The following is a 57,671-nucleotide window of genomic DNA, read 5'->3' on the forward strand; positions in this document are numbered from 1 at the left end:
CGTATCGTGGTGGGTGCAGAAAAACCTGTTCGACAAGGGGCACGAAGCGGAGGCGCTCGCTCGACCGATCCTCGAAGAACGAATCGAAGAAGATCTGTTCCCCGTGGTCGGCACCGAAGGTGATCTGCTCGCATCGCTCGACGGCTGCACGATTCTTGGCGACGTGCTTTTCGAACACAAAATGTGGAACGAGCAGCTCGCTGCTGACGTTCGCGCCGGCACCCTCGATCCGCACTACTACTGGCAGCTCGAACAGCAGTTGCTGGTGAGCGGCGCCGAGAAGGTGATTTTCGTCTGCTCCGACGGCACGGAAGAAAACTTCGTTTCGATGGAATACGTCCCGGTCCCGGGTCGTGCCGCAACACTCGTCGCAGGCTGGAAACAGTTTCAAGCTGACCTTCTGGACTTCACGCCAGCGGAAGCAATACCGGAGGCCGTTGGCAAAACGCCCGAATCCTTGCCAGCGCTGCGCATCGAAGTGACCGGCATGGTCACCGCCAGCAACCTGGAGCAGTTCAAAGCACACTCGCTGGCGGTGTTCGGCTCGATCAACACCGTACTGGAAACTGATCAACACTTCGCTGACGCAGAAAAAGCGGTCAAGTGGTGCGGTGATGTCGAGGAGCGGCTAGAGGCTGCGAAGCAGCACGCCCTGAGCCAGACCGAGAGCATCGACGCGCTCTTCCGCACCATTGACGAGATTAGTGCCGAAGCCCGCGCGAAGCGCTTGACGCTCGACAAGCTGGTGAAGGCTCGTAAGTTGAGCATCCGCGAAGATATCGTCATGACCGCAGCCAAGGCGCTTCAGACGCATATCGACCAGATCAACACTTCACTGGGCGGAAAAGCGCGCATGCCGGCGGTGCCTGCCGACTTCGCCGGGGCGATCAAAGGCAAGAAGACGATCAGCAGTCTGCGCGACTCCGCCGATTCCGAACTGGCCCGAGCGAAGATCGCCGCAAGCCAGATCGGCGACAGCATCCGGACCAACTTAGCCAGCTTGGACGAGCTCGCAGCCGACTACCTGTTTCTGTTCAATGACGTTCAGCAGCTGGTGATGAAGGCGAACGACGACCTGGTCGCGCTGATCAAGGTGCGAATTTCTGAGCACCAGAAGGCTGAGGAGCAAAAAGCGGAAGCGCAGCGTGAGCAGATCCGTCAGGAGGAGCTGAGCCGAATCGCGGCCGAGGCGAAAGCCAACGCACCGGTTGAGCCTGCAACGGTCGCAAGCCCGGCACCGGTGAAGGCCGTCGCACCGGTTCAGTCTGCCTCGAAGCCAACAACCGCGGCGCCGGTGAACCTGCAGGCCGAAGTGTTTGATCTGGAAGAGCTGATCAAAGCAGTTGCCTACGGACAAGCGCCTATCTCTGTGCTGACCGTGGACTGGGAGAACCTCGACGCGCTGGTCGCAGATCAGGGCAGCAAATTCAGTATGGCCGGCGTAAGGCTGGTAAAGGTGGCGGCATGATCAGTCTCAACCTCAACGCAGTTCGGGCAAAACAAACTGAGTCGGAACAAATCACGGCGGCGATGGCTGACTTCTGGACGCGGCCCGGCGGCAGCTTTAAAGAGTTGCCGCCGACTCGTATGAAGCCAAGGCCTGCGCGGCGCGACTGGGTAGACCCTGAAACGGTCCTCAAGCGGCGGCCTAAGCCGATATCGGCCGCTGACCGCAAGGCTCTGCGCAAAATGGCGGACTCGCTATGAAGTCGAAACGCAAACCCAACAACGGCTTCGCCCGGGCTGAGCGCAGCTGCCGGGCACTGCTGCGCACCAACCACGTCGCAGTGGTGAACATCGACCCCAGCGGCAGCCAGATCATGGCGAACTGGAAGAGCTGCAAGCAGATCCGCAGCCTGGCGATCGCCAACGCGATATTCGATTTCTCCTACCGCTGGACGATCTACATCGCCGCCATGTGTCGAGACGAGCGTGGCGCCGAGTACATCAAGTCGGTGGAGATCTCGCCGGAGGGCATCTACAAGGTCGAGCGCCTCACCGACGCGATCGAGCATTACTACCTGGAGCTGCGGAACAGCGCGAACCCGAACCATCTGGTCGCGTCAGGCTGGATCGCCATTCCCGACGAGATCTCAATGGACGAAGCGCAAGCCGCGAAGCTGTTCTACGCCGCCGGCGCCTGGCATCAGGTGAAGGTCGCAGCGTGAGACGTTTTCGCACCCAACAACGCAAACGACAGACCTGGCTGGACTTGCCGGCCAGCGGAATTGAAGAGGTAGGCCATGGCCAAGAGCAATGCGGACATTCAAAGAAACAAGCGCGCCAAGGAGAAAGCCCTGCTGGATCGGATCGGCGCCGAGAAGCGCACGCTGATCGTGTCGAAGGCATTGGATGATGCCCTTCATGCGCTCGGCGAACGCCACGGTTTCGAGGAGTGGCAGGAGACGGCGTCGACGTTGCTGATCAACCTCGCCCGCGCAACGGCCTATGAGTCTGGCCGATTCGCAAACATGTCGCGACCTGAAATAGTGGTTACGGAAAAGCAGTCGCGACAGCTTGAAGAGTTCGCCAAACTTGGTGCTATGCCTTGTTAGATGCAACGGTCACCCATGAAAAGTAGCGTTAAACTTTTTCCTTAAAATCCCGGTTGAAATATGCCGTCTCTTCTTCATCGACACCCTCTCACTCTGAGCATCAAGCAACCTTACATCTCTTATTTGTATATCCTCGTAGTCGGCAAATGCAAGGTAACTATAATGGTTATTTGCAAACTTTGGATCTTCAGCAGCCAACTTGCTAAGCCCTTTAAAAAGAGAGTATTTTTCGGCAAGATATTTCAAGCCTACCCCCTCTTCTGTCAAACAACTTAGGTACAGCATCGTCAACTCAGCCGGCGTCAATTGAGCACGCAGCATATTTATATATTGGCGCTTTGCAAAATACATAGGCCTATATGCCTTATCCTCTTCTCTCCGCAGCTGCATTTTCTCCTTAGACGTTAAGCCTTCCACTTTGTTTTCAACCACAAAGTCGCTACTAGCAGCCAACCCTTCATAAGTATCAACATACTTAATTACTTGATACATTCCCCTACAGTAGACATTGAGGGTGTCACCAACTCTTTTCCTGAAATCTTTGCTGAATTTTTCTAGCGAATACTCGCCCAAAGCTTCCACACTTGATTCATCAGACAAAATTCTAAAACACGGAGCGGAATTGTTTACGAGAATATCAAACGCTTCTTTGCCGACTTTTGTGCCAATACAGACATCAGCCCTTGAGTTCATATAAACATCCAGAAGACGAAAGAAAACCGACTCAAAATTCTGGGTTCTAATGTAGTTAGCTTGCTTCTCCAAATGCTCATTCGCGCGTTTATTCTCTTCCTGCGCAACCTTAAGCTCTTTACTTTGCAGCCTCATGGTCACCAAGACTGCCGCAAGCGTCAAAGAACTTAATAGGGGATTCAAAATACCGCCAAAAAAATCTCCAAACTGCCCCCATACCTCCTGCGAGGGTGACGTTTGAACTCCAAACGTTGTTAGATATTTAATCAACATCACAAAACCAGACAAGGCAACCAGACCGATCATTACTTGAAGCCAAATCGGTACGATCGGTGCAGTCTCATCCATGTTTCCTAGAACGTCCTTATTCATCCAACTTCCTCCACGTTACGCTTCGCTTGAATGGTGGGTAGATAGACATGCTATCTCTAACTTCATATCTCGCAACGGGGAGTTCTCTATTGTCAACCTCTACCAGCTCATATATATCTGCATCTTGTCCTTTGCGCTGTTCCATCCTACTGCTTCTAATTACAAGCTTGTGAGAGCGAGGAATATTGAGTAAAGCCTCGTATGTATCACTCATCAGTTTTCTGCCTTTCAATCTAAGACTAACTAAGCATACCAAACATCCACTGCATTGAGGTGTAACCATGCCCATCACTTACGGAAGCGTGTGCAGCGGCATCGAGGCGGCAACACTTGCATGGAAGCCGCTCGGCATGCGCGCCACCTGGTTCGCCGAGATCGAAGCGTTCCCCAGCGCGGTGCTGGCTCACCACTACCCGAACACGCCGAACCTCGGCGACATGACCAAGCTCGGCGCCCTGGTGCTGGCCGGCAAGATCGCCGCACCGGACGTCCTCGTCGGCGGGACGCCGTGCCAAGCCTTCAGCGTGGCCGGGATGCGCGAAGGCCTCACCGACCCGCGCGGCGCCCTCACCATCAAATACGTGGAGCTCGCAGATGCAGTTGACTATGTTCGAGCAGGCCAGCGAAAGCCGCCCTGCGTCATCGTCTGGGAAAACGTCCCCGGTGTCCTCAGCGACAAAGGCAACGCCTTCGGATGCTTTCTTGGCGCGCTTGCTGGGGAAGACTGCGAACTGCAGCCTTCAGGGAAGAAATGGCCGGACGCTGGTTGTGTGTATGGACCCAAAAGAACAATCGCGTGGCGGATCCTGGACGCCCAATATTTCGGCCTGGCCCAACGACGCCGCCGTGTGTTCGTTGTCGCAAGTGCTCGAGACGGATTCGATCCCACCGAGGTACTTTTTGAGCGAGAAGGCCTGCGCCGGGATACTGCGCCGCGCCGAGGCGAGGGGCAAGACGTTACCGGATCAGCTCCTTTCGGCCCTGCGCTCCAGTGCGGATGTGGATACACCTTCGACGAGTCACTAGGGCATTACGGTTGCCCGAACTGTGAAGGTGATGAAGGGCCGGCGGTTGGAGTGTTCTGCGGCGTGCCGGCTTTCGGCGGCCATAGCCTGGGCGGATCTGTCGAGCGATCGGCAACGCTAACCGCGAAAGACACCCGGCTCGACATGGAAAGCGAGACGTTCTTCGTAGCGCCCACGCTCGCCGGCGGCGCGCGCAAGTCTGGAGGCTACTCGCTCACTGCGCCAGCTCTGCGCGCACAGGCACAGAGCAGCCACCGAGCCGACTCAGAGGCTTTTATCGTGGCCGGCACACTCAATGCCAACGGTAAAGCGGCCGGCAGCGCAACCCAGCAGGATGCGGAATCCGGCTTGCTGGTTGTCCATGGCACGCAAGACCCTGGTGTGAGCGATTCAACCGCCTTCGCCCTCGGCCGGAACCATGGACAAGAAAACGCCGTTCTCGCGTTCTCCTGCAAGGATCACGGCGCCGACGCCGGCAATGTCGCGCCAACGCTGCGCGCAATGAACCACTCTGGAAGCCATGCCAATGCCGGCGGACAGGTCGCAGTCTGCATCACTGGCGATATCACCCACACGTTGAAGGCGGATGGCTTCGACGGCAGCGAGGACGGCACCGGGCGCGGCCAGCCAATCGTAGCTGCGCTTTCGCCGACCCTCCGGTCCGGCAATATGCGCAACAACAGCAATCCAGTAACTGAGGCTGAAATGCTCGTTGGCGGCTCGAAGGTTCGGCGCCTCATCCCGCGCGAGTGCGAACGCCTGCAGGGGATGATCGACGACTACACGCTGATCCCTTGGCGCGGCAAGCCTGCCAGCGAATGCCCGGACGGACCGCGCTACAAGGCGATCGGCAACAGCAAGGCCGTGCCGTGCGTGCGCTGGATCGGCCGGCGAATCCTTCGTCAACTCAATCCGGATGAATAAGCAGCTCTTGGTCGTCAGAGGTAAGGGTCGGCTCCAGATCCTGAGGCCGGTTAGGATCAAGTGGTTCTTGCCGCTTCCTTTCTCGCTTTGCTTCGAGCAAAGCTCGGGCTCGACCTATGTCGAACTCTTTACCTTCGGCCAGCGTTTCAAGCGTTGAAGAAATGCAGAAGTACCCACCACACGGTGGGCAATCGAAGCGCAATCCTCCTGCAAAGGTTGGATGCGCAATTGCTCCAGCGTTACCGCAAATTGGACAGCCCATAGCGTTACTCCTTGTTGTGGTCGCTGAACTGTAGCTGGTTTTCCACACTCCACCGCCCGGGCATGCCCCGGCATAGGACGCCATCCATGCTGAACATCTTCTGGCGAATCCTCGCCAAGGTACTCGCTCGCCCGGCCATCGCCGACTGGCTCATCGCCCGCGCCAAGCTCAACCCGTACCAGCACATCATGTCCGCCGACGGTACCGAGATGTACATGGGCCGCTGGTGGCTGTTCAACCCGTACAGCCGGGAGACGCACAAGGCAACGCTGTGGTGGTGCCCGTGGTCGTTACGCATTCACCACATCATGCGGCCGGATGAAGACCGGGATCTGCACGATCACCCTTGGAACGCCAGGACGATCATCCTGCGTGGTTGGTACATGGAAGAGCGTCTTGAGCCTGCGAGCCACGTCGACATGCTGAAGCCGGGCCCTCTTCTATGGCTGGAAGAGCCGGACGACCTCTTCAAGCTGTCGATGAAAACTCGCAGCCCGGGCGACACCGGCCGCCTCAACCACGGCGAATACCACCGCATCGACCAGGTATCCCCCGGCGGCGTCATCACCCTCTTCATCACCAGCAAGTGGCGCGGTGACTGGGGATTCCTCGTAAACGGCGTGAAGGTGCCTTGGCGCACCTACACCGGTACCGACAACTGATTGGAGATTGCAGGATGAACGGCATCCGAATAATGAAAAACGATTTGCTGCCGCCGATGACAATGATGGTGAGCCCCGATCTGTATCAGCAGCTGACGGAAACGCCGGAGCAGGCCGAGGCGCGGCGTGAATACACCCTGACCCAATTGGCGGCTCTGACGGCGATGGTGAAAAAGGCCGCCAGCCGCAAGCCCAGCGCATGCCAGCAACCACAAGCACACCCCGATCGCTGTGGGTGCGGAGAACGGCTATGACCTTGCCGCATTGCAACCGAATTCCACAACGCAAAGCCTTGGGCCTCGTGACGCATGACAACACCGGCGGACCGTTCGTGGTCGAGTGCCAGGGATGCGGCGAGGTCTACCCCAGCTTCCACTGCCTTGGCGGTGAGCAGATCGCCGACACCGGCGACTACGAAGACGCGCGCTGCCCACATTGCGATCAGGTCGACCCGCACGAATGCGATAACGCCGCCTTGGCCTGGAACACTCAGCAGCTGAAGATCAACGAACTGCAGCAGCGCCTGAACGCAGCGGATCAGCGGATTGATGATCAGGCAGGATTGCTGCGACGCTGTGTGATGGCAGTGCGCGAGCAGCGGTGTGATCCGGGCGAAGAGGATTTCGACCTTCCTCAGGAGCTTATGGCTGATATCGATGCCCAGCTTCCCACCAGCACAGAGCCGGAACAGGATGATGACTGGCATATGAACCCGTGCAAGCAAGGTCACCGCGATGTCGGCGCGGCCGGCGGCGTGGCAGCGTGCAACCAGTGCGATGAGAAGATCGAAGCTGCCACCACGCAAGAAGCATTCGAGCAATGGAATGCAGCGCACCCTCACGCGCCGGTCGCGGTGGTGCTGCCTGAGCGAAAGCCATCCGATGCCGAGCGCGATCGCCTGCGGGCAATCATCGAGAAATACCCGAACGGCGATCCGCTCGAATATGACGCCGCGGTACGCGCCATCCGCCAAACATCGAAGTAACTCCCTCCCCCTTCAAAGTCAGCCGCTATAGCGGCAAGGAAGAGCTCGACCATGGAAAAGATAAAACTGATTCAGCCGGCACCCGTCGTTCGCGATGAAGACGGCATGTTCCAACACCCCGAATTGCCTGATTTTGATGAGGGCGACGGCGAGAAATGCAAAGCCTGGATCGCCGAGCAAGGCCTGCAAATGAAGATGGTCGAGCTCGAGTACCACAGCGACCAAGCGATATCCGATCGCTACTTCGACGCTGGCGATTCGGATTGCAGCTACTGGGATCCGGATAAACCCGACGGCGAAGGCTGGTTCTGCCTGTCGATCCACGATACCGACAACGGCCCGGTCTGCTGGTGGGCACGCCGCGAGGTGACGCCATGACCCAGGTAAAGGAACGGCCAATCCTGTTCTCGGCGCCGATGGTGCGCGCCATTCTGGATGGACGGAAGACGGTCACGCGGCGGGCGTGCAAGCCACAACCAAGCGCCAATGCTCACACCACATCGGCTGAAAGCAGCCCGATGGGCGCGTGGTGGGAAACCGGGAAACACCTCAACCGCTGTCCGTTCGGCCAGATCGGCGACCGGCTATACGTGCGCGAGACTTGCTTTATCAACGATTTCCGCGAAACAGCGGTTCCGGAGGGAGAGCGAGCAGATTGCGAAATTCACTACCGGGCCGACGGTGTCCCGGACTTCGAGGGTGAAGAGGAACTGATTCGTTGGCGCCCGTCCATCCACATGCCGCGCTGGGCCAGCCGCATTCTGCTGGAGATCACCGACGTGCGCGTCGAGCGATTGCAGGACATCAGCGAAGAGCAGGCGATTGATGAGGGGCTGTCGTGGGAAGGCGAGATAGACGGCAAGACGTTCTACACACACGCCCCGAAGACTTACCCGCCAGGTTCTCATCAACAGTTCGGCGTTTCTGGTACTGACGCAATTTCCGCTTTTCGCAATCTCTGGAACTCCACCGGCGGCGACTGGAACGCCAACCCATGGGTCTGGGTCGTCGAGTTCAAGCGGGTGACGCCATGATCGCCTTCGCCTGGTTCGCCTACGTGTACTGCTACAAGGGGCCGTGGCAATGATGTCAGGTTTTTTTTCTTGCAGCCAAGCCGGTGACCATCAGCACAAGCCCCGGAATCCAAAGACCCGGAGCAGTAATCGCGAAGCCGCAGATTGTCAGTGGCAGCCCGGTTAGGAACAACGGGTTTCGAAATGCCTTTTTCATAGATGCCTCTCCAAATACTCATTTCATTTAACCACAAAGCCTGCCGGTTACGGCGGGCGAGGACAGCGCGTGAACATTTACCGACACACATTCGCAGCCGTCTGCCCCGCCGACGGCGAGACGATCATCTACCGGTTTGAATTGCGATCAACCTCGATGATCCACGTCGAACACATCAAAACCGCGACCGCGCTGATCAAGCATGGCTGGCACGAACAAATCGCTGACAGCCTTTCCGAAACGCTCGGCGGCGACCAAACCATCATCGCCACGCATCAGGGCGTAGAAATCGAAACGGTGAGGCTCAGCGGATGATTCATTACCACGGCACGCCGGTCGGCGGTAAGCGTGAGGACGCCGCTAAATTCTTGGCCGGCCGGCATGCGCTGGTGCCGTACCCACGCAAGGACGATCTCGGAATTGTCGCCGACGTATGCAAATCGTTTGTTTTCGATAACGGCGCATTCACCGTGTGGAAGAAAGGCGGACAGGTAGACGTCGAAGGCTACACGCGCTGGGTCGAAGACTGGCACCGACACCCCGGATTCACTTGGGCGCTCATTCCGGACGTCATTGATGGTGACGAAGAGGCGAACGACGACCTTGTAAGGCAGTGGCCAGAGGAGTTGCGCGGCGTGCCTGTCTGGCACCTGCACGAATCGCTCGAGAGGTTGCAGCGGCTGGCGAGATGCTGGCGAACTATCGCCCTCGGCAGTTCTGGGCAATGGGCTGCGCCGGGCACAGGAGCATGGTGGAAGCGGATGGCCGCCGCGATGGATGCTATCTGTGACGACCAGGGTCGACCGTTGTGCCGACTACACGGGCTGCGGATGCTCGACCCCGCAATTTTCCAGCATTTGCCTTTCGCGTCGGCCGACTCTACGAACGCCGCAGTGAACGGCGGAAGCATCAGCCGCTTCGGGATGTACACCCCACCCACCGCCGGCCAGCGCGCCAACGTCATCGCTGATCGAATCGAAGCACACAACAGTTCTCCGATCTGGCAGCGCGAAGCTCAAGTCGAACTCGCTTTATAACCCGCCCCCCAATTCAGCAGCCTGCCGGTGTACGGCGGGCGAGGTATTCGCATGCCCGATCAGAAAGACAGCCTGCACGAAGAAATGGTCGCGACCCTCCGCGAGTCTCGGCAAGTACTCGCCGTGGCACTCAAGAAAGGCGCGCCCGACTGGTTCGACACCGATGAAAAAGTGGCGCTGCACGTCACTGTGCAACGGATCGACGCAGTCCTGGCCAAGGCCAGCGCATAACCCATCACCACCTTCTGCCGCCACGCGCGGCATGGAGCATCACTATGGAAACTGAAATTCTCTCCGACGAGGAGTTGGCCGAACTCACTGGCTACAAGGCCAGGGCCTACCAGCGCCGCTGGCTGATTGATCGCCAGTGGGTCTTCGTCGAAAGCCGCGGCAAACGTCCGCTGGTAGGTCGGATGTATGCCCGCATGAAGCTGGGCATGATCAGCCCTACGATTGCCGATCCTAACCCGCCGCCGGCCGCGCCGGCATGGACGCCAGACTATTCGCGAGTGAACTGATATGCGCCCCCGCAAGACCGAGCACCAGCACCTTCCCCCTCGAATGTACAAGCGATCCCGAAAGCGCAAAAACGGTAGCACCTGGGTCGCGTATTACTACCGCGACTTGCTCGGCAATGACATGCCTCTGGGCAAGGATCTCGACAAGGCTCGGCTGAAGTGGGCCGAGCTCGAAGCCAAGGAAAAGCCGCTCGACCTGCGCACCATGAAGGGAATCTTCGACCGGTACATTCGCGACGTGGTGCCAAAGAAAGCACCGCGCACGCAGAAGGACAACCTCGCGGAAATCAAGCAGCTACGGCCGATGTTCGACAGCGCTCCGATCGACTCGATCACGCCAGCAACGATCGCTGGCTACCGAGACGCACGATCCGCGAAGGTCCGCGCGAACCGTGAGATAGCTACCCTCTCCCACATTTTCAACATTGCCCGGGAATGGGGGCTGACGACGAAGGAAAACCCCTGCCAAGGTGTGCGCAAAAACAAAGAGACGCCGAGGGACTACTACGCGAATGACGTGGTTTGGGAGGCGGTTTACAAGAAGGCAGCTCAGGAGCTGAAAGAGGCGATGGACTTGGCCTATCTGACCGGGCAAAGGCCGGCTGATGTGCTGGTCATGCGGAAGGATGATGTTGAAGGCGGATATCTGACTGTTCAGCAGAACAAAACACACAAGAAGCTGCGCATTCAGATGACGACCGCCGGAGAGGCAAATAGCTTGGGCATTTTGATTGCGGCGATCACAAAGCGAAACGCAGGGCACGTTTCGAGTTACCTGATCATCAACCAGAGCGGTAAACGGATGACTGCGACGATGCTGAGGAAGCGGTGGGACGCGGCGCGAGAGAAGGCAAAACTGGAAGCTCTTGAGCAGGGAGACGAGTTGCTGGCTAAGCGGATCGGTGAATTCCAGTTCCGGGATATTCGGCCGAAAGCGGCGTCGGAAATCAGCGATGTGGGTGACGCCAGCCTGTTGCTCGGGCACACAAAGGGCGACATTACTGAGCGAGTTTATCGCCGTGTCGGGGCGATCGCCAAACCCTCAAAATAGGCAAAAAATGCGTTCCATAACTCGAAACACGCCCCTTGTAGAATGCGGTCTGTAGAGGTGCTGCAAAACAAAAGTATTGGAACGAAAAAACGTCTGAGGCCGCGTATTCAGCGGCTTCCCATAGCGGTCTTGAAAACCGTCGACTGTAACAGATCCATTAGTTCGAATCCCATTGCCTCCGCCATATTCTGTACCGACAAAGCCCTGATTATTCAGGGCTTTGTTGTTTCTGGCATTCCTAAATTTTGGTCCTCTGGCGAGGGATCGTTTCCGCATCTTCTCGACCATTTCCGCAGCCCTTCCGAGACGGGAGCGAATGAAGGGACCGTTGAAGCCTTCGTCATCCAAAGATGAATGCAGGCCTTACGACACAGCGCTGAAGACGCCTGAGCTCTCTGCCAGCAGCCGTTCGGCTCGAAGAAAATCGACAAACGCCCTGAGCGGCGAAGGCATGTGACGGCGCCCGTGGTAGTAAAGAAACGGACCGTCGAAGGCCTGCCACCAATCTTCGAGAATCGGCACCAGCCGACCATCGGACAGCGGCTCGCGCAGAAAGTCCTCGAAGGTATAGACGATGCCCAGTCCATTGATGGCCGAACGGATTTTCAAATCGTGCGACGACGTCAGCAGTTGCCCCTGAGGCGGGATACGCACAATACGGCCGTCTCGATGGAACTCGAACACGCCCACTTTTCCACTCTCGAATCGATGGCCAAGCAAGTCATGGTCCGGCAGTTCTTCGGGGTGAGTGGGCGTCCCACGTTCAGCCAGATAGCCCGGGGCGGCCGCCGCAACGAAGCGCTGGCGACGCGGGCCGATGGGCACGGCGATCATGTCCTTGGCGAGGCTCTCTTCATAGCGCACGCCGGCGTCATACCCGCCAGCGTTGACGTCGACGAAGGTGTTATCCATGACGACTTCGACACTGACCCCTGGATAAAGACGCAGAAACCGCGCCAGCAGGTCGGGCAACAAAAAGCGGGCCACCGGCACCGGCACATTGAGCTTCAGCGTGCCGACCGGCCGCTGAGCGTCGTCGTCCAGATCGTTGAAGGCGGCGTCGATTTCTTGCAAGGCCGGGCGCAGGCGCTCGAGCAATCGCTCGCCGGCCGCCGTCGGCGTGACGCTGCGAGTGGTTCGATTGAGCAGGCGCAAGCCCAGGTCGCCTTCCAGCCGACGTATGCAGTCGCTTAGCGACGAGGCCGACAAACCCCGCTTCTGTGCGGCAGCACGAAAGCCCCTTGCCTCAACCACCGCAGCAAATATAGACACATCGGTAAGGTTTGGTTTACGCATCAATGCCTCCTCCACAGGCGCCTGACTGTACGCCACACCGTACGGGCTATCCACCAATACCCGACTTATCCTCGCGCACTCGTACACCGATACTGCTCACTCGCCCCGCCAACCGGGAACCTGCAACGCGAATGAGAATACCCCGATGAGCCATTCACCCGCTACGCCGAACAATACCGCGAGCCAACGTATCCTAAAGGCCGCCCGAACGCTGTTCGCCATTGCCGCGCTGGCCGGCACGCTGGCTGCGCAAGCCGCTCCCCGAACCGAGCCGAAGCCGGATTGGTCGACCCACGACATGCCCAGCCAGAAAGGCCGCATCGTGCTGGTGACCGGAGGGACCAGCGGCATGGGCTATGAAGACGCACTGGCCCTGGCCCGAGCCGGTGCCGAGGTAATCATCGCCGCACGGAACGCGGAGCGCGGCCGCGAAGCTATCGCAAACATCAGGCAAGCCGTGCCCGAGGCGCGCGTGCAGTTCGAAACGCTGGATCTTGCCAATCTGCAATCCGTACGCGACCTCGCTAACCGTCTGCAGGGACGCCTGCCAAGGCTCGATGTGCTCATCAACAACGCCGCGATCATGTCGCCGCCGGTTCGAGGCGTTTCGGCCGACGGCTACGAGATGCAGCTGGCGACCAATTACCTGGGGCATTTCGCCCTGACCGGCCTGCTGATGCCCTTGCTACGCAAAAGCGACGATGGTCGGGTGGTCAGCCTGTCGAGCATCGCCGCAGGGCGGGCAATCCTGAACTTCGATGACCTGCAGGCTGAGCGCAATTACGACCCGTTCGCCACCTACAGCCAATCGAAACTGGCGGTACTCAAGTGGAGTATTGATCTGCAGCAGCGCAGCGATGCCGCCGGCTGGGGGATACGCAGCATCGCCGCTCACCCCGGCGTCGCCGTGACTGAGCTGATCGCCCGTGGGCCTGGCCTGGACAGTAAATTCGGCAAACAATGGGCTGTAGAGCGGGATATGTATCATTCCGCAGCGCAGGGCGCGCTGCCCACGCTGTATGCAGCGACGGCGCTGGAGGCTGTTGGCGGTGCCTACTATGGGCCCACCGGAGACAACGAGAAGCGCGGACCGCTGGGCTTCGCCAGGATGCCTGCGGCCGCAGCCGATCGCTCGGACTCCGACGCGCTGTGGCAACTCTCTGAGCGACTGACCGGCGTCACCTACCGCTGACCGCCCTGGCACGGACAAGCTCCGTGCCATTGCCTCGACACTCCTACAGGAGCGCAACATGAATATGTCACTTCTCGCCCACCGCACGAGCGCCATCATCAATGCCGAGGCTCACGAGCTGCGCCCTGCGCTGAATGGTTTTCTGCTGTTCGTTTGCCTGTTCGCCGGCTATTTCATGCTCCGTCCGATCCGCGAATCGATGGGCATCACTGCCGGCGTCGAGAACTTGCAATGGCTGTTTACCGCGACCTTCTTCGTCATGCTGGCGGCCGTTCCGCTGTTCGCCTGGCTCAGCGCACGCGTGCCGCGCCTGCATTTCGTGGACTGGGTGTACGGATTTTTCTGCGCCAACCTCCTGTTGTTCGCCGCCTTGTTCCTGGGCGAGGAAAGCCCGTGGCTGGCGCGAGTGTTTTACGTCTGGATATCGGTCTACAACCTGTTTGTCATTTCGGTCGCCTGGAGCCTGATGGCCGACGTGTTCGACAGTGCCCAGGCCAAACGCCTGTTCGCTTTCATCGCGGCGGGCGCCAGCGTCGGCGGCCTGAGTGGTCCCGCGCTGAGCGCCTTGCTGATCGGTCCGCTGGGCGAGTCCGGCCTGATGCTGTTGGCCGCTGTTCTGCTGGGCGCTGCGATGTGGTTCAAGCGCCAGTTGATGCGCTGGCGTGAACGGGGTGGCGCAGGACGCCCCGATGCCGCGCCGAGCGAAAACCCTCGCAGGCCGTTGCCGGGCAATCCCTTCAGCGGTTTGACGGCGATTTTGAAATCACCTTATCTGTTCGGCATTTGCGGCTTCGTAGTGCTGCTGGCCACGGTCACCACTTTCCTCTACCTCGAGCAGGCTCGTGTCGTTGCCGAACACTTCCCGAACCGCGAGGCGCAGGTGCGCGTGTTCGGCATCATCGATTTTGTCGTGCAGGCGGGCGCCCTGCTCTGCCAGCTGTTCATCACTGGACGCGTCGCCCAAAAGCTAGGCGTCGGCGTGCTGTTGGCCATGGTGCCGCTGGTCATGTGTGCGGGGTTTATCGGGCTGATCTTCGCCCCAAGCTTTGGCCTGATCGCCGCGCTGATGATCGTGCGCCGCATCGGTGAGTACGCCTTCGTGCGCCCAGGCCGGGAGATGCTGTTTGCGCCACTCGATGCCGAAAGCAAGTACAAGGCAAAGAACGTTATCGACACGGTGGTCTACCGCGCTGGCGACGCCATCAGTGCCTGGGCGAAAAGCGCGCTGGACGCGCTCGGTCAAGGTGCAGGCATGGCAGCACTGGTAGGCGCATTGTGTGCACTGCTATGGGGACTGCTGGGATGGCGACTCGGCGAGCGGGCGGATCGACGATCCAATGTGTTGGCAGCGCGTCAAACCCCCGCCTGATGTTCTCCGGCGAATGATGGCGATGAAGGAGCAACCACGTTCCGCACCCACCAATTCGCCAACTCGCATTCAACATGGCCGGCACCCGATCAGGCTCAAACAAGAAACTGTCACAGCTCCCTAAAAAACTGGACGGCCATCAGCGTTTGACGGCGTAATACGCGCGCTGTAAATCCGCGACTTCCCTTGTTGCCGTTGGCGCCTCTGGGCACTTGTGCCGTTCGCGTACAGGCCCCTTCCAACGGGCAATCGGGCATCGCCAGCCTGCGCAATCGTTGCGCTCATTTTGGAGAGCAGGGAATGGAACATGTCGATCATGTATTGATCGTGGACGATGATGGCGAGATCAGGGAACTGGTCGGCAATTACCTCAACAAGAATGGTCTGCGCACCACCGTGGTTGCGGATGGCCGTCAGATGCGGGCGTTTCTGGAAACCAACAAGGTGGATTTGATCGTACTCGACATCATGATGCCGGGCGATGATGGGCTGCTGCTGTGCCGTGAACTTCGCGTCGGAAAGCACAAGGCAACGCCGGTGCTGATGCTGACCGCGCGCAGCGACGAGACCGATCGCATCATTGGTCTGGAAATGGGCGCCGACGATTACTTGGCCAAACCTTTCGCTGCGCGCGAACTGCTCGCCCGCATCAATGCCGTTCTGCGTCGTACGCGCATGCTGCCGCCCAACTTTGTGGTCAGTGAAAGTGGCCGAAAGCTTAAATTCGGGCGCTGGCGCCTCGACACCACCGCTCGCCATCTGCTCGATGAAGACGATACGCTCGTCTCGCTGAGCGGCGCCGAGTACAGGCTGCTGCGAGTGTTTCTCGATCATCCGCAGCGGGTCCTGAGTCGTGACCAATTGCTCAACCTGACCCAGGGCCGTGACGCGGACATGTTCGACCGGTCGATCGATTTGTTGGTCAGCCGCGTGCGTCAGCGGTTGCTCGATGACGCGCGCGAACCGCTGTACTTGAAGACGGTGCGCAATGAAGGCTACGTCTTTACCTATGCGGTCGAAGTGCTCGAGGAGCAAGCATGAAACTCGCCTTGCAATGGCCTCGCACGCTGGCATCGCGGCTGTGGCTGGTGTTCCTCGTCGGCCTGATACTCGCCCAGTCCCTGATGTTCGCCGCCCAGTATTACGAACGCTACGAAAGCACCAAGACGGCCATGCTGGGCAATTTCGAGCACGACACCGCGACCTCCATCGCCATCCTCGACCGTCTGCCTGCCGCTGAGCGCCCGGCGTGGACCCAGCGCCTGCAGCGTCGCAACTACGACTATCTGCTGCGCGAGCACGATGCCGGAAGTCCGCTGACCTCGAATGATCTGGCCGGGACTGCGGCGCAATCACTGCAAGTCGCCCTGGGCCGTGACTATGTGCTGACCTTTGTGGAAATCACGGACTCACGCCCGCATTTTCAGGCGCAGTTGCGACTGTCTGACGGTAGCCCGGTCACCATCGACGTGCGCCCTTCTGTCAGGCCGTTGTCACCCTGGCTGCCTTTCGCCCTGTTCGCTCAGTTGGTGTTGATGATCGGCTGTACCTGGCTTGCGGTGCGGATCGCGATACGCCCGCTAAGCCGCCTGGCCGAGGCAGTTGAAAACCTTGATCCGAACGCACATCCGATGCACCTGGATGAAAGCGGCCCGCGCGAGGTGGCCTATGCCGCCCGTGCCTTTAACAGCATGCAGGCGCGGATTGCCGCTTATCTCAAAGAGCGCATGCAACTGCTGGCGGCGATTTCACATGACCTGCAAACGCCCATCACGCGCATGAAACTGCGCGCCGAGTTCATGGAGGATTCAGCCGAGAAAGACAAACTGGGCAACGACCTCAACGAAATCGAGCATCTGGTGCGCGAGGGTGTCGCCTATGCTCGCAGCGTTCATGGCGCAACCGAGGCCAGTTGCCGCATCAGTCTGGACGCCTTTCTCGACAGTCTGGTCTGCGACTACCAGGACACCGGTCGAGAGGTCAGCCTGAGCGGCAAGAACGGCGCGGTCATCGAAACCAGGCCGCATGCCCTGCGCCGTATTCTGGTGAATCTGGTGGACAATGCGCTGAAGTACGCTGGCACGGCCGAAGTGCAAGTCAGTGCAACCGCAGGCACCGGCGTGTCGATCAGTGTGCTCGACCGCGGCCAAGGCATTCCCGAAGAGGTGCTGGCAGACGTGGTCAAGCCGTTCTATCGGGTGGAAAACTCACGCAGCCGCAGCACAGGCGGCACCGGTCTGGGCCTGGCCATCGCTCAGCAATTGGCCATCGCGATTGGTGGTTCACTGACGTTGCGCAACCGCGACGGTGGCGGTCTCTGCGTCACCCTCGACATCGGCGTCCAGCCCTAGCCCGCGAGGGCTGCACATCAACGTGCGGCCGCTATCGGCTGGATACAGTGGCACGCATTTATAAGCCACTGTATCCAGCGCCCTTACAGACTCAAAACAACGCATAACCGCCGGTTGTCGAACACAGCCGGTATACATGCCCCTGCAAGAATTCCCTCCATCGACTCGCCACCGGATCCCCGAATGGCGAGCCCTGACCATGCATTTTTCAGCGGCAGTCATTCCGATTGCCAGAAAACACTGTTGTTCTCCAGCTGCCTCCAACCAATGAAAAAAGGAATGATCATGCGCAATATCAAATCGCTTTTGGCTGTCACCATCACCGCTGCATTGGCACTGACCTCTGCGTATAGCACGGCTGCCGTTGAACCCGGCGCCGCCAAGCCGACCGTCGTTCTGGTTCATGGTGCATTCGCCGAATCGTCCAGCTGGAATGGGGTTGCCGCTCAGTTGCTGAAACAGGGATATCCCGTCGTTGCCGCAGCCAACCCATTGCGTGGCGTCAAGCAGGACTCGGATTATGTCGCCGATATCGTCGAGCATACGGCCGGTCCGGTAATCCTCGTTGGCCATTCGTACGGTGGCTCGGTGATCACCAACGCGGTTCACGACAATCCGAAAGTCAAAGCGCTTGTTTATGTCGCAGCCTTTGCGCCGGACAAAGGCGAAACCGCCATTGAACTGTCCGGTCGTTATCCGGGAGGCACCCTGGGTCCGACCCTCGCCGCCCCGGTGCTGCTGAAGGACGGCAATAAGGATCTCTATATTCAACAGGACAAATTCGGCCAGCAATTCGCCGCCGATGTACCCGCCGCCGAGTCGGCGCTGATGGCCGCCACGCAACGGCCGATCAGCGAGGCTGCGTTGAAGGAAGGGTCTGGCGAACCGGCCTGGAAAAAACTGCCGTCATGGTTCATCTACGGTTCGGCGGACAAGAACATTCCTGAGGCGGCGCTGAAGTTCATGGCTGATCGCGCGGGCTCGAAAAAGACCGTTACCGTCCAGGGGGCGTCCCATGTGGTGATGACGTCCAACCCGCAGAAAGTCACCGCGCTGATCATTGAAGCGGCCCAGGCCAGCGCCACCGGACAATCGCGCTAAACGATACGGTCGCCCGTACGCCGGGCTTGCACACACGTTTGTTGCTTCGACAAGAACCAGATCCGGCGCCGCGCGTCGGGTCTGTCTTGCTTAATGCGCAGCGGAACTTCCAGCGCTACTTTTCCCTCAACCGCAATGGTCTCCAGATGGAAATGACGTTAGCATTTCATCCATCCGGCTTAAGAAGCCTGTTTTTTCAGATCAGGGTCGCATTGTGGAAAAGCTAAAACGCCTTCAGAGCGGAATCGAAGGGCTCGACGCGCTGCTTCAGGGAGGCCTGGTCGCGGGCGCTTCATATATCATTCAGGGGCGTCCGGGTTCGGGCAAAACCATCCTTGCCAATCAGCTGGGGTTCCACCATGCCCGCAACGGCGGTCGCGTTCTGGTCGCTACGTTGCTGGCCGAGTCGCACGACCGGTTGTTCCAGTTTCTGTCGACGATGAGTTTTTTCGACGCTTCTCGAGTGGGTGCAGAAATACAATTCGTCAGCGCATTCGATACCCTGGAAAACGAGGGCCTCGACCAGGTCGTGAAACTGCTCAGGCGCGAAATCAGTCGGCAGAAAGCCACGGTCATGGTCGTCGACGGTTTGCTCAATGCGCGCTCCAAAGCCGACTCACCCATCGACACGAAAAAATTCATCTCCGAACTGCAAGGCCACGCGGCGTTCGCCGGTTGCACCGTGCTGTTTCTCACGAGTTCGCGCCTTGACGACGGCAGCCCCGAACACACGATGGTCGACGGCGTCATCGAAATGGGCGAAGAGCTTTTCGGCACCCGCTCGGTGCGACGCATTCACTTGCGCAAGACCCGCGGCAGCGGCGCGTTGACGGGTCTCCACGAATGTGAAATCACCGATGACGGCCTCGTCGTCTATCCACGCCTTGAAACTCTGTACAAACGCCCTTCCGCCCCGGACAGCGCCGACATGACGCGCATTCCCAGCGGCATCGCGTCACTGGATGAGATCCTCGGCGGCGGACTGTATAGCTCCAGCGTGTCGCTGGTCATGGGTCCTTCAGGGATCGGAAAAACCACCCTGGGGCTGAAATTTCTGGCGCAGTCGACGCCCGAAGCGCCGGGCCTGCATTTCGGCTTCTATGAAAGCCCGCAGCGCCTGCGCCTGAAAGGCCAATCGCTCGGCATCAACATTGAAGACATGGAACACAGCGGTGCGCTGAGCATTGCCTGGCAACCGACCACCGAGGGTTTGCTGGACGGCCTCGGCGCGCGATTGCTGAGCATCGTCGATGAAAAAGGCATCAAGCGCTTGTTCATCGATAGCCTGAGCGGCATGACCAGGGTTTCCACCACCCCGGAACGCATCACCGACTTCTACAGCGCGCTGATGAACGAGCTGCGATCCAGAGGCGTGACGGTGTTCGCCTCGTGGGAGATGCGCGATTTGTTCGGCTCCGAGGTGAGCTCACCGAACTCTGACCTGTCCAGTATTGTCGACAACCTGATTCTCATGCGTTTCTTTGAGCATCACGCTGAACTTCGCAGGACGCTTTCCATTCTTAAGGTACGCGATAGCGCCTATAACCCATCGCGGTTCGAGGTGCTTATCCGTGATCAAGATGTGTTCCTGGAAAAGGCTTTGAGAAATGAACCTTCAGCCTCAGCTGAGTCATTGCCTGGTTCAATATCGTAAGTCTTCGAGCGGGTTGAAATAACATGACCACCATCCTGGTAGTCGACGACGAGTATCTGATTGCTGACATCCTTGGCTTTGCGCTTGAGGATGAAGGCTTCATGACGGTGACCGCGAGCAATGGCAAGAAAGCGCTCGACGTGCTGGAGAGAGAACGGCCAGCGCTGGTCATCACTGATTTCATGATGCCGGTCATGGACGGCCTGGAGTTCGCCGAAGCCGTGCGGGCGCAGCCCTCGGTCAAACATTTGCCGATCATTCTGATGAGTGGCGCGCAGGCGCATATCGGCATGGAGCGCTCGGACTTGTTCGATGTGGTAGTTGCCAAGCCTTTTGACATTGCCGAGATTGTGGCGCAGGTAAAGAAGCTGTTGGCGACGGACTAGCCGAGCGCGGATGGCGAGCGGCGGCGCGATTTCGGCCAGCGGTCATTGGCCGAAAGCCGCCAATCCAGTGCTGTAAAAAAGCCCGCGAAGCGGGCTTTTTCATGCGCGCAGCGAAAGTGCTGGTTACTTGCTCCTCAACAGTACATCCCCGGATGCAGGAGCAGGTTCAGTTGCTCTAGATATCTTCAAAGCGTCCACCGCAATCGAAACAGAGTTCGACCCGATAAGTGCTTTTGAGTTTTTCTCTCCGCGCCCTTCCATGGAGCTCTTGCGGATAGCTGTTACTACCACTTGATTTGGTCAATCTCCTTCTGGCTCATCGCGCGCCAATCATCCTCCTGAATCCCGTAATCATTTCGAGCCGCCTCGATGGCCTCCTCCAGGGACAACATCAGATGATCGCCCTCAACCTGCTGGCAGCTGTAGTCAATGAAGCGAATTTCCAGGTAAACCGGCGGCTCGTCTTTTCCCTCTACGCTGAGGCCGAACAGCACGATAGCGCTCACGGATGGGCGGTATTCGCAAGGCTGTCGTACGTACGCAAAGAGGTGTTTGGGGGCATGATGCATTGGCTTGCCTGTCCTTTAGTGGCTTTAACCGAAATTGCAAATCATATAGGCCGCTTTCGCCCCGTAACGCTGCGTCCACGGTTTTACTCCATCCCAGTGTGTCGCCAATGCGCGACGCCTCAGGGTGAAAGAGCAACTGACGATCCTGATCGGCGATAAAAGCAAAGGTACCTTCGTGATGAAAGTGACGACTGATCAAGGTGTGCAGCGCGTTGTCCTCGCGAAGATAAACCGAGCCCCCGATGATGCCCATGCAACGCTTGGCAGCGTCATAAAAGGGTTCGGAAATGAACACGACAAGATTGCCCGCCGACGATGTGTAAGCCGAGCGCTGTAGAGCGATGATGCAGCGGTTTTGCACTCAAGCCATCGTCGTTTTCGCTAACTTGAGATGCTCGCGCGGGCATGCTCAAATACGCGATGGCTTTTTGCTACGGTGACCTCGTTTGAAGCATTATCATGGATTGATTATCATTTTTTCGGCAACGACGCTGCTCTTCATCCTCGCCCAGGTATGGCACGCACAATCCGCTATGCAAGAAAAAAGGCAGGAGCAGGAACGCCAGCTCAAAGGTCTCGCGCGCATCCTGAATGTCCAGGCCGAAAAAATCTCTGATGAGTCAACTCATATCGATTCTGTGACCTATGCCGATGAGGTCATGCGTATCTCATACACACTCAAAAAAGTTACGAAAGACGAAGTCGATAACGACGCGTTCTGTAATGTTTCCCCACCAACTTTGAAGATCTTTAAATGATAAAAACTATTCCGATGTGGCAAATGATGATGCTCACCAGAGGCAAGATCATGGGGTTGGTAATTCTGGGGTTCTTACCTGCTTTTATCATCGGCGGTGCGTGGATTTTCCTCGAAGGATTGCAAAGCGGGCAAACCCGCAAGGCTGCGATGGGGCTTATCTGTGTGATTTTTTTTGGTTTGGGTATTCTGCTTCTCGCGCCGTCCAAACAATACGTTCCAGGCAAGACATTTCAGGCGTACAGGAATAAAAAACTCCATACACAGAAAGCCGTAAAATATGGGTACGCCATCCTTGTTCTTTTTTTCGCAATTTTCGCAATTCTTGATCCGGAACACCTACTCAAGGCACTTGGCTATGTAGTAGTGGGCATTTTCGGCATTTACACTTATTCGAAAAGCCTGAAATTTCACGCCGATATCGATTATTCAACCAATGAGTATCTGACAACCTCTCTGGGATTCGCCCCAGGAGAAAAAATCCTTGTCAGCTATCAGAATTTTGAGGCGGGCGAGGTTTACGCAGGTAGCAATGCATTTGCCGCAACAGCGACCAAGTTGATCGCAGCGTCGTTCGATGGGGATCAATGGATCAAGCTGTCACGGGATATGAACCAGATTTCGCGCATTGGTATTATTGGCGATGAAAACCAAAATTATTTCGTTAAATTGCAATTCAATGATGGCGCCGATGCATTGTTGTGCGTTGGTCTATTCGAAAAACTCACTTCAAGTCCAGCCCTGATCATAAAAAAGCTCCTTGAAGCGATTGATACGAGTCTCCTGGGTGCTGGTGGCGCTTCGAAAACAGCACAAAGACGCCGGGTGGTTGTCAACTCTGATACTGCGGCCTCGCCTTCCGAAAACGTTGTTCATCAAGCTCCGCCAGCATCGAGTGCACCTACACGTAACATTGAAGTCCCCTCCAGTGTATTGGACGCCACCAAGGGCGCCGAAGATGCTTCTCCCGGCCGCAGACTGGAGCTTTAACAATGTCGCACTGTACAAAGTTTGAGTTTTCCTACGTTAACGAAGAGGCCATCGCAAAAGCTTTCGGCAAGATGGGGCTCAAACCAACGACAGGCCTGGTGTCCGTATTTTCCAGCGACTTCAGTAAAAAAGTGCTGAGCAAAATAGGCTATATGGGTAATCAGCAGTTTAGAGCCATCTATAGCCAAACCGCCGGCGGATTCAGTCTGTTTGTTTGCCAGATCGAGGAAGGCTCATACAAACTGCTTATCGAACGGGAAACCATTTCGGCCGGCGATGAAGCGGTCATGAGTGATCTGGCGTTGCGCTTCCAAAAGGCGTACATCAGCGTTGCCATCGATGAAACCATCAAGCGCATAGGTGCATCTGGCGTTCCAGCAAGGGTGAATGAAGCGCTGCAAGGGTTCGAAATTGAATTCGGACCTCACTACGAATACAGCATTCATGTCACGTTCAGCGGCGATGAAATTACCGAGGAAGTACACGGCGTCAAAGGCGACATTTGCACAAAACTTACAGAAGAACTCGAAGCTCTGCTTTCCAGCCCTGCTGCAGAGCTTGTGACCGAATGGAAGCCGGCATATACCGTCGTCCATGAAGAACAGACGCTTCAAATACTCAGCGCGAACTTCTGATGGAAATCAATGTTCACCATATGGAGTTGAGTAGCGTCAACGGCCCCGGGTTACGCTTGACCCTGTGGGTGCAGGGTTGTGCGCTGAATTGCAAGGGATGTTTCAACCAGGCGACCCACGCGCCCGGTCCGATCACGTTGATGCCTGTTCATGAACTGGCACAGAAAATCAATGCACTGGACATTGACGGGGTCACCCTCACCGGGGGAGAACCGCTCGACCAGGCGCCAGCGTTGTTGCAGTTGATACATGCCGTCAATGGCGAGAAAAACTGGATACTTTACACAGGCTACTCGCCAAAAGAGATATTCCAGAATGAAGCCATGATTCGAGTTGTCAAAGCCGTGGACTTGACGCTGGCCGGTCGCTATCGACATAACGCTAAACACCCCTACCAACACAAGCAATTGATCAAAACCAGCGACAGAGTCGACATCGACTTTTTCCGTAACAGCAGACCCGTAGAGTTCATCATTTCAAGTTCCGGCGTTACCAAAACCGGTCTACCGATGCATGTATAACTCAGTTCAAGCGCAGGGATAACAGGCATGAGCCGTACCAAGCAGATAACAGATCACCTCAAAGCGCGTTATGCGATTCTGGTCATTGAGACGTACGAGGAAGAGCGCGCACTCAATGAAATTTCTGGAATCGCCAAGACGCTTGGCCATCGCTTGTTCATTTGGAACTCGACCTCAGGAGTCCAGACGAATGGTGTCATTGCTGGCGACAAAACCTATGACCTGAAAATAGCTCTGGACTTCTGCGAAGAAAGAGCCAAAGAAGAAAACAGCAAGAATATCTTTGTTTTCTGTGATGCTCACAACTACCTCACCCCAAGTTCGAATCCGGTCTATCGTCGCCGCCTCCGAGATCTTGCCATCAATATTCGCTCTCGTGGATATCGAAGCAATTGTATTGTCGTGGCGCCCAGCTTTGAAATTGCCAACGATCTTCAGAAGGAAATAACGTTCATCTACTTCCCTTTGCCATCAAGGGATGAAGTCAAGGCTCAGGTTAATAACTTTGTTCGTTCCTGGCAGGGCAACAGCAGCGTCAAGATTGATCTATCCAGCGCAACCCAAGACAAGCTCATTGATGCCGCTCTTGGTCTCACGGGATTGGAAATCGACAATAGTCTCTCTCGTTCATTGGTCGCCAGCCTGAGCTTGAATGAAGAGACGGTAAAAGACCTGCTTTCCGAAAAGAAACAAATCATCCGCAAAACAGGCATTTTGGAATATATCGACTCGAAAGTGAGCCTGGAGGATGTCGGAGGTCTGGCCACGCTCAAGAAGTGGCTGCATTTACGTAGCCAGTGTTTCGGGCAACTCGCTCAGGAATTCGGCGTTGGCACTCCGAAAGGTTTGCTGCTGACGGGAGTGCCCGGTTGCGGCAAGTCGCTAACGGCCAAATGCGTGGCGTCATCCTGGAACATGCCCTTGTTGCGGTTGGACATGGGAAAAATCTTCCAGGGGGTTGTGGGTTCCTCGGAATCCAATATTCGTTCTGCATTGCGTACTGCCGAAGCTGTTTCACCGTGCATTTTATGGATCGATGAAATTGAAAAAGGGCTTTCCGGCTCCTCCGGTGGAGCATCTGATGGTGGAACGGCCACGCGTGTATTCGGCACGCTGTTGACCTGGATGCAAGAAAAAACCGCACCCGTATTTGTCTTTGCGACCGCCAACAACATCAACAGCTTGCCTCCGGAGTTGCTGAGAAAGGGTCGATTCGACGAGATATTTTTCGTTGATTTCCCGTCGACAGCAGAAAGAAAAAAGATTCTTGAAATTCATCTGAAAAAATCCAAGCGTGACCCGGCAAAATTTGACCTGGATCGATTGTCCGCGCTCGGCGGCGAGTCGAATTTCGGTAAAGACATTGTGCTTTCCGGTGCCGAAATCGAAGCGTGGGTCGGGGACTCGCTGATTGAAGCGTTTTCACGACGGATGAATGACTCCGGTAATGACAGTGACCTGACTATGGCGGATTTTGAAACGACCATTTCGCGTTTGGTACCCATGAGCAAAATGCGTAAAGACGAGTTCACAAGACTTCGCGATTGGGCCAATCAAAACGCAATCAGCGCTTCGGCCATGATTGCCGGCCAGAACGAAACGGACGCTCAAATCGGCGGCAGGCAAATTGATTTTTGATTAGGGTCGTGAAGCAAATGCCAAGGCCTGCACGCGCATGGCGGCGCGGAAAGTCCTGAAGAATCAAACGGAAAATTCGCGCCTCGATGATCCCGAATCTGGGCATTTGCTGCCGATCAAGGCGTAGTACGAATCAAGACTATGTTCGGTGCTTCAATGCGCGGTGCCAAAGCTAACGTGGCAACAAACGCATTGGACATCGAACAGACCCCAAGATGAGACTTTCAACGTTTTTGAACCAGCGTCGGGCATCATACGATCACTTCAACGTCCGATAGCAAGCGCACTAAATTGTACGCGACCGGAAAAATCCACTCGAAGCGTAATCCCCGGATGACCCGGTTTTCCTGTACAGCTTCTGACTCGCAGCTAAATCCAAGGAATTAATCCCTTCGAATGAAGTCCGGCGCCCAACTCTATCGTTCATCGACGCGATTTGATATCGAGTAGCCATTAGTTACCTTCCGATGCCAATTCCGGAGAACTCTAAGTTTGCCTTGGACGCGTTATCAGAAACATTCTGTTGCATCGGGAAACCACTTGGATCCAAGCTTCCGACAAGCGGCAATGATGACCTTATTGCTTTTTTATCAATCGGTTAGAAGTATCTTTTTTCATTGTATGAATTTTCTGTCAGATAACAGACACCCCCAACTCCCCCTCCCAATCTATGGTTCTCCCTATAGCCGTGGCCATACGCCGATGCACTAACAGGGAGTAGTAATGGACAACATCGTTATCGCCGACAAAGCCAGTTCTCAACTCACCGCACAGAACTGGGGTAACGTTCAGCTCAATCAGCCTTCCGTTGTACAAATTCCGGCCCGGCCCGAGCAACTGGCGTCGACCAGTCGCAGCGGTCAGGATTTGATCCTGAATCTGAAGTCTGGCGAGCAGATCAAAATCACCAATTTCTTTGTCACCAGCCCCGACGGCGTACCCAGTGACATTGTGTTCCAGGGAGATGACGCCACGCTGTGGCAGGCGCGCTATAACGCAGAACCCTTCAATGGTTTTACCTTCGATGAAATCGGCTCGCTCGACGAGTTGATCGCCGGTGTCGGCGTGGTGGATGGCGCCACACCCGCGTGGGCGATCGCCGGGCTCGGCCTGCTGGGCGCGGGCGGCGCGGCGGCGGCTGCGGGCGGTGGCGGTGGCGGAGGCGGTGGTGGCGGCAATGGCGACGCGACGCCGCCCGCCCCGGCCACCGGTCTGAGCTTGTCAGCCGATGGCCGCGTGTTGAGTGGATTCGGCGAAGCCGGCAGTGTGGTTCAAATACGCGATGCGGCCGGCAATCTGCTGGGTTCCGGCACCGTCGGTGCTGACGGACGCTTCCAGGTTGACCTGAACACCCCGCAAACCAACGGCCAACCCCTCGATGTGACGCTGACTGACGGTGCGGGCAATGTGTCCACACCGGGCACGGTGACCGCGCCGGACACCACTGCGCCTACCGCCCCGGCCAATCTCAGCGTCAGCGCCGATGGCACGCAACTCAGCGGCAGCGGTGAAGCCGGCGCGACCATTCAGGTGCGCGCGGCCGATGGTCGCCTGTTGGGCAGCGCTGTGGTGGCGGCGGATGGCACCTTCAGCGTGACGCTCAGCCCGGCACAAACCGGCGGACAGCCGTTGACCGTCAATGCCATCGATGCGGCCGGAAATATCTCCACGGGCGCGACAGTCAGCGCACCGGAAATTGTCGAACCGCAAACGCCCGCCAATCTCGGTCTGAGCAGTGACGGCAGCCAGCTCAGCGGTACCGCCAGGGCCGGCACCACGGTCGAAGTGCGGGCCGCCAATGGTGACGTGATCGGGCGTGCCACGGTCGGCGCTGACGGTACCTTCACGGTGACCCTCAGCCCAGCGCAAGCCAACGGTGAAGTGATCAGCGTTGTCGCGCTCAATAGTGTCGGCGCGCAATCGCCTGCGGTGACATTCAACGTACCGGACATCACCGGCCCCGCTGCCGCCACGGATGTATCCGTCGGCAGCGATGGCCTCACGGTCACCGGCCGCGGCGAGCCCGGCAGTACGGTCAGTGTCACCAATGCTCAAGGCACCGTGCTCGGCACGGCGCTGGTCGCGGCGGACGGCTCGTTTACGGTGCAACTCAACGCGGCGCAAATCGACGGTGAAGCACTCAGCGTGCAACTCACCGACGCTGCGGCCAATCCTTCGCCCGCGGTGACCGTCATCGCAGTCGACCTCGACGGCCTGACGCAGCCCAGCGACATCGATCTGAGCGTGGATGGCGCGCAAATGAAAGGCCGCGGCCAGGTCGGTTCCACCGTGACCGTGCGGGATGCCAACGGCACCGTGCTCGGCTCCGCTGTGGTCGGCGCCGACGGCACCTTCACCGTGCAATTGAGCCCGCCACAGAACAATGGCGAAACCCTGCAGATCAGCGCCAGCGACAGCGCGGGCAACACTTCCGCCCCGCTGAGCTTTGTAACGCCTGACACCCAAGGCCCGGCGCCACTGACGGGCGTCACTCTGGATAACCAGGGGCAGACGCTGACCGGTCAGGGTGAGGCCGGCGCCGCCGTCACCGTGCGCGATCCGGCAGGCAATATCATCGGCACCGGCACGGTCGGCAGCGACGGCAATTTCTCCGTCAACCTCTCGACACCGCAGACCGATGCACAACAACTGCAAGTGATTCAGACTGACGCCGACGGCAACCCATCGGCGCCGGTCAACGTCACGGCGCCTGATCTGACGGTACCGGTTGCAGTCTCCGATGTGGACATTTCCGCGAACGGCGCTGTGGTTACCGGTAACGGTCAGCCCGGCGCCACCGTGACCGTCACCGACGCCGGCGGCGTGGTCTTGGGAACCGTTGTAGTCGGCAGCGATGGCCGCTTTGAAATCAACCTCTCCTCGCCGCAAACCAACGGCCAGAATTTGAACGTCGTGCAGACTGACGCCTCGACGTCGGCTTCGCCGGCGGTGCCGGTTCAGGCGCCCGATATTCAGGCGCCGACTGCGCCTGCGGATCTGGCACTGGATCCGACGGGCAGCACACTCACCGGTACCGGCGAGCCCGGTGCCACGGTGTCGGTCAAGGACCTGGCCGGCAACACGCTGGGCACCGCGATCGTTGACGGCAACGGTGCATTTACGGTCTCGTTGAACAGTCCGCAGACCAACGGTCAACCGCTGCAAGTCAGCCAATCGGATGGTGTCAACGTTTCTCCCAGCACCCCGCTAACGGCGGCAGACATTACCGCTCCTTTGGCACCCGATAATCTCGTCTTGAACAGCAATGGCGTAACACTGACCGGTACCGGGCAGGCCGGAAGCACCGTCACCGTCACCACGCCGGATGGCACGGTGCTCGGCACCACGCTGGTGGCCAGCAACGGCAGCTTCACCGTCAACCTCAGCCCGGCGCAACTTGACGGCCAAGTGCTCAGCGTCATTCAGACCGATGCGAGCACCCTGCCCTCGCCGGCCACGCCGGTCACCGCACCGGACGTCACCGCCCCACCAGTGCCGACCGGGTTGATCATCGACCCGGCGGGTGCCACGGTCAGCGGCACCACACAGCCGAACAATACCGTCCAGGTGCTCGACGCCGACGGCAACGTCATCGGCACCGCGACCGCTGACGGCACGGGCGCTTTCACGGTCAACCTCGATACCGCGCAGACCAACGGCGAAGCCCTGCAAGTGGTGGTGTCGAACGGCACCAACGCTTCATTGCCGGGCGCTGTCACTGCACCGGATGACACCCCACCGGCGCCGGTCAGCGATCTGGCGCTCAACCCGGCAGGCGATCAGGTTTCCGGCCTCGCCGAGCCCGGCACCTTGGTCACCGTCCGCATCCCCGGCGGCGGTACGGTGTTGGGCACCGCGACGGCGGGTGCGGATGGCCGCTTCGTGGTGACCCTGAGTCCACCGGCCGAGCCTGGCGGTAATCTGGAAGTGATCAGCACTGACGGCGGCGGCAACGTTTCGCCGGCCGTCCCGCTGGCAGGTCTTGACGGTTCTCAAGTCGCGACCCCGAATGATCTCGCCTTGAGCGTCGACGGTTTCACCCTCACCGGCGCAGGAACGCCCGGTTGCACGGTGACCGTGACCAACAGTAACGGCGATCTACTCGGGTCAGGCCTGATCAATGAATTCGGCCGCTTCACCTTGTTGCTCAATGCCAAACAGATAAACGCGCAAGTGCTGCAAGTCACCGCCACCAGCCCTGACGGTGATGTCTCCGTACCGGGCACGGTAACGGCCGCCGATGGCACGCCACCCGAGGCGGTGAGCAATCTGGTATTGAATGCCACCGGCAGTGCACTGACCGGCCGTGGCGAAGCCGGCGCGACCGTCACCGTCACCGACAGCAACGGCACGGTGGTGGGCACCGCACTGGTGGCCAGCAATGGCAGCTTCAGCCTGACGTTGACGCCAGCGCAGCTCAATGGCCAGGCGCTCACCGTGATCCAGAGCGACGCCGCCGGCAACCCTTCGCAGCCTGCCAGCCTCATCGCCACCGATCTGCAGCCGCCCGCCGCCGCAACCGGCGTCACCATCAACGATGTCGGCACCGTGGTCAAAGGCCAGGGCGAAGCCGGCAGCACCGTGACCGTGCGTGATGCCGTCGGCAATGTATTGGCCACCGGAGTGGTCGATCAGAGCGGCAACTTCCAGGTCACCCTGCCCAACGCGCAGACCACCGGCGAGACCCTGCAAGTCACCCTGGCCGATGCCAACGGCAACACTTCCACCGCTACCGGCGTGCTCACTATTGATGGCACCCCGCCCGCCGCCGTGCAGAACCCACTGATCAGCGCCGACGGCACTGCGCTCAGCGGCACCGGCGAAGTCGGTGCGACGGTCAACGTCACCAACGCCAGCGGCACGGTGTTGGGCAGCGCTGTGGTCGGCGCCGACGGTTCGTTCAGCGTGACGCTGGCGCCCGCGCCCACCAACGGTGAAGCGTTGGCGATCAGCCAGACCGATGCGGCCGGCAATGTCTCGCCATCGACCAGCCTCAACGCGCCCGACATCAGTCCTCCGGCTGCACTGACACAGGTCGTGGTGAATGCCGACGGTGTGACCGTGACCGGTCATGGCGAGCCTGGCGCCACCGTGTCCGTGCGTAGCGCCGACGGCACGGTACTCGGTACCGCGCAGGTCGGCAGCGGCGGCGCGTTCAGCGTCACCCTGAGCACGCCACAGCTGAATGCCGAGGTGTTGACGGTTACTCAGGAAGACCCGCCGGGCAATGTGTCGACGGCCGTCGAAGTGATCGCGGTAGACCTGACCCCGCCGGCCATTCCGAGCGGGCTGACCTTGAACGCCGCCGGCGTGCAACTGGCCGGTAACGCCGAGGCCGGCAGCACGGTCACGGTGCGCGACAGCCAGGGCAACCTCCTTGGCACCACAACGGCCGCCGCCAATGGCACGTTCCAGCTGACGCTCAATAGCGCGCAAGCCAACGGCCAGTCGCTGAACGTCACGGCCACGGACGCGGCGGGCAATCCGTCCGCTCCGGCCATCGTCAACGCCGCCGACACCACCGCGCCGGTGGCGGCGACCGATCTGGCGGTCAGCGCCAACGGTGCGACGTTGACCGGTATCGGTGAAGTCGGCGCCAGCGTCGAAGTGCGTGACGCTGGCGGTGCGCTGTTGGGCACCGCCACTGTCGGCAACAACGGCAATTTCAGCATCACTTTGTCGCCGGCGGCGGTCGCCGGTTCGACGCTTTCCGTCGTGCAGATCGATGCCGCCGGCAACAGCGGCCCGGCGACTCCGGTGACTGCGCCAGGCAATCTGGCGGAAAGTGCGCCGACCAATCTGGCCCTCAGCGCCGACGGCCTGACCCTGACCGGCTCAGCCACCGCTGGCAGCACCGTAAGCATTCGCAATGCCTCGGGTGTGTTGCTCGGCAGTGCAGTGGTCGCGGCCAACGGTACCTTCAGCGTTACCGTCAACGCGGCGCAACTCAACGGCGAGCAATTGTCCGCCGTGGCGACATCGACTACGGGGATCAACTCGTCCCCTACCGACTACACCGCGGCCGACATCGCCGCACCAACGCCACTCAGCGAACTCAGCCTCGCGCCGAACGGCGTCGCCCTCACCGGACGCGGTGAAGCTGGCGCCACGGTGACCGTGCTGGGCACCGGCGGAGCGATCCTCGGCAGCGCAGTGGTGGCGGCCAACGGCACCTTCAGCGTGACCCTCAACCCGGCGCAAACCTCCGGGCAAACCCTGAGCCTGAGCCAGGCCGATGCCGCTGGCAACGAATCCAACAGCGTCAACCTGATCGCCCCGGACCTGCTCGCCCCCACCCCACCCGCCGCACTGGCGGTCAGCAATGACGGCAGCGTATTGACCGGCACCGGCGAAGCCGGGACCACGGTCAACGTGTTCACCGCCGCTGGAACGCTGGTTGGCACCGGCACCGTGAGCATCGATGGCAGCTTTGCGATCACCCTGACCACGCCGCAAGCCAACGGCCAGGCACTGACCGTGTCGCTGACCGACGCAGCAGGCAACACCTCGGCGGCGACACCGTTCACTTCGGTCGACAGCACGCCGCCAGCGGCCGTGGCGCAACTGGGCATCAGCGGCGACGGCGCGACCTTGACCGGGCGCGGCGAACCGGGCGCGCAGGTGCGGGTCATCGACAGCGACGGCAATGTGCTTGGGACTGCGCTGGTCAGCCCGACCGGCACCTTCACCCTGACGCTGACCCCGGCGCTGAGCAATGCCGAAGTGATCAGCGTGGTGCAGGCCGACGTGGCGGGCAACGACTCCCCGGCGGTGAGCCTGACCACCCCCGACTTCACGCCGCCCGACCCGCTGGCCAACGTCGACATCAACAGCTCGGGCGCACTGGTCACCGGCACCGGCGAACCCGGCGCGACTGTGACCGTGCGCGATGCCAACGGCACCCTGCTCGGCACCAGCGTGGTGCTTGCTGACGGCTCGTTCAGCGTGACGTTGAACCCGCCGCAGATCAACGAACAGATCCTCAACGTGCAGCAGGCCGATCCACCCGGCAACGTCAGCGCCCCGGTGCCGGTCACCGCACCGGACCTGACCCCGCCCGCCACGCCTGTGGATCTGCAGATCAACGTGGCCGGCGACGTGCTCACCGGCCGTGGCGAAGTCGGTGCCGAGGTCAGCGTGACCTTGGCCGATGGCACAGTCCTGGGCACCGGCACGGTCGGCAGTGACGGGCTATTCCAGATCACTCTGCAACCCGCGCAAACCAATGGCGAAGCGATCTTCGTCGAGCTCGCAGACGCTGCCGGCAACACCTCGCCTGCTGGCACGCTGGTCGCTGCCGACAGCACCCCGCCAGCGGCGCTGACGGATGTGGCGATCGATGCCAGTGGCAGCCTGATCACCGGCTCCGGCGCGGCGGGTTCGCAAGTGGTCATCACCAACGGGGTCGGCACCATTGTCGGCACCGGCACGGTCGCGGCGGACGGCAGTTTCAGCGTGACCCTCAATCAGCCGCTGCTCAACGGTGAAGCCCTGTCGGTCATCCAGCGCGATGCCGCAGGCAATCCGTCACCCGTAGCGCCGGTTACAGCGCCGGACGTCACCGCACCGGCTGCCCCTACAGGGCTGCAGCTCACGACTGATGGTTTGACGCTGACCGGCAGCGGTGAAGCCGGCGCCACCGTGCGCGTGCTCAGCGCGACCGGCACCGTGCTGGGCTCGGCAACCGTGGCCGCCAATGGCACCTTTAGTGTGACCCTCAACCCCGCACAGGTGAACGGCGAGCAGTTGAGCGTCAACCAGACGGATCTGGCCTCGAACACTTCCCCCACCGCGCCGTTGCAGGCGGGCGATACCACCGTTCCACTGGAGGTCGCCGACCTCAATGTCAGCCAGGACGGCCTGACCGTGACCGGCACCGGCGAGCCCGGCGCGATCGTCACCGTGCGCGACGGCGCGGTGGTGCTCGGCACGGCAACGGTAGCCGCCGACGGTAATTTCAGCGTCACGTTGTCCGCGGCGCAACTTGATGGCCGCACGCTGTCCGTAGTTCAGGCCGACGCGAACAACAACCTGTCCGAACCCGCTCTGGTCGATGCGCCGGACAGCACTGCGCCGCTCGCGCCGACCGTCACATCGTTGACCGCGGACGGCGTTTCGCTCACAGGGACTGCCGAAGCCGGCAGCACCGTGACGGTGTTGTCGGCCACTGGCACCGTGCTGGGCACTGCTGTGGCGTTGGGCAACGGCACTTACACGGTCACGCTCAACCCGGCCCAGACCAACGGCCAGGTGTTGTCGGTGATCGCGACCGATGAGGCGCTGAACGTATCGCCAGCGCTGTCCTTCCCGGTGCCGGATATCACGGATCCGGATGCCGTCACCGGCCTGACCATCAGCGGTGATCTGACCCAGCTCGCCGGGCGTGGTGAGGCTGGTGCCAGCGTCGAGGTGACCGACGCGCTCGGCACTGTCGTCGGCACTGCCACGGTCGCGGCCAATGGTACGTTCCTGGTCACACTGACGCCGGGCATCACGGCCGGCCAGGTGTTGACCGTCATTCAGACGGACGCGGCCAATAACGTTTCCGCTGATGCCATCCTGAACGTACCGGCTGTTCCGGCGCCGGACGCACCGGCCAATCTGCTCTTGTCGGGCGATGGCGCGACGCTGACCGGCACCGCAGCAATCGGCACCACCATCAACGTCTTCGGCGCTGACAACAGCCTGATCGGCACCGGAGTCACCGGTCCGGATGGCACGTTCAATATCGTGCTGACGCCTGCGCAAACCAATGGTGAGAGCCTTGAGGTCACCGCCAATACGCCGCTGGGCGGCGCTTCGCTGCCCGCCGAAATCACCGCCGACGACACCTCGGCACCCGCGCCACTCAGCGATCTGGCGGTGAATGCCAGCGGCACACTGGTCAGCGGTCGCGGTGAAGTGGGCGCAACGGTGCGGATCACCGGCGCGGGCGGCGTGTTGCTGGGTGAAACGGTGGTGGCGGCGAATGGCACGTTCAGCGCACAACTGAATGCGCCGCAGGTGAACGGCCAGCTACTCAACGCCACTCAGACCGATGTGGCCCTCAACACGTCGCCCGGTCTCAACGTCACCGCACCCGACATCACGCCTCCCGCAGCACCGAGCGCGCTGCTGCTCAGCGGCGGCGGTCTGGTGCTGGGCGGGCTCGGTGAAGCCGGTGCTCTCGTCACCGTGCGCGGTGCCGGGGGCGCGGTGCTGGGCACGGCAACCGTGGCGGGCAATGGCACCTTCTCGGTGACGCTGTCCTCGGCGCAACTCAACGGCCAGCAACTGAGCGTCAGCCAGAGCGATGCGGCGGGCAACGTTTCGCCATCGACCAGTCTCAGCGTCGCCGACACCACAGCACCGGCAGCGTTGAGCAATGTGACCCTGAACGGTACCGGGCTGGCGGTCAGCGGCACGGGTGAAGCCGGCGCCACGGTCAGCGTGACCAACGCCGCCGGTACGATACTCGGCACGGCGGTGGTCAATGCCGGCGGCACCTTCACCGTGCAACTGTCCAGCGCCCAGCTCAACGGTCAACAGCTCAACGTGCAACAGGCAGACCCGACGGGCAATCTGTCGCCGGTGTTCAACCTGACCGCCAATGACACCCAGGCACCGGTCGCAGCGACCGGTCTGGCGCTGGCCGCCAATGGCCTGACCGTGAGCGGCACTGGCGAAGCCGGCGCGACGGTGAATGTTTACGGCCCGGGCGGCGCGCTGCTCGGCACCAGCACAGTAAGCAGTGGCGGCACCTTCAGCTTCAACTTGAACACCGCGCAACTGGACGGCCAGCTCCTGACCGTGCGCCTGGTCGATCCGGCCGGCAACCTGTCGCCGAACGCCAGCCTGACGGCGCCGGACGTCACCGCGCCCGGTGCGCCGACCGGCGTCAGCGTCAATGGCAGCGGAACCCTGCTCACCGGTATCGGTGTGCCCGGCTCGACCATCAGTGTGCGTGGTGCCGGCGGTGTGGTGCTCGGCACGGCCACCGTCGCGGCCAACGGCAGCTTCTCGGTGGTGCTGGCCTCGGCGCAGATCAACAGCCAGGTGCTCAGCGTCACCCAGGCCGACCCGAGCGGCAACGTGTCGGCAGCGGCGAGCGCCACCGCGCCCGACCTGACGCCGCCCGCTGCCGCCACGGCGCTGCTGGTCGGCGCCGACGGTCTGACCGTCACCGGTACCGGTGAGGCAGGCGCAACCGTCACTATCAAATCGGCCAGCGGCACCGTGCTCGGCACCGGCACGGTCAACAACCTCGGGGTGTTCAGCATTGCCCTGAACAGCGCGCAGATCAACGGCGAAAAACTCACCGTCAACCTCAGCGATGCGCGCGGTAACGTCTCGGTTGCCGCGAATGTCACGGCGCCGGATATCGACGTCAACGCACCGGTGGTGGCCAGCGACAACCTTGCCGTCGGCACCGTCACCCTCGCCCCTGCCACCGCGTCGCAGACCTTCAATGATTCGTTCACCACGCTGTTGTCCGGCTTCTCGAAAACCTTCACCTTCAGTGTCGCCGGTGGTTCGCGGCTTGATCCAACCTTGACGCTGACCACCAGCAGCCTGATTTCGTTGCTCGACGGCGTGGTCTATACCCTGCAGGTGAAGGATGCCAGCGGCAACTGGGTCACCCTCGATGTCAACGGCAGCAGCGGTCTGCTCGACCTGATTGCGCTGACCGGACAAGGCGTGCGGGTCGACATCGGTAGCCTGTTGTCAGGCGACTACCGGTTGACGGTATCGAGCACCGGCATCGGCGTGCTGACCACGGTCAACACGCAGCTGCAACTGGACGTCAGCAGCCTGACCCAGTTCAACGGCGTCGCCGGGCCAGCAGTGACCGGCAACGTCATCACCAATGTTGGCGTCGATGGCACCGCCGACCAGACCGGCCCGGACAACGGCGCGCAATTGCAGATCTTCAAGAACGGCGCGTGGGTCAGCGCCGGGGCCGGCACCACGGTGCAAGGGCTGTACGGCACGCTGACCATCGACGCCAACGGCAACTACAGCTACAAGCCCAACGGCAGCGTCAGCAGTGTCGGCAAAGTCGACGTGTTCAACTATCAGCTGGTACACCCGAACGGTTTGAGCGACACCGCCAACCTGTACGTGCGCATCGACAGCCCGCAGGCCACCGAAGTGTGGAACGACGCCAACCTCGGCAGCCCGGCGCTGGTGGTCGATGCCACGGCGGACATCGCTTCGACTGACGTCACCCTGGTCAACCGCGAAGTCACCAGCAACTCCGCGCTTGGCACGTTCAACGTGCTGCTGGGCGGCGGCAGCGGCAACTACAACACGGTGGTTGCGGCAGACACCGTCAACGACCTGACCGTGGTGGTCAACTCGAGCAACCTGCTGGCCTTGCTCGGTTCGATGACGGTGGGCCTGTACAAACTCAACACCGCGACCAACCAGTACGTGCTGGTCAAGAGCTACGGCGGCAACGCGCTGCTCAATCTCGGCGGTGGCAACTACGGGATCAAGTTCGACGACCAGACCGCCGGCACTTATCAGGTGCGGGTGGCGGTCGGCGGCCTCGGCCTGCTCACCAGCGTCAATACCAGCCTGATCAACGTCGCGACCTACACCAACCAGTTTGTGGTCGGCAGCTACACGCCAGTGTCGGGCAACCTGCTCACCGACACCGCGGGCGGCGGCGCCGATGTGCTGGGCTCGGTGTACACCCTGCTCAGCGTGCTGGTCGCCGGCAGTTACGTGGCGCCGGGTTACAACGGCGTCTCGCTGGTCGGCAACTACGGCACGCTTTTGGTCCAGGCCAACGGCAATTACACCTACACGCTCAAGGCTGGGCTGACCGATGCAGTGATCGGTCAGGAAGACACCTTCACTTATCAGCTCACGCACCCCAACGGTACAGTCGACACCGCCACGCTGACCATCGACCTGAACAAGGCCGGCGCTTTTGCCAGCACCGCGTTTCTGGCGGTGGCCAGCGATGACCTCGGTCTCGCTCGCGCGACTACCGGTAGCGAGCTGATCCAGGGCACCGATGGCAACGACACCCTCGACGGTTCGCACGGTGGCGCCATCACCCTGCAAGGCGGGGCCGGCGATGACACGCTGGTCATCGCCGACCAGCAATTCACCTCGGTCGATGGCGGCAGCGGCACCGACACCCTGCTCTGGGCCGGTGGCGACGTGGCGATCAACCTCGGCGATCTGCAGAGCAAGGTCCATAACGTCGAAATCCTCGACCTCAACCATTCCAGTGCGGTGTCACTCACGTTGAACCTCAGCGACCTGCTGGCGATCACTTCCTCTGACAACAACACCCTGCTGATCAAGGGTGATGACAAGGACAGCGTGCACATGACCGATGGCTGGGTCGCCGATGGCGCGCAGCAGGCCGACGGCATCGACTATGTTCAATACACGGCACAGGAGGATCCGAGCCACCACTTGTGGGTGCAAAACGGCATTCAAGTGGTTTGAAAACCAGGCATCAGCAACGTCCGTCTCTCAACAGTAAGGGAAGTCTGTGGAGTCAGTTTTTCGCCAGAAATGGCCGGTGGTCTTGCTGACCATCGGCCTCTACCCCGCTTTCACCGTCGGCGTTCGCGCCGACGACAATCTCGACAGCAGTTTGCGCAGCATCAGCCCGGCGCAACTGCAACAACCGGCAGGCAATGACAGCCGTCAGCGCCCTGCCCCCGCTTCGAAGGCCTCCTCCGCTACGGACGCTTTGGGTCTGGAACAAGCCGTGCGTCTGGCCGTGGACTGGCATCCACGCATCGGCGAGGCCATTGGCACGCTGTTTCAGCAAGGCGAAGGTGTCAACGTCGCCGAATCCGGTTATTACCCGCAGGTCACCGGCGGCATCAAGGGCGGTTACACCAGCGGTTACGGCAGCGATGCCGGCAGCCAGTCAGTGAACATTTCCCTCAAACAAATGCTCTACGATTTCGGCAAGGTATCCAGCTCGGTCGACGCCGCCCGCGCCCGGGTGGCGCGCAGTCAGGCCGGGATTCTGCTGGCGATCGACGACGTGGCCCGCGACACCGCCAAGGCCTACATCGAAGTGCAGCGTTATCAGCGTCTGCTTGAGGTTGCCCGCGAACAGATTCAGGGCATCGGCGGCATCGTTGATCTGGCCAAACAGCGCAGCGACATGGGCGCCAGCACCCGTTCCGATATGGTCCAGGCGCAATCCCGTGCCGAGGGCGCGACCGCCACGTTGCAGGAATTCAAGGCGCAGTACGCGCGCTGGCAAGCGACCCTGACCAGTTTGCTCGGTCGCCGCACGCCGCCAGCGGTCAGCGACGCCGCCGCGCCGACGCTGACTCAGGCCTGCGACGCTTCGCAGATCTCCGATGCCCTGCCCGCCGTCCTGCAAGCCGCCGCGCAACGCACCCAGGCCCAGGCCGAACTGGCACAAGCCAAGGCCGAAGCCTACCCGACCCTGTCGCTGCAACCGTCGGTCAACCAATACCTCGACGACCATTACGACGATCAGAACTCGCGGGCCGATCGCACCCAGGTCGGGATCTTCCTCAACCTCGAAGTGCCGATCTATCAGGGTGGCGCCATCAGCGCCCGCAGCCGCGCCGCCGGGCATGCCTTGACCGCCGCAGATTCGGCCGAAGACTTCGCCCGACTGCAAGCCCGCCAAGGTCTGGCTGAAGCCCAGGCGCAAACCTCGGGTCTGAACCGTCGGCTGCGCTCGCTGGAATTTCGCCAGACCAGCATCACCGAAGCGCGCATGTTGTACGGCCGCCAGTACCTGGAACTGGGCACGCGGCCGCTGCTGGACTTGCTCAACGCCGAGCAGGAAATCCACCAGTCGCGCTTCGATCTGGTCAACACCCAGGCCGATCTGCAACGCCTGCAGATCGATTGCTTCTACAACAGCGGGGCGATTCGCCGGGTCTTCGGCATCGACCACAGCGCCATCCAGAATGTCGAGATCCTGCCATGACCGACGCCAGCATCACTATCCCCGAACCCGTGGCTGCCGAGGCGCGGGAAGATTATTCGCCGTGGCTGGAAGCGGTGCTCAAGGTCGCCCGCCACTATCGACTCGACGTCTCCCCCGAAAGCGTGCGCCTGGCTTCGGTGCACAGCGAAGGCCGCGTCGAAGAAGTGGTCCGGCACATGGCCCGTCAGGCCGGTTTGAGCGTGAAATTCGCGGTGTTCGACAACAAGAGCCTGAGCCGTTGGCGCACGCCGCTGGTGGTGCAACTGCACGACGGTCAGGTCGGCGTGCTGGAAAGCATCGGCGAGACCGGCGAACTGGGGATCTGCTTCAGTGGCGATCAAGGCTTGCAGAGCCGGATGGACACGAACGTGCTTGCCGAACAGGCACTGCGCACGGTGATCTTGCGCCCGACCCAACCAGTGTCCGACGTGCGCACCAACGACTACATCAAGCCCTACGACGAGCACTGGTTCCGCCGCATTGTCCTCACAGACCTGCGGCCGTACACCCAAGTGATGATCGCCTCGCTGGTGGCCAATCTGCTGGGCATGGCCGGGGTGCTGTTTTCGATGCAGGTGTACGACCGGGTGATTCCAGCCGAATCCTTGCCAACCCTGTACGTGTTGTTCGGCGGGGTGATGCTGGCGTTGCTGTTCGATTTCGTCATGCGCATTCTGCGGCTGCGCATCACCGATGTGCTCGGTAAGCGTGCTGACTTGCGGGTGTCGGATCTGGTGTTCGGCCACGCCTTGCGCCTGCGCAATTCCGCCCGGCCAAAGTCCACCGGCTCGTTCATTTCGCAACTGCGCGAGCTGGAGCAGATCCGCGACCTGATCACCTCGAGCACCGCCACGGCGCTGGCCGACATGCCGTTCTTCCTGCTGTTCCTGCTGGTGTTCTATTTGATCGGCGGGCCGCTGGTGCTGATTCCGCTGGTAGCGCTGGTGTTCATGCTGTTGCCGGGAATCATCGCGCAACCGCGTCTGGCAAAACTGGCCAATGCCTCGATGCGCGAAGCCGCGCTGCGCAACGCCATGCTGGTGGAAAGCATCCAGGGCCTCGACGACATCAAGGCGCTGCAGGCCGAGCAGCGCTTCCAGCAACAATGGAATCAGTACAACGCCGCCTCGGCGGACAGCAGCCTGCGTTTGCGCACCCTGACCAACAGCCTCGTGGCGTGGACGCAGAACGTGCAAGGCGCGGTCTTCGCCGTGGTGATCGTGTTCGGCGCGCCGATGGTGATCGCCGGCGACCTGACCACCGGCAGCCTCGTCGCGGCGTCGATTCTGTCGTCACGGATGATGGGGCCGATGGCGCAACTGACCCACGTGCTCACCCGTTGGCAGCAGGCCAAGGTCGCGCTAGAAGGCTTGAACCGGATCATGCAGATGCCGGTCGATCATCCCGAGGGCAGCCAGCGCGTGCACCTGCCGGCGATTCGCGGCGACTACCGGATGCGCCAGGCGAGTTTCCGCTACAGCGAAGAATCGGCCCCGGCGCTCAACGCCATCGACCTGACCATCCGCCCCGGCGAGCGCATCGCCCTGCTCGGCCGCAACGGCGCCGGCAAATCGACTTTGCTGCAGGCCTTGGGCGGTGCGATGGATCTGAGCAGCGGTGAAACCACACTGGACGGCATCGCCCTGGCGCATCTGGATCCGGCCGACCTGCGCCGCGACGTCGGCCTGCTGTCGCAACAGGCACGGCTGTTTCACGGCACCCTGCGCGACAACATCACCCTGGGCGCCGGTCAGGCCAGCGATCAGGAAATCATCGCCGCGCTGAACGTTACCGGCGCGCTCGAATTCGTTCGTCAGTTGCCCAAAGGCATGGATCATCTGGTGCTTGAAGGCGGCCTCGGCCTGTCCGGCGGTCAGCGTCAGAGCCTGCTGCTGTCGCGTTTGTTGCTGCGTCAGCCGCAAGTGCTGTTGCTGGACGAACCGACGGCGGCGCTGGATGACGTCACCGAGCGTTTGCTGCTGGAAAAACTCGCGACCTGGACCCAGGGCCGCACGCTGGTGGTCGCCACGCACCGGGTCAGTGTGCTGCAACTGGTCGAGCGGATCATCGTCCTCGATAACGGGCGCATCGTCATCGATGACCATCGCGACGCCGCGCTGGCGCGGTTGCGCGCACCCGGCAAAGGAGTGGCGGTATGAAAACGATGATGACTGACGTGCCGGACCCAATGTCCTACCTTGACGGCCGCGACGAGCGCGCCATCGCCGGAGGGGCGAAGGTGATTTGGGGCTGCGCATTGATGCTCGCATGCTTCATCGCTTGGGCGGCGTGGTTTGAAGTGGTGGAAGTCTCGACCGGCACCGGCAAGGTCGTGCCGAGTTCTCGTGAACAGGTGATCCAGTCGATGGAGGGCGGCATTCTCGAGCAGCTCAATGTCAGCGAAGGCGCCTTGGTCGAGCGCGGGCAGATTCTCGCCCAGCTCGACCCGGTGAGGAACCAGTCCAACGTCGGCGAAAGCGCGGCCAAGTACCGCGCGGCGCTGGCCAGCGTCAATCGCTTGCAGGCCGAAGTCAGCGAAAAACCGCTGACGTTCGATCCCTCGCTAAAGGACTTTCCCGAGCTGATCCGCGCCGAAACCGAGTTGTTCCAGACCCGCCGCAAAGGCCTGGCGGAAACCCTCGACGGCATTCAAAGTTCGTTGAAACTGGTGCGCAGCGAACTGGCGATCACCGAAAACCTGGCGAAGATCGGCGCCTCGAGCCGGGTCGAAGTCTTGCGCCTGACCCGCCAGCGCTCCGAACTGGAATTGAAGGCCACCGAAGCGCGTTCCGATTACATGGTCCGTGCACGCGAAGACCTGGCCAAAGCCAACGCCGAGGCGCAGATGCTCGAAGCGGTGATCCGTGGGCGCACCGACTCGCTGTCACGCCTGACCCTGCGTTCGCCAGTGCGCGGGATCGTCAAGGACATCGAAGTCAGCACCATCGGCGGCGTCATCGCGCCCAACGGTCAGGTTATGCAGATCGTCCCGCTCGATGAACAACTGCTGATCGAGACGCGCATCTCACCGCGCGACATTGCCTTCATTCATCCGGGCCAGGCGGCCAAGGTCAAAATCACCGCTTACGACTACTCGATCTACGGCAGCCTCGACGGCGAAGTGGTGACGATCTCCCCGGACACGATTCAGGACGAAGCCAAGCCGGAAATTTTCTACTACCGCGTGTTCATCCGCACTGCGTCGGATGAACTGCGCAACAAGGCCGGCAAACGCTTTGCCATCGTCCCCGGGATGATCGCCACGGTGGACATTCGCACCGGCGAAAAAACCGTGCTCGACTACCTGATCAAACCGCTCAACCGCGCCCGCGAAGCGTTGCGCGAACGCTGATCAGCGGCTGGCGAACTTGGTCGCCGGCGGCACGATCGGCGCGAGGCTGGCTTGATAGCGCGTCCACTCGCGATTGATTTCCGCGTACGGCAGGAAAATGCTCACGCGCGGTTGATCAAGCAAGTCTTTACGCTTGAGCCGGCTGACGTCGTCACGGGTCAGAAACGCCACGTTGATGCCGACCACCTTGCCATCGGCGGAAAACACTGGCCCGCCGGACATGCCTTTGGCCAGCGCGCCATTATGAGTGCCGTAAAGCACGTTGCCCTCTTTGACGTCGAGGCGAACCATCGCCGGCAACGCCTGGCCGGTGCCCTTGACCGACATGTACAGCGAATTGAAGCCCACCGACGTCAGCTCCTCACCCGGCTTGTAACCACGCCACGCCGGCACACTGCCGGCCTTGTGCCGGAAGAACTGCACGTCAGCCTGTCCCTGGAAAACCGCGCCCGACAGGTAAGGAATGTGCTTCACCGTCACGGCAAATTCTTCATTCCATTGCACAGCCGAACCCATCAGCACGTAAGGCAAAGGCGCGCCGGAGTGAACGACAAAGGCTTGGTCTAAAACAGGATCCTGAACAAAAGCGACTGGCATTCCATTGCACCCGCTGAGCAGCATCGACGCTGCAACAAGTGACTTGAGGGGGCGCATTTTCGGCACATCATGTAATGAGGGAAGGTGCTGCAATATGTCATTGCGCCATCATTTTTAGCAATAGGCTGAGCCTACCGCCCGTCTGCTAGCGATATAGTGAGTCAATGATTGGATCCAAGGATTAACAGCCAAACGGCTAATTGCGTCGAACTTCTTCGAAGATCGCAAATACGGGTGTGCCACAGATGGGCACGCCCGCATTCTCGAATCCCCTACGCCGTATTCGACCTCTTCGCTTGGCCCTCCTTCTCCGCTCGAATCCTGAACCAGATCGCATACATCGCCGGCAAGAACACCAACGTGATTATCGTTCCGACAAACGTGCCGCCAATCAGCGTATACGCCAGCGTGCCCCAGAACACCGAGTGCGTCAGCGGAATGAACGCCAGAATGGCCGCCAGTGCGGTCAACAGCACTGGCCTTGCCCGTTGCACGGTGGCTTCGACCACGGCGTCGAAAGGCGCGAGGCCTCCTTGCTCGTTGTGATGAATCTGCCCGATCAGGATCAGCGTGTTGCGCATGAGAATCCCCGACAGTGCAATCAACCCGACCAGTGCGTTGATGCCGAACGGCTGATTGAAGATCAGCAGCGTCGGCACCACGCCGATCAAGCCGAGTGGCGAGGTGAGGAAGACCATGATCATCGCCGAGATCGAGCGCACCTGGACGATGATGATCAGCAGCGTCATGGCGATCATGATCGGCAGCAGCGGCAGGATCGCTTTGCCGGCCTTGCCGGATTCCTCGATGGCGCCGGCCTGTTCAATGCGGTAACCGGAAGGCAGTTGCGCAATGATCGGCTGCAATTGCTCGATGATCACGCCGGAGACGTCCGGTGGCTGCAAGCCTTCGGCGATGTCGCCGCGCACGGTGATGGTCGGGGTGCGATCGCGGCGGCGCAGGATCGGATCTTCCATGCGCACTTCGACCTTGCCAATCTGCGACAGCGGAATGCGTTGCCCGGCCGCACCGACCAGGGTGAAGCCTTCGATCTGCGCCGGGTCCAGGCGGATGTTGCCTGCGGCACGGCCAACCACCTGCACGGAACGGATATCCTCACGCACCGCCGTGATCGGCACGCCGCTGAGCAAGAACTGCAACTGCTGGGCCACGGCGCTGGAGGTCAGCCCTACCGCCTGCAAGCGATCCTGATTGAGGTTGAAATGCAGCGGCGGCGTCAGCGGCCCCCAGTCGGTGTTGACGGTGCGCATCATCGGGCTGTCCTGCATCACCCTGCGAACCTGCTCGGCGATGTCGCGCAATTTAGCCGGATCAGGGCCCATCACTCGGTACGCCACCGGGAACGGCGAATACGGGCCGAAGACGATTTGTGTGGCACGCACGCGCGCTTCCGGGGCCAGGCCTTGAGCCACCGCTTCGCGCAAACGCAACTTGAGGGTTTCGCGGGCGTCCTGGTTGTCCGTCAGCACGACGATCTTGGCGAATGACGGGTCCGGCAACTCGGGCGCCATGGCCAGGAAAAACCGTGGCGCACCCTGGCCGATATAGGCCGTGACGATTTTTGCCTCTGGCTGTTTTTGCAGCCACGCCTCGACTTTGGCCGTGGCGGCGCTGGTCTGCTCGATCGCCGTGCCGTAGGGCATTTGCACTTCGATCATCACTTCAGGACGGTCAGAGGTCGGGAAGAATTGCTTCTTCACCAATCCCATGCCCGGAATCGCGACGACAAACAACGCGACAACCGTGCCCGCCACCAGCCATTTACGGGTGATCACCCACGCCAGAATCCGTCGGAAACGGTTATAGCGCGGCGTGTCGTAGATTGCCGCATGCCCGCCTTCGACTTGCTTGATGTCCGGCAACAGCTTCACTCCCAGATACGGCGTGAAAGCCACCGCAACGACCCACGAAGCGATCAAGGCGATGCCGACAATCCAGAACATGTTGCTGGTGTATTCGCCCGCCGTGGACTGGGCGAAACCGTTCGGCAAAAAGCCTATCGCCGTCACCAGCGTACCGGCCAGCATTGGCGCTGCGGTATGGCTCCAGGCATAGGCCGAGGCCTTGATGCGGTCATAGCCCTCCTCCATTTTCACCACCATCATTTCAATGGCGATGATCGCGTCGTCGACCAGCAAGCCCAGCGCGAGAATCAACGAGCCGAGGGTAATCCGGTCAAAGTTTTTGCCGGTGGCGGCCATCACCACAAAGACGATCGCCAGGGTCAACGGCACCGCCGCGGCGACCACCACGCCGACACGCCAACCCATGCTGAGAAAGCACACCAGCATCACCACCAGCAGCGCGACGAAAAACTTGACCATGAACTCGCCGACCGCCGAGTCGATATTCACCGCCTGATCGGTGACTTTCGACAGGGTCATGCCCAGCGGCATTTCTGCATTGATTTTGAGCGTTTCGGCATCCAGCGCCTTGCCCAGATCCAGACCGTTCCAGCCCTCGCGCATGATCACGCCGAGCAGCAGCGCTTCCTCGCCGTTGTTACGCACGAGAAACGTCGCCGGGTCTTCGTAGCCGCGCTCGACCGTGGCCACGTCGGAAAGCATGAGGGTGCGACCCTGCGCGACAACCGGCGTGTCACGGATTTTCTGCAAGGTGTCGAACGCACCATCAACCCGCAGAAAAATCTCCGGCCCTTTGGTTTCGACCGATCCGGCGGGCGTCAGCACGTTCTGACTGTTCAGGGCGGCGAAGATGTCCTGTGGCGCCAGGCCCAGCGTCGCCAGTCGATCATGGGAAAACGAGACGAAGATGCGTTCGGCCTGCTCACCGATGATGTTGACCTTTTTCACCCCCGGCACATGCAACAGGCGCTGACGCAAAGACTCCGCATCGCGAACCAGCAAGCGCTGTGGCTCGCCCTTGGCCTTCAGCGCGAACAAGGCAAACGTCACGTCGGAGAACTCATCGTTGACCATCGGCCCGATAACGCCCGCCGGCAGTTTGATCGCTTCGTCATCGAGCTTCTTGCGCGCCTGATAGAACTCTTCCTGCACCTGCGACGGCGGTGTGCTGTCGAGCAACGACACCATGGTGAATGCCAGCCCTGGGCGGGTGTAGGTTTCCGTGCGGTCGTACCACTTCAGTTCCTGCAGACGCTTTTCCAGCGGTTCGGCGACCTGGTCTTGCATCTCCTGCGCGGTCGCGCCCGGCCATGCGGTGATGACGGTTAATTGCTTGACGGTGAACGGCGGATCTTCGGCCCGGCCCAACTTGAAGAACGCCAGGGTGCCGGCGACGGCAATCAGAAAAATCAGAAATACCGTAATCGCGCGTTGGCGAACGGCAATGGCGGAAAGGTTGAATCGACCCTCGCTCATGGACGACTCCCGGCAACCTGGGCGTCATCGCGGGCCAGCAAGCGCACGTCCTCGCCTTCGTGCAGCAGGTGCGCGCCGAGCGCAACGATCGGCTCACCGACGCTGAGTTCGCCAGCGATGCGTGCCGAATCGTCACTCAACCCCAACACCTCGACGGCGCGCCAGGTCACTTTCGCCGGTGTACCGGCAATGGCCCAGACGCCGGGGCCTTTGCCTGCGTTGTACAGCGCCGCGATCGGCACCTTCAACGCTTGTTGTTGTGCTGAACCTTGGGCGATACCAACGGTGACGGTCGAACCGATCGGCGCATTGGCGAGCTTGCCTTCAAGCACATAGCGCGCCTCGAACGTGCGAGTGGTGGCGTCGGCGGAATCGGACAGCAGGCGCAGTTTTGCCGATACCGCAGCCGCCGGATCGCCATACAGCTTGGCCTGAGCGGTCGAACCTGCGACCGGACGCAGAGTCTCCGGCAGATGAACAATTGCTTCCCGCTGACCCGCGCGCGCCAGTCGCACCACCGGTTGCCCGGGGCTGACCACCTGCCCCGGTTCCACGAGGGTGTCCACCACCACGCCGTCGGCGTCCGCCACCAGCACCGCATAACCCGAGGCGTTGCGCGCCACGTCCGCTTGGGCGACAGCGGCGCTGAGTTGTGCTCTGGCGCTGTCGGCGGCGGCTTTGATCTGATCGTAGGCCGAGGCCGAGATCGCGCCGGCGGCGACCAGTTCGCGATTGCGTGCTTCGTCATCGGCGGTCTGTTTGGCCCGGGCGCGGGCGGCGGTGACCGCTTCTTGTTGCGCTCGCGCTTGCAGGCCAAGGTCGACCGGGTCGAGGCGCATCAGCGGCTGCCCGCGCTTGACCGTCTGACCGGTGTCGACCAAACGCTCAAGGACCTTGCCCGAAACGCGAAAGCCCAGGTCACCCTGAACCCGCGCCGCCACCACACCGGTGAATGACCGCGAGCCATCCTCGGCAAGCTGCACGACCGCCGACCTCACCAGCGGCGCAAGGGTGCGCGGGTCTTTCGTCGTAGAAGCATCACCGCACGCCGTCAGGACGAGGGGCAGCACACAGGCTGCGAAGGGAAAAGGGCTGAGCCGGCGCATGGAATTCCTTTACTAAAATAGGATGATCATCATATTCTCAGCCTTGTGACCAATATCGTCAACAGTCACAAACAGCCAGATTTTCGCTTCGCTCGTTGAGCGTTGCCAAGCCCACACAGGAATTTCCATGCACCTCCTCCGCCCCATCACTCTTTTGGTCAGCGTCGGTTTGGTCGCGGGTTGCACGGTCGGCCCCGACTACCAGCGCCCCGCCGCCCCACTGCTGGAGCATTACCAGCGCCAGCCTGCCATGGCCGGGTCTGCAGCCAGCCTTGTTACTTGGTGGGAAAGCTTTAATGACCCGCTGCTGGACGCCTTGATCACTCAGGCACTGGCGCAGAACCTGGACCTGGCGCAGGCCGCCGCGCGAGTCACCCAGGCACGCGCCGGGCTGGGCTCTGCGAATGCCGCGCTGCTGCCTTCGGCGAGTGTCAACGGACAGGCCGCGCGCGCTTACCAATCGGTGGAAACGCCACTCGGCCAAGTGCTGAATTCGTCTCCCGGGTATGACCGTTACGGCAGTTCTTATGAGGTCAATCTCGAGGCTGGCTGGGAGCTGGATGTGTTTGGCGGACTGCGCCGGGAGCGCGAGGCTGCGCTCGCCGAGTACCAGGCATCCGCAGCAGGACTCAGCGCGACACGCCTGGCGATCGCGGCGCAAACGGCGGATACCTACGTCACCCTGCGCGGCTTGCAGGCACGCCTGGACATTGCCGAGCAACAGGTCAAAACCCAGCGTGACCTGCTGGAAAAAGTCCAATTGCTCTACAGCAAGGGCTTGGCGGCGAGCTATCAGGTGCGGCAAATCGAAGGCGAACTGGCGCAAGTCGAGGCAAGCGTACCGGTGCTGCAAACCGGTATGGATGCTGCAATGAATGCCATGGATGTGCTGCTCGGTACGCCGCCGGGTACGCATCGAACGGAACTGGCCCAGGCAGGAAGCATTCCCGCTGCGCCGCCCTCGCAGGCATTGGCCGCACCCGCCGACTTGCTGCGCCTTCGGCCGGACCTGATCGTCGCCGAGCGTCGTTTGGCGGCTTCCAACGCGCGCATCGGTGCTGCCATCGCCGAGTACTACCCGAAGTTTTCCCTCGGTGCGTTGCTCGGCAGTGCGACGGCGGTTTCGGCTGGCAACCTGTTTTCCAGCGGCGCGAGCCAGTCCGCCGGCGTGCTCGGCTTGCGCTGGCGACTATTCGATTTTGCGCGGATCAATGCGCAGATCGATCAGGCCAAAGGTCAGCAAGCCGAAGCGCTGGCCGCTTACCGCCAATCGGTACTGCGCGCCACGGAAGATGTGGAGAACGCGCTGTCGGCACAGGTCAATCGGCAAGCCCAGGCCAGCACCCTTGGTGCCGGCGAAGCGGCGTTGACCGAGGCTCGGCAATCGTCGTTCAGTGCTTATGAGAAAGGCTCAGCGAGCCTGATCGATGTACTGCGCGCCGACCAGACGTTACTGCAAACCGCCGATGCCCGGGCGCAAGCGCAAACCGAATCAACCCGCGCGGCGGTGGCGTTGTTAAAGTCCTTGGGCGGTGGCTGGCAACCCGCCGAGCCCTCGCCTGTCGCGGCGCGCTGAGTCGCTGTGACGGACGAAATCAAGCGGGCCTTGAATCAGGCCCGCCCTGTACGACAGCGCTTTTTGATCAGAAGCGATAGCTGACAGACGTGCCGAGCCCACTGGCGCTGTTGCGGTATTGGGCGCTATACGCAGCTTTGCCGGCTGCGGTGTGGTTGATATCGACGCTCTCCTCTTGCAGGTAGGAATAGGCCACATCGATGGTGACATTCTCCGCTGGCGTCCACCCGGCACCGAGGCTGAACACTTTGCGATCACCTGTAGGAATACGCGGACCGCGGTTGGTGTTGTTGGCCGGCGACTGATCAACCGAGAACCCGGCACGCAGCACCCATTGGTTGTTTAGCTGATACGCCGCGCCGATCGCATGGGCCCACGTGTCGTGCCAGTTCTGTTCTTCGCTGATGGTGCCCAACTGGCCGCTCAGCAACGGCGGCAATCCGCTGTTTTCGATGGTCAGCTCCTTGAAGCGACTCCAGCGCGTCCAGGTGCTGCCGGCATACAGCGTCCAGTCGTGATTGAGTTGATGGGTCACCGAGAAGTCCACCGACTCGGGGGTGTCGACGTCCAGCGAGGCGTCGTAGCTGCGGCCACTGACGCCGAGCAGGTTGAAGATGCCGTCGCTGACTTTGGTTTTCGCATCGAGGTGGTAGCTGACCTTGGAATGGTAGGTCAGGCCCAGACGCGTCTGCTCGGTCGCCTGCACCATGACGCCTGCGTTGAAGCCCAGCGCGGTGTCGTCGCCAGTACTTTTGACTTTGCCGTCATTGCGCCCGGGGCTCAGCGGGTTGGCGACCATCCCTGACAGCTCGCCGCTGATGCGGTTGATGGTCGGGCCGAAGCCGATCGACACCTTGTCGTTGAAGGCATAGCTGAGGGTGGGCTGGAACGTCAGTGTCGTGACTTCGCTTTTATTGGCGAAATAGCGGCCGGCAAAGCCGCGGTCGTAGTCGGTAATCAAACCAAACGGCACATAAAACCCGACACCGAAGGCCCAGTGCTCGTCGATCGGTTTGACGTAATAGCCCATCGGCACCGTTGTGGTCGGCACCATGTCGCCGTCTTCCTTGCCGCCGAAGGTGCTGCGGGTGTGGCTGATATCGGATTTCGCGAACAGCGTCGCCTGCCCCACGCTCACCTGCTCTCTTTTCAGCCGCGCCATGCCCGCCGGATTGCCAAACACCGTACTGGCGTCTTCGGCGGACGACGAGCGACCGGCAAACCCCGAGCCCATCCCGCTGACGCTTTGCTCATTGAGCGCGAAACCGCCCGCCAGCACATTGGAAGACGCGAGCACGACAGCCAGCCCGAGGGGATGCTTGAGCATTGTTTTTTTCATTATCAGGACTCTATGGGTGTTTCTGAAATGGAACATGAAGAACCGCAGCGGCCCATATTATCCATGTGACCATTTACGTCAATAGTCACTTTCTGAATGTGGTGAATACGTTCTCGATGCGAGTTTGCGTCGAGAACATGAATTGCTTGGGAGGAGGATCAGCGCAGCATCAAGGCATCAGGCTGCGCAGGATCAGATTCGAGGTCAGCGTCGGCGCCACCTCAATGAAATCCAGGTTGTGTTGAAGCATCAGCGGATTGACGAAGGGCCGCAGCGTCAGATGGATCGAGTCGACGGTTTCGTCCAGCGGCGTCTTGCGTTCGAACTCACCGGCCGTGCGTCCGTCACGCACGATGTCAGTGATAAAGCCTTTGATCCGGGCGTCGTAACGTTGGGCGCTGGGCCAGTTTTCGCCGGCGGCGAAGGCCGCGATGTCGTAGAGCTTGCGGTCGGTGAAGAACAGCTCGACACCAGTGGCAATCACGGTTTTGACCAACTGGCGGAAACGCTCGGTCGGTGACAGCCCCTCTGCGTTGATCGCCAGTTCCACCGCCGCCACGATTTGTCCCAGGCAATTGCCGCAGATGGCCTCGCCGATCGCCTGCTTGGAATCGAAGAACTTGTAGATGTACGCCTTGGAAAAACCGATGGCCTTGGCCAGGTCAGACACGGTAGTTTTGCCGTAGCCATACTGGCTGAAATGCTCGTTGGCCGCCGCGACGATCTGGTCACGAATCTCGTGATCGACCGGGCCACGCGGACCGGGGAAGGATGAGGAAGCTGAGGTCTGGTTCATCCCGGCAGCTTACTCACCTGATCGGAGGCTTACAACAGAGCCTCCGTGCCCTCACCGCGAATGCCCCATCACCACGCCGCCTGATAAATCGCCAGCGCGTCGGCTTCGCTGACCTCTCGCGGGTTATTCACCAGCAAGCGTTGCTGCTGCATCGCGGCACGCGCCAGTTGTGCGAGGCAATCTTCGGGCACGTCGACATCGCGCAGGCGATGGGGCAGTCCGCAGCGCGGCGCCAACTCGGCCAGTTCGGTAATCAACTGCTCGGCCTGGCTGCGCCGATCGCCAATACGCAGCCGCTCGCCGAGCAACGGCACGGCCAGCTCAGCGTAATCCGCCTCGGCCACTGGCAGGTTGAAGCGCAGCACATGCGGCAGCACCAGCGAGTTGGATAAGCCGTGGGGAATGTGAAAGTGCCCGCCCAATGGATAGGCCAAGGCATGCACCGCCGCCACCGGTGCATTGGCAAACGCCTGCCCGGCAAGACAGGCACCGAGCAGCATGGCTTGCCGCGCGTCGAGGTTGCCACCGTTGTGCACCGCTTGGTCCAGATGGGTCGCCAGCAGGCGCAACGCCTCGCGGGCGAGCAGACTGGACAGCGGGTTGCGCTTGAGTTTGCTGGTGTAGGCCTCGATCGCGTGGACCATCGCATCGATACCGGTGGCTGCCGTGACCTGCGGCGGCAGGCCCAGCGTGCACACCGCGTCGAGCACGGCGAGATCCGGAAGTAATAACGGCGAGACGATCCCCATTTTGCTGGTTTCGCCGGTGGTGACGATGGCGATAGGCGTGACCTCCGAACCGGTGCCCGCGGTGGTCGGCACCTGGATCAGCGCCAGCCGTGGGCCCTTGGCCTGATCGACACCGTACAACTGCGTGAGCGTTTGGCTGTTGCCGGGATGGGCCAATAACGCAACCAGTTTGGCGACGTCCATCGAGCTGCCGCCGCCGAACCCGACGATCAGGTCGGCGCCGATGTGCCGGGCGCGATCGACCGCCGCCATTACGCAGTGTTCATGGGGATCGGCACTCACGTCACTGAAAATCGCCACCGCCACTTTCGCCGCGCTGAACCCCGGCAGCACGTCATCCAGCAAACCGAGCCGGGCGATCCCCGGATCGGTGACGATCAACACCCGCCGTGCGCCGCGCTCGCGGCACAGGCTGGCCAGTCGCTGTGCGGCGCCGGCTTCGCAGAGGATCTGCGCGGTGGTGGCAAAGCTGAAGGATTGCATCGGCACGACTCCTTAGGGTTATCCGGTCTGGGGTTCAGAAACTGAAGTCGCTGGCCGCCATTGCCATCAGGCAGTTCGCCCCGCCGAGCACGGCGTCGCGATGGGCGCCGGCGCGCGGCAACAGGCGCCGCCAGTAAAAATCGGCGGTGTGCAACTTGGCTTGATAAAAGCCACTGTCAGCAGCGCCTTGGGCCAGCGCCTGTTGCGCGCGCGTCGCCGCTTGCAGCCAGAAACCGGCGAGCAGGACGTAGGCTGAATAGGCGAGGAAATCCACCGAGACCGCACCGATTTCCTGCGGATCACGCTGGCAGGCGCTGATGACTGAACGGCCAAGCTCGCGCCATTCGTTAAGGCGCTGGCTGACCGCCTGGGCCATTTCCCACAGCGATTCATGCGCCTGGGCGGCTTCGGCCAGTTGCGCGAATTCGTCGATCAACGCATTGAGTTCAGCGCCGCCGTCACCGAGCAATTTGCGGCGGATCAAGTCCAGCGCCTGAATACCGTTGGTGCCTTCATAGAGCTGAGTGATGCGGCTGTCGCGCATCAACTGTTCCATACCCCATTCGCGGATATAGCCGTGACCGCCGTATAGCGCCACGCCGAGGCTGGCGACTTCCTGGCCGACATCGGTGAAGAACGCCTTGACGATCGGAATCAGCAGCGCCGCCCGACGCTTCGCCGCTTGATGATCCGCGCCCAGGGCTTGCTCAAGATCGAGTTGCCGCGCGGTATAAGCCGCAAGCATTCGGCAACCTTCGGTGAGCGCTTTCTGGGTCAGCAACATGCGCCGCACGTCGGGGTGGACGATGATCGGGTCGGCGGCCTGCTCCGGCGCAACAGCACCGGCGAGCGAACGCGACTGCAAGCGTTCCCGCGCATAGCGCAGGCCACCCTGAAACGCCGCTTCGGCAATGCCCAGGCCCTGCAGACCGACCTGAAAACGGGCGTCGTTCATCATGGTGAACATGCACGCCAGACCCTGATTCGCTTCGCCCACCAGCCAGCCTTGCGCGCCATCGAAATTCATCACGCAGGTCGACGTGCCCTTGATGCCCATCTTGTGTTCCAGCGTCCCGCAGCTCAGCGTGTTGCGCTGACCATCGGGCAGGACTTTCGGCACCAGCAACAGGCTGATGCCCTTCACGCCCGGCGGTGCGTCAGGCAGGCGCGCGAGCACCAGATGAATGATGTTTTCGGTCAGGTCCTGCTCGCCGCCGCTGATGAAAATCTTGTTGCCGGTAACGCGGTAACTGCCGTCGGCCTCAGGCTGGGCGCGGGTGCGCAGCAGGGCCAGATCGGTGCCGGCCTGCGGCTCGGTCAGGCACATGGTGCCGGTCCATTCGCCGCTGACCAGGTTCGCCAGATACGCCTGCTTCAGTTCAGCGCTGCCGTGGCGATGCAGCGCCAGCACAGCGCTTTCGGTAAGCCCGGAATAAACCCGAAAGGCCAGCGACGCCGACATGAGCATTTCATGAAAGCACGCCGAGACCATCTGCGGCACGCCCTGACCGCCGAACGCCTGTGGCCCGGTCATGCTTGCCCAGCCGTTGTCGACGTATTGTCGATAGGCCTGGCGAAAGCCGTCCGGTGTGGTCACGTCGCTACCGTGCAACTGACAGCCCTGCTCGTCACTGTTGCGATTGAGCGGTGCGATGACTTCGCCGGTGAACCGCGCGCCCTCCTCGAGAATGCCGTCGAGGACGTCGCGGTCGAGTTCGACCTGCAATTGTCGGCAGTGCTCGCTGACGTCGAACAACTCGTGCAAGACGAAACGCATGTCGCGCAGAGGCGCCTGGTAGTTCGAAGACGTAGTCACGCGCAGCGCTCCAATCAATAAAGGACAAGCGCCACCCTAAGCAGCGTTCAGATATTTTTGAAATTTAGAATTCCCATGGCATATATTCCGCGCATGAATATTTCCAACTTCGATCTGAATCTGCTGCGCGTGCTCGACATGCTTCTGCGTGAACAGAACGTTTCGCGCGCGGCCGAGCGGCTGGCACTGACGCAACCGACGGTGAGCAACGCCCTGGCGCGGTTGCGCGACCTGCTCGACGATCCGCTGCTGGTGCGGGTCGGCCGGCGCATGTGCCCGACGCCGCGTGCGCTGGCGCTGGAAGGACCGATTCGCGCGGCACTGCGGCAGATCGAGCAAACCCTAGGCAGTGGCGAAGCCTTCGAGCCGCAACACAGCCGTCGGCAACTGCGTATCGCCCTGACCGACTTCGTCGAACAACTGTGCATGCCGGCCTTGCTCGCGCGCCTGCAAAGCGTGGCGCCGCAGCTGCGCATCGACGTCGCCCACCTGACGCCGAACCTGCCGGTCGAGGCGCTCGACCGCGGCGATCTCGACATGGTGCTCGGCCGTTTCAACGAGGTGCCGGCCCGTTTCACTCGGCAACTGTGGCGCCGGGAAACCTTGCGCATCGCCGTGCGCCGCGAGCATCCGCAGATCAGCGGCGCGCTCGACCTGCAAACCTTTCTGCAACTGCGCCACCTCTGGGTCCACGGCGGGCAAACGCGCGGCATGGTCGATCAGTGGCTGGCCGAACAGAACCTCGAACGACAAATCGTCTACACCACGCCGAACTACCTGCAAGCCGCGCACCTGGCCGCCGCCACCGACCTGTGCGTGGTGCTGCCGACGCAACTGGCGCAGCAGTTCGCCGAGTTGCTGCCGTTGGACTTGCATGAATTGCCGTTCGCGCTGGAACCGTTCGAGCTGGATCTGGTGTATCTGAGCCATCGCCAGCACGACCCGGCGCTGGCGTGGCTGGCCGAGCAGATTCTGGCGATTGCGGCGCCCTGATCGGTCGAGTCATACGATCTCCAACCCGAAACGTAACCATCAGAAAATCGCCAATGGCGGCCAAGGAACGAGCTTCTTTGGTCTAAGGCACCCTTGCCCACCCCTGCCCGATACGGTACAAACAGCGCAGTTGTACGACGACATAATAAAAATCCCGCGCCATCCGAATGGCCATTTTTCGAGAACTGCCATGTCCCGCTCTACCATCTCACCCACCGTACCGCCGCCCTTCCCCCGCCACCTCGCCGTGCTCATTCTGTTGTGCATGGGCTGTGCCTTCGCCGGCAACCATGTCGCCGCACGGGTGGCCTTTGATGATGGTGCGGGGGTGTTGCTGGCCATTCTGATGCGTTCCGGCGGAACGCTGCTAGTGCTGGCGATGCTGGTGTTGTGGCAAAAACAGAGCCTGCGTTTGCCGCCCGGTGCCTGGCGCTGGCAATTGCTGCTGGGGCTGTTGATTACCGCGCAGAGTTTGTGTCTGTATTCCGCCGTGGCGCGGGTGCCGGTGGCGCTGGCGCTGCTGGTCGCCAATGTGTTTCCGATTCTGCTGGCATTGCTCACCTGGGCGATGGGCGGGCCGAGGCCGAGCGCGCGCACCGCGCTGTTGATGGGGTTGATTCTGGCGGGTCTGGTGTTTGTTCTGGACGTGCCCGGGCGCCTTTCGAATGCCGGCAGCGTCGGCCCGGATTGGTGGCTGGGCGTGACGCTCGCCTTCTGCGCCGCCAGCGTGTTTGCCTGTGCGCTGTGGATCACCGACCACAAGTTGTCTCAGGTGCGCGGTTCGGCGCGCAGTCTGTTGACCATTTTCATCGTGTTCAGCAGCGTCAATCTGGCGGGCCTCACCGGTGCCCTGCCCGGCGGCCTGAACCTGCCGGCGACCTCGACCGGCTGGCTGGCCCTGGCCACGCTGGTGGTGTTGTACGGCACCGGTTTCATTGTGCTGTTCATTTCCGTGCCACGCCTGGACATGCCGCGTAACGCGCCGGTGATGAACATCGAGCCGCTGGCGACATTGCTGATGGGCTGGATCGTGCTCGACCAGATGCTCAGCAAGGGCCAGGTGCTCGGCGGAGTGATTGTGGTCACCGGCATTGTGTTGCTCACGTATCGCAAAAACGCGGTCAAGGCTGAGGCGAAAGCGTCGGCCTGACACTGGGGTTCGCTAACGCGCCCCTTGCTGATATTCGCGCGGCGTACAACCCAACTCACGGCGGAACACCGTGTGCAGGTATTGCGCCGACTTGAAGCCACAGGCGCGGGCCACGTCGACGATCGCGGCATCACTGTTCTCCAGGCCACTGGTGGCCGCCGCCAGTTTGAAGCGCAGGATTTCGTCGTGGACGCTGCAGCCGCGTTCATGACGGAAATGCGCTTCCAGCGAGGAACGCGAGATGCCGACGTAGGCCGCGACCTGCGCGGTTTTGATGCCCTGGCAGGCATATTGGCGGATGAACAGCAGCGCTTGCATCACGTAGGGATTGCCCAACGGCTGGTGCAGACTCGACACCTGCACATTGACCGCATCCGGCGGCACCAGAATCTGCGTGCCGCTTGCAGGCATGCCGTGGAGCATCTGGTGCAGCAGTTGCGCGGCGGTGCGGCCCATGGTTTCGGTGCCCTGGATCACCGAGCTCAACGGTACTCGCGTCAGGCTGCGCGTGAGCGGGTCGTTGTCGATGCCGATCAGCGCCACCTGCTCAGGCACGGCAATGCCGGCGGTCAGGCACGCTTGCAGCAACTGGCGGGCGCGGGCATCGCTGACGGCGATGATGCCGATCGGTTTGGGCAAGGCTTGCAGC

General features: G+C 60.9%; 47 protein-coding genes (2 of these 47 cut by a window edge). 35 read left to right on the plus strand and 12 right to left on the minus strand.

Features of this window, described 5'->3' with window-relative positions; all coding sequences use genetic code 11:
- The 4 genes from ACYYKW_RS08035 to ACYYKW_RS08050 form a co-directional block, all read left to right on the plus strand.
- Positions 1–1,468 carry the 3' portion of a YqaJ viral recombinase family protein gene (locus tag ACYYKW_RS08035; protein WP_464989844.1) on the plus strand. The gene continues 155 nt to the left of window position 1, outside the view, so only the last 1,468 of its 1,623 coding nucleotides appear in the window; the start codon falls outside the window, past its left edge; it ends in the stop codon at positions 1,466–1,468.
- A complete protein-coding gene (locus ACYYKW_RS08040; RefSeq protein WP_464989845.1) occupies positions 1,465–1,707 on the plus strand; it encodes a hypothetical protein in 243 nt (80 codons plus the stop codon). The genes ACYYKW_RS08035 and ACYYKW_RS08040 overlap by 4 nt, the downstream gene beginning before the upstream one ends.
- The gene (locus ACYYKW_RS08045) at positions 1,704–2,168 is read left to right on the plus strand and encodes a hypothetical protein (protein WP_047301322.1); all 465 of its coding nucleotides are present in this window, start codon (positions 1,704–1,706) and stop codon (positions 2,166–2,168) included. Before ACYYKW_RS08040 ends, ACYYKW_RS08045 begins: the two co-directional genes overlap by 4 nt.
- Positions 2,169–2,243: 75 nt before the next feature.
- Positions 2,244–2,555 carry a hypothetical protein gene (locus ACYYKW_RS08050; RefSeq protein ID WP_464989846.1) on the plus strand — a complete coding sequence of 104 codons (312 nt, stop codon included), beginning with the start codon at positions 2,244–2,246 and terminating at the stop codon, positions 2,553–2,555.
- A gap of 9 nt (positions 2,556–2,564) precedes the next feature.
- On the opposite strand, the gene ACYYKW_RS08055 is transcribed toward ACYYKW_RS08050, so the two are convergent.
- Entirely contained in the window at positions 2,565–3,620 is a 1,056-nt protein-coding gene (locus ACYYKW_RS08055) for a putative phage abortive infection protein (RefSeq protein WP_464989847.1), read from the minus strand.
- 281 nt (positions 3,621–3,901) lie between these two features.
- On the opposite strand from ACYYKW_RS08055, the gene ACYYKW_RS08060 reads away from it, so the two are divergent.
- The 6 genes from ACYYKW_RS08060 to ACYYKW_RS08085 all read left to right on the plus strand — a co-directional run bounded on the left by ACYYKW_RS08060 (position 3,902) and on the right by ACYYKW_RS08085 (position 8,512).
- Entirely contained in the window at positions 3,902–5,569 is a 1,668-nt protein-coding gene (locus ACYYKW_RS08060) for a DNA cytosine methyltransferase (RefSeq protein ID WP_464989848.1), read from the plus strand.
- A gap of 348 nt (positions 5,570–5,917) precedes the next feature.
- Positions 5,918–6,493 (plus strand): hypothetical protein, encoded by a 576-nt coding sequence (locus ACYYKW_RS08065; RefSeq protein ID WP_464989849.1) that lies wholly within the window; start codon positions 5,918–5,920, stop codon positions 6,491–6,493.
- A 14-nt stretch (positions 6,494–6,507) separates the two neighbouring features.
- A complete protein-coding gene (locus ACYYKW_RS08070) occupies positions 6,508–6,747 on the plus strand; it encodes a hypothetical protein (RefSeq protein WP_464989850.1) in 240 nt (79 codons plus the stop codon).
- The gene (locus ACYYKW_RS08075) at positions 6,744–7,478 is read left to right on the plus strand and encodes a hypothetical protein (protein WP_464989851.1); all 735 of its coding nucleotides are present in this window, start codon (positions 6,744–6,746) and stop codon (positions 7,476–7,478) included. The genes ACYYKW_RS08070 and ACYYKW_RS08075 overlap by 4 nt, the downstream gene beginning before the upstream one ends.
- A 51-nt stretch (positions 7,479–7,529) precedes the next feature.
- Entirely contained in the window at positions 7,530–7,856 is a 327-nt protein-coding gene (locus ACYYKW_RS08080) for a hypothetical protein (protein ID WP_464989852.1), read from the plus strand.
- Positions 7,853–8,512, plus strand: coding sequence for a hypothetical protein (locus ACYYKW_RS08085; protein WP_464989853.1), 660 nt, complete (start codon positions 7,853–7,855; stop codon positions 8,510–8,512). The genes ACYYKW_RS08080 and ACYYKW_RS08085 overlap by 4 nt, the downstream gene beginning before the upstream one ends.
- A gap of 55 nt (positions 8,513–8,567) precedes the next feature.
- Here the strand turns inward: ACYYKW_RS08085 and ACYYKW_RS08090 are convergent, their stop codons facing one another.
- Positions 8,568–8,708 (minus strand): hypothetical protein, encoded by a 141-nt coding sequence (locus ACYYKW_RS08090; RefSeq protein ID WP_464989854.1) that lies wholly within the window; start codon positions 8,706–8,708, stop codon positions 8,568–8,570.
- Positions 8,709–8,777: 69 nt separating this feature from the next.
- Between ACYYKW_RS08090 and ACYYKW_RS08095 the strand changes: the two genes are divergently transcribed.
- From ACYYKW_RS08095 to ACYYKW_RS08115, 5 genes are read left to right on the plus strand one after another with little or no spacing between them, the layout of a single operon-like run.
- On the plus strand, positions 8,778–9,023 hold the full coding sequence (locus tag ACYYKW_RS08095) for a hypothetical protein (RefSeq protein ID WP_464989855.1): 246 nt from the start codon (positions 8,778–8,780) through the stop codon (positions 9,021–9,023).
- Positions 9,020–9,745, plus strand: coding sequence for a hypothetical protein (locus ACYYKW_RS08100; RefSeq protein ID WP_464989856.1), 726 nt, complete (start codon positions 9,020–9,022; stop codon positions 9,743–9,745). Before ACYYKW_RS08095 ends, ACYYKW_RS08100 begins: the two co-directional genes overlap by 4 nt.
- 51 nt (positions 9,746–9,796) lie before the next feature.
- Positions 9,797–9,976, plus strand: coding sequence for a hypothetical protein (locus ACYYKW_RS08105; protein WP_090283092.1), 180 nt, complete (start codon positions 9,797–9,799; stop codon positions 9,974–9,976).
- A 44-nt stretch (positions 9,977–10,020) separates the two neighbouring features.
- A complete protein-coding gene (locus ACYYKW_RS08110) occupies positions 10,021–10,263 on the plus strand; it encodes a DUF4224 domain-containing protein (RefSeq protein WP_008077047.1) in 243 nt (80 codons plus the stop codon).
- 1 nt (position 10,264) lies between these two features.
- Complete coding sequence (locus ACYYKW_RS08115) at positions 10,265–11,314, plus strand: tyrosine-type recombinase/integrase (protein WP_090283091.1); 1,050 nt, start codon at positions 10,265–10,267, stop codon at positions 11,312–11,314.
- Positions 11,315–11,677: 363 nt separating this feature from the next.
- Here ACYYKW_RS08115 and ACYYKW_RS08120 read toward each other — a convergent pair whose 3' ends face one another.
- A complete protein-coding gene (locus ACYYKW_RS08120) occupies positions 11,678–12,610 on the minus strand; it encodes a LysR family transcriptional regulator (protein ID WP_464989857.1) in 933 nt (310 codons plus the stop codon).
- Positions 12,611–12,755: 145 nt separating this feature from the next.
- Between ACYYKW_RS08120 and ACYYKW_RS08125 the strand changes: the two genes are divergently transcribed.
- From ACYYKW_RS08125 to ACYYKW_RS08155, 7 genes are all read left to right on the plus strand, one after another.
- Positions 12,756–13,802 (plus strand): oxidoreductase, encoded by a 1,047-nt coding sequence (locus tag ACYYKW_RS08125; protein WP_464989858.1) that lies wholly within the window; start codon positions 12,756–12,758, stop codon positions 13,800–13,802.
- Positions 13,803–13,860: 58 nt separating this feature from the next.
- On the plus strand, positions 13,861–15,171 hold the full coding sequence (locus ACYYKW_RS08130; RefSeq protein ID WP_336354720.1) for an NTP/NDP exchange transporter: 1,311 nt from the start codon (positions 13,861–13,863) through the stop codon (positions 15,169–15,171).
- Positions 15,172–15,471: 300 nt separating this feature from the next.
- On the plus strand, positions 15,472–16,212 hold the full coding sequence (locus ACYYKW_RS08135) for a response regulator (protein ID WP_464989859.1): 741 nt from the start codon (positions 15,472–15,474) through the stop codon (positions 16,210–16,212).
- Positions 16,209–17,522, plus strand: a complete 1,314-nt coding sequence (locus ACYYKW_RS08140; protein ID WP_336354718.1) for an ATP-binding protein — start codon at positions 16,209–16,211, stop codon at positions 17,520–17,522. The genes ACYYKW_RS08135 and ACYYKW_RS08140 overlap by 4 nt, the downstream gene beginning before the upstream one ends.
- A gap of 285 nt (positions 17,523–17,807) precedes the next feature.
- Positions 17,808–18,623, plus strand: a complete 816-nt coding sequence (locus tag ACYYKW_RS08145) for an alpha/beta fold hydrolase (protein WP_464989860.1) — start codon at positions 17,808–17,810, stop codon at positions 18,621–18,623.
- Between the two features lie 214 nt (positions 18,624–18,837).
- Positions 18,838–20,277 (plus strand): ATPase domain-containing protein, encoded by a 1,440-nt coding sequence (locus ACYYKW_RS08150; RefSeq protein ID WP_464989861.1) that lies wholly within the window; start codon positions 18,838–18,840, stop codon positions 20,275–20,277.
- Between the two features lie 23 nt (positions 20,278–20,300).
- Positions 20,301–20,663: a response regulator gene (locus ACYYKW_RS08155; RefSeq protein ID WP_093101892.1), complete on the plus strand. Its 363-nt coding sequence runs from the start codon at positions 20,301–20,303 to the stop codon at positions 20,661–20,663.
- 284 nt (positions 20,664–20,947) lie between these two features.
- Here the strand turns inward: ACYYKW_RS08155 and ACYYKW_RS08160 are convergent, their stop codons facing one another.
- Complete coding sequence (locus ACYYKW_RS08160; protein WP_464989862.1) at positions 20,948–21,157, minus strand: hypothetical protein; 210 nt, start codon at positions 21,155–21,157, stop codon at positions 20,948–20,950.
- A gap of 199 nt (positions 21,158–21,356) precedes the next feature.
- Between ACYYKW_RS08160 and ACYYKW_RS08165 the strand changes: the two genes are divergently transcribed.
- The 10 genes from ACYYKW_RS08165 (at position 21,357) to ACYYKW_RS08210 (ending at position 43,055) form a co-directional block, all read left to right on the plus strand.
- The gene (locus ACYYKW_RS08165; RefSeq protein ID WP_464989863.1) at positions 21,357–21,569 is read left to right on the plus strand and encodes a hypothetical protein; all 213 of its coding nucleotides are present in this window, start codon (positions 21,357–21,359) and stop codon (positions 21,567–21,569) included.
- 109 nt (positions 21,570–21,678) lie between these two features.
- On the plus strand, positions 21,679–21,990 hold the full coding sequence (locus ACYYKW_RS08170; RefSeq protein ID WP_231990165.1) for a hypothetical protein: 312 nt from the start codon (positions 21,679–21,681) through the stop codon (positions 21,988–21,990).
- Positions 21,987–22,979 carry a hypothetical protein gene (locus ACYYKW_RS08175; RefSeq protein WP_464989864.1) on the plus strand — a complete coding sequence of 331 codons (993 nt, stop codon included), beginning with the start codon at positions 21,987–21,989 and terminating at the stop codon, positions 22,977–22,979. Before ACYYKW_RS08170 ends, ACYYKW_RS08175 begins: the two co-directional genes overlap by 4 nt.
- Before the next feature lie 2 nt (positions 22,980–22,981).
- Entirely contained in the window at positions 22,982–23,614 is a 633-nt protein-coding gene (locus ACYYKW_RS08180; protein WP_336354713.1) for a DUF2997 domain-containing protein, read from the plus strand.
- Positions 23,614–24,135: a 4Fe-4S single cluster domain-containing protein gene (locus tag ACYYKW_RS08185; RefSeq protein ID WP_093101901.1), complete on the plus strand. Its 522-nt coding sequence runs from the start codon at positions 23,614–23,616 to the stop codon at positions 24,133–24,135. Before ACYYKW_RS08180 ends, ACYYKW_RS08185 begins: the two co-directional genes overlap by 1 nt.
- 27 nt (positions 24,136–24,162) lie before the next feature.
- On the plus strand, positions 24,163–25,773 hold the full coding sequence (locus ACYYKW_RS08190) for an AAA family ATPase (protein ID WP_464989865.1): 1,611 nt from the start codon (positions 24,163–24,165) through the stop codon (positions 25,771–25,773).
- A 723-nt stretch (positions 25,774–26,496) separates the two neighbouring features.
- Positions 26,497–38,220, plus strand: a complete 11,724-nt coding sequence (locus ACYYKW_RS08195; protein ID WP_464989866.1) for a BapA/Bap/LapF family large adhesin — start codon at positions 26,497–26,499, stop codon at positions 38,218–38,220.
- A 46-nt stretch (positions 38,221–38,266) separates the two neighbouring features.
- Positions 38,267–39,703 (plus strand): TolC family outer membrane protein, encoded by a 1,437-nt coding sequence (locus ACYYKW_RS08200; RefSeq protein WP_464989867.1) that lies wholly within the window; start codon positions 38,267–38,269, stop codon positions 39,701–39,703.
- Positions 39,700–41,862: a type I secretion system permease/ATPase gene (locus tag ACYYKW_RS08205; RefSeq protein WP_464989868.1), complete on the plus strand. Its 2,163-nt coding sequence runs from the start codon at positions 39,700–39,702 to the stop codon at positions 41,860–41,862. Before ACYYKW_RS08200 ends, ACYYKW_RS08205 begins: the two co-directional genes overlap by 4 nt.
- A 5-nt stretch (positions 41,863–41,867) precedes the next feature.
- Complete coding sequence (locus tag ACYYKW_RS08210; RefSeq protein ID WP_464989889.1) at positions 41,868–43,055, plus strand: HlyD family type I secretion periplasmic adaptor subunit; 1,188 nt, start codon at positions 41,868–41,870, stop codon at positions 43,053–43,055.
- Here ACYYKW_RS08210 and ACYYKW_RS08215 read toward each other — a convergent pair whose 3' ends face one another.
- From ACYYKW_RS08215 to ACYYKW_RS08225, 3 genes are all read right to left on the minus strand, one after another.
- Entirely contained in the window at positions 43,056–43,577 is a 522-nt protein-coding gene (locus ACYYKW_RS08215; RefSeq protein WP_336354859.1) for a trypsin-like peptidase domain-containing protein, read from the minus strand. It lies immediately after the preceding gene.
- A 347-nt stretch (positions 43,578–43,924) separates the two neighbouring features.
- Positions 43,925–47,014 carry an efflux RND transporter permease subunit gene (locus tag ACYYKW_RS08220; protein ID WP_464989869.1) on the minus strand — a complete coding sequence of 1,030 codons (3,090 nt, stop codon included), beginning with the start codon at positions 47,012–47,014 and terminating at the stop codon, positions 43,925–43,927.
- Positions 47,011–48,120 carry an efflux RND transporter periplasmic adaptor subunit gene (locus ACYYKW_RS08225; RefSeq protein WP_464989870.1) on the minus strand — a complete coding sequence of 370 codons (1,110 nt, stop codon included), beginning with the start codon at positions 48,118–48,120 and terminating at the stop codon, positions 47,011–47,013. The genes ACYYKW_RS08220 and ACYYKW_RS08225 overlap by 4 nt, the downstream gene beginning before the upstream one ends.
- Positions 48,121–48,247: 127 nt before the next feature.
- Here ACYYKW_RS08225 and ACYYKW_RS08230 point away from each other — a divergent pair, with 127 nt between their 5' ends.
- Positions 48,248–49,696: an efflux transporter outer membrane subunit gene (locus ACYYKW_RS08230; RefSeq protein WP_464989871.1), complete on the plus strand. Its 1,449-nt coding sequence runs from the start codon at positions 48,248–48,250 to the stop codon at positions 49,694–49,696.
- 67 nt (positions 49,697–49,763) lie between these two features.
- Here ACYYKW_RS08230 and ACYYKW_RS08235 read toward each other — a convergent pair whose 3' ends face one another.
- The 4 genes from ACYYKW_RS08235 to ACYYKW_RS08250 all read right to left on the minus strand — a co-directional run bounded on the left by ACYYKW_RS08235 (position 49,764) and on the right by ACYYKW_RS08250 (position 54,840).
- Positions 49,764–51,035, minus strand: a complete 1,272-nt coding sequence (locus tag ACYYKW_RS08235) for an OmpP1/FadL family transporter (protein ID WP_464989872.1) — start codon at positions 51,033–51,035, stop codon at positions 49,764–49,766.
- Between the two features lie 169 nt (positions 51,036–51,204).
- Entirely contained in the window at positions 51,205–51,831 is a 627-nt protein-coding gene (locus tag ACYYKW_RS08240) for a TetR/AcrR family transcriptional regulator (RefSeq protein ID WP_336354703.1), read from the minus strand.
- A 68-nt stretch (positions 51,832–51,899) separates the two neighbouring features.
- Entirely contained in the window at positions 51,900–53,063 is a 1,164-nt protein-coding gene (locus tag ACYYKW_RS08245; protein WP_464989873.1) for an iron-containing alcohol dehydrogenase, read from the minus strand.
- A 34-nt stretch (positions 53,064–53,097) separates the two neighbouring features.
- A complete protein-coding gene (locus ACYYKW_RS08250) occupies positions 53,098–54,840 on the minus strand; it encodes an acyl-CoA dehydrogenase C-terminal domain-containing protein (protein WP_464989890.1) in 1,743 nt (580 codons plus the stop codon).
- Between the two features lie 114 nt (positions 54,841–54,954).
- Between ACYYKW_RS08250 and ACYYKW_RS08255 the strand changes: the two genes are divergently transcribed.
- Together ACYYKW_RS08255 and ACYYKW_RS08260 are read left to right on the plus strand one after the other, a co-directional pair.
- Entirely contained in the window at positions 54,955–55,872 is a 918-nt protein-coding gene (locus tag ACYYKW_RS08255; RefSeq protein ID WP_093101914.1) for a LysR family transcriptional regulator, read from the plus strand.
- Between the two features lie 190 nt (positions 55,873–56,062).
- Positions 56,063–57,022, plus strand: coding sequence for an EamA family transporter (locus ACYYKW_RS08260; protein WP_464989874.1), 960 nt, complete (start codon positions 56,063–56,065; stop codon positions 57,020–57,022).
- A 12-nt stretch (positions 57,023–57,034) separates the two neighbouring features.
- On the opposite strand, the gene ACYYKW_RS08265 is transcribed toward ACYYKW_RS08260, so the two are convergent.
- Positions 57,035–57,671 carry the 3' portion of a XylR family transcriptional regulator gene (locus ACYYKW_RS08265; RefSeq protein WP_464989875.1) on the minus strand. The gene runs 539 nt beyond the window's last position, so 637 of the gene's 1,176 nt are visible here — the last part of the coding sequence; the start codon falls outside the window, past its right edge; the stop codon is at positions 57,035–57,037.

This window comes from Pseudomonas sp. 15C, assembly GCF_055484735.1.

What these genes read in the sequence shown, in the direction of transcription:
- ACYYKW_RS08145 (WP_464989860.1), top strand. Translation starts at nt 17,808, where the DNA reads ATGCGCAATATCAAATCGCTTTTGGCTGTCACCATCACCGCTGCATTG.
- ACYYKW_RS08110 (WP_008077047.1), top strand. Translation starts at nt 10,021, where the DNA reads ATGGAAACTGAAATTCTCTCCGACGAGGAGTTGGCCGAACTCACTGGC.
- ACYYKW_RS08045 (WP_047301322.1), top strand. Translation starts at nt 1,704, where the DNA reads ATGAAGTCGAAACGCAAACCCAACAACGGCTTCGCCCGGGCTGAGCGC.
- ACYYKW_RS08120 (WP_464989857.1), bottom strand. Translation starts at nt 12,610, where the DNA reads ATGCGTAAACCAAACCTTACCGATGTGTCTATATTTGCTGCGGTGGTT.
- ACYYKW_RS08075 (WP_464989851.1), top strand. Translation starts at nt 6,744, where the DNA reads ATGACCTTGCCGCATTGCAACCGAATTCCACAACGCAAAGCCTTGGGC.
- ACYYKW_RS08250 (WP_464989890.1), bottom strand. Translation starts at nt 54,840, where the DNA reads ATGCGTTTCGTCTTGCACGAGTTGTTCGACGTCAGCGAGCACTGCCGA.
- ACYYKW_RS08175 (WP_464989864.1), top strand. Translation starts at nt 21,987, where the DNA reads ATGATAAAAACTATTCCGATGTGGCAAATGATGATGCTCACCAGAGGC.
- ACYYKW_RS08135 (WP_464989859.1), top strand. Translation starts at nt 15,472, where the DNA reads ATGGAACATGTCGATCATGTATTGATCGTGGACGATGATGGCGAGATC.
- ACYYKW_RS08055 (WP_464989847.1), bottom strand. Translation starts at nt 3,620, where the DNA reads ATGAATAAGGACGTTCTAGGAAACATGGATGAGACTGCACCGATCGTA.
- ACYYKW_RS08090 (WP_464989854.1), bottom strand. Translation starts at nt 8,708, where the DNA reads ATGAAAAAGGCATTTCGAAACCCGTTGTTCCTAACCGGGCTGCCACTG.
- ACYYKW_RS08245 (WP_464989873.1), bottom strand. Translation starts at nt 53,063, where the DNA reads ATGCAATCCTTCAGCTTTGCCACCACCGCGCAGATCCTCTGCGAAGCC.
- ACYYKW_RS08235 (WP_464989872.1), bottom strand. Translation starts at nt 51,035, where the DNA reads ATGAAAAAAACAATGCTCAAGCATCCCCTCGGGCTGGCTGTCGTGCTC.
- ACYYKW_RS08190 (WP_464989865.1), top strand. Translation starts at nt 24,163, where the DNA reads ATGAGCCGTACCAAGCAGATAACAGATCACCTCAAAGCGCGTTATGCG.
- ACYYKW_RS08080 (WP_464989852.1), top strand. Translation starts at nt 7,530, where the DNA reads ATGGAAAAGATAAAACTGATTCAGCCGGCACCCGTCGTTCGCGATGAA.
- ACYYKW_RS08220 (WP_464989869.1), bottom strand. Translation starts at nt 47,014, where the DNA reads ATGAGCGAGGGTCGATTCAACCTTTCCGCCATTGCCGTTCGCCAACGC.
- ACYYKW_RS08260 (WP_464989874.1), top strand. Translation starts at nt 56,063, where the DNA reads ATGTCCCGCTCTACCATCTCACCCACCGTACCGCCGCCCTTCCCCCGC.
- ACYYKW_RS08185 (WP_093101901.1), top strand. Translation starts at nt 23,614, where the DNA reads ATGGAAATCAATGTTCACCATATGGAGTTGAGTAGCGTCAACGGCCCC.
- ACYYKW_RS08240 (WP_336354703.1), bottom strand. Translation starts at nt 51,831, where the DNA reads ATGAACCAGACCTCAGCTTCCTCATCCTTCCCCGGTCCGCGTGGCCCG.
- ACYYKW_RS08060 (WP_464989848.1), top strand. Translation starts at nt 3,902, where the DNA reads ATGCCCATCACTTACGGAAGCGTGTGCAGCGGCATCGAGGCGGCAACA.
- ACYYKW_RS08125 (WP_464989858.1), top strand. Translation starts at nt 12,756, where the DNA reads ATGAGCCATTCACCCGCTACGCCGAACAATACCGCGAGCCAACGTATC.
- ACYYKW_RS08180 (WP_336354713.1), top strand. Translation starts at nt 22,982, where the DNA reads ATGTCGCACTGTACAAAGTTTGAGTTTTCCTACGTTAACGAAGAGGCC.
- ACYYKW_RS08065 (WP_464989849.1), top strand. Translation starts at nt 5,918, where the DNA reads ATGCTGAACATCTTCTGGCGAATCCTCGCCAAGGTACTCGCTCGCCCG.
- ACYYKW_RS08115 (WP_090283091.1), top strand. Translation starts at nt 10,265, where the DNA reads ATGCGCCCCCGCAAGACCGAGCACCAGCACCTTCCCCCTCGAATGTAC.
- ACYYKW_RS08085 (WP_464989853.1), top strand. Translation starts at nt 7,853, where the DNA reads ATGACCCAGGTAAAGGAACGGCCAATCCTGTTCTCGGCGCCGATGGTG.
- ACYYKW_RS08040 (WP_464989845.1), top strand. Translation starts at nt 1,465, where the DNA reads ATGATCAGTCTCAACCTCAACGCAGTTCGGGCAAAACAAACTGAGTCG.
- ACYYKW_RS08255 (WP_093101914.1), top strand. Translation starts at nt 54,955, where the DNA reads ATGGCATATATTCCGCGCATGAATATTTCCAACTTCGATCTGAATCTG.
- ACYYKW_RS08230 (WP_464989871.1), top strand. Translation starts at nt 48,248, where the DNA reads ATGCACCTCCTCCGCCCCATCACTCTTTTGGTCAGCGTCGGTTTGGTC.
- ACYYKW_RS08100 (WP_464989856.1), top strand. Translation starts at nt 9,020, where the DNA reads ATGATTCATTACCACGGCACGCCGGTCGGCGGTAAGCGTGAGGACGCC.
- ACYYKW_RS08205 (WP_464989868.1), top strand. Translation starts at nt 39,700, where the DNA reads ATGACCGACGCCAGCATCACTATCCCCGAACCCGTGGCTGCCGAGGCG.
- ACYYKW_RS08155 (WP_093101892.1), top strand. Translation starts at nt 20,301, where the DNA reads ATGACCACCATCCTGGTAGTCGACGACGAGTATCTGATTGCTGACATC.
- ACYYKW_RS08140 (WP_336354718.1), top strand. Translation starts at nt 16,209, where the DNA reads ATGAAACTCGCCTTGCAATGGCCTCGCACGCTGGCATCGCGGCTGTGG.
- ACYYKW_RS08210 (WP_464989889.1), top strand. Translation starts at nt 41,868, where the DNA reads ATGATGACTGACGTGCCGGACCCAATGTCCTACCTTGACGGCCGCGAC.
- ACYYKW_RS08130 (WP_336354720.1), top strand. Translation starts at nt 13,861, where the DNA reads ATGAATATGTCACTTCTCGCCCACCGCACGAGCGCCATCATCAATGCC.
- ACYYKW_RS08225 (WP_464989870.1), bottom strand. Translation starts at nt 48,120, where the DNA reads ATGCGCCGGCTCAGCCCTTTTCCCTTCGCAGCCTGTGTGCTGCCCCTC.
- ACYYKW_RS08050 (WP_464989846.1), top strand. Translation starts at nt 2,244, where the DNA reads ATGGCCAAGAGCAATGCGGACATTCAAAGAAACAAGCGCGCCAAGGAG.
- ACYYKW_RS08195 (WP_464989866.1), top strand. Translation starts at nt 26,497, where the DNA reads ATGGACAACATCGTTATCGCCGACAAAGCCAGTTCTCAACTCACCGCA.
- ACYYKW_RS08070 (WP_464989850.1), top strand. Translation starts at nt 6,508, where the DNA reads ATGAACGGCATCCGAATAATGAAAAACGATTTGCTGCCGCCGATGACA.
- ACYYKW_RS08105 (WP_090283092.1), top strand. Translation starts at nt 9,797, where the DNA reads ATGCCCGATCAGAAAGACAGCCTGCACGAAGAAATGGTCGCGACCCTC.